Below are 56,114 nucleotides of genomic sequence, written 5' to 3' on the forward strand. Positions count from 1 at the left end.
ATGTGGGCAAGCTGGTAGCGCGCGAAGCGGCGCGCGAAATGCCGCTCGCCGACCTTGCGAAGCTCACCGTGGACGAAGCCCGGCCCGTTGTCGAACGTGCTCTTGGAAGGCTCGCCGAATGCGGGGACGAGGGCGCGTAAGCCGCAAACGCTTTCGAGACCCTCAGGCAAAGGGCTTGCCGCGATTGCCAAATGCGCCTCAGTGTACGCCCTGAATTCACTGACAGGGGACACAGCGAGTATGGGCGCACGGCTGGACGGCAAGGTGGCAGTAATCACAGGCGGCGCGAGCGGCATCGGCAAGGCCAGCGTGGAGCGCTTCATAGCCGAAGGCGCCCATGTCGTGATGGGCGATCTGGAAACCGCGCGCGGCGAGGCCATGGCGCAGTTCTACGGGCCAAAACTCGCCTTCCACACCACCGACGTGAAGAACGAGGCCGACATCAAGGCGCTGATTGATCTCGCTATCGAGCGTCACGGGCGGCTGGACGTGCTGTTCAACAATGCTGGCTCCGCCGAGCCAGATTATCCGGTAGAGAAGATCGAGGCCGGCGCATTCGATCATGTGATGCACCTGCATTTGCGCGCCGCCCTGTTCGGCATCAAGCATGCCGCTCCCCACATGCAGGCCGCCGGAGGGGGGTCGATCATCTCCACCTCCAGCGTCGCCGGGATAGGCGTGAATTACGGCCCCCTCCTCTACTCCATCGCCAAGGCGGCGCTTATCCACATGACCAAAACCGTCTCGGTGCGGCTCGCCCCCCAGAAAATCCGGGTGAACTGCATCAATCCCGGCCTCATCGCGACGGCCGTGTTCGGGCGCGCCTTCGGGCTGGATCAGGACGCGGCAGAGGCCGCCCAGCCGAAACTTGAAGAGCTGGGTGCCTTCGCCCAGCCTTTGCCCGTCGGCGGCAACCCGCTCGATATCGCCAATGCGGCCGTGTATCTCGCCAGCGACGAGGCGCGCTTCGTGACCGGACAGGCACTGGTGATCGATGGCGGGCTTACCACCGGCACGGTGCCAGACCCCAATGGCGGCACAGCAGCGATCATCACCGACATCCTGGGCGTCGATCTGGCGGCCTGGCGGGCCGAACACGGCATCTGACCCCGCCCCCGGCAGATTCCAGCTTTGCTTGTTGGCGACACGCTAACGCGCCAGATCAACGTGTAGGGCGGCGCTTTTGGGATGTTTATTGCCCAGCTTGAAAAGGCTGCGAATTCGCGGCTTGAGGGCTAGCGCAGGCTTCTCAACCCAGACCCGCATCATCCAGCCAGCCAGCAACGCAGCCGGGGCCATAACGGCCAGCAGGCCGAGCGGTCCGGCAGCGGGTATGAGGGCGAGCGTCACCTGCCCTATCGGCCAATGCAGGATATAGACGCCGTAGGAAACGTCCTCGACCTCCCGGACAGCTGTGCCGACCCGACCGGGGACACGCAGAAAGCCAGCCCACAGGGTCACGTAGCCCACAGCCAGCTGACCAGTGATCATGGCCGCCGGGGTGCCGCTGAACACGATGGCGGCAAGAATGGCAACGAGGCAGCCAAGCGGCGTCAGAGCTATCCGGTCGCGCAGCGCAAAGAAGGCCACGCCGATGATGAAGGCTCCGCCAAACCGGGCGGAGGAATCCACCGTCGCGGCGCCAATGCCTTCCCAGGGCTGAACTATCTGAGCGATAGATAAAATTCCGGCAGCCACGAGCAGAAGAAGAACCATCGATGTACGGCGAAAGACCCCGGCAACCGCCAGAAAGCCCGCAGCGATATAGGCAAGAAGCTCATACCGGATGGTCCATAGCGGACCGTTCATTTGACCCATTGGGTGGTCTGAGAACACGCCGGGAAGACCGGCATGCGGATCGACCTGCGACAGTATGATCAGCGGAAAAGTCCACGTTTCGGCCTGTGCAAAATAGCTCGCAGGGCCGAGATTGCTGAAGAGAGGCCCGACAACCAGCCACAGCAGTAGAGCCGCCACTATAAGGCCGGGAAAGATCCGCAGGACCCGGGACAGGGCATAGTTGGTCATGTCAGTCGAGCGCATCAGGCTCGCGGCAATCATATACCCGGACAGAATGAAGAAGCCGTCGAGCGCAAAATGGACAGTCTTGTCTATCAATTCTTCCCAGAAGCCCATGACCGGCAACCCCAGGGACAGCATGACGGCATGGCCACAGAGCACCAGAAAAGCAAAACCGATGCGGATCGCCGTGAAATTGTTGGAATGATCTTCAAGGCGGCCATGGCCGCCGGAAGTCAGCGCGCCGAACCAGTTTGGAACACTCATAAGGCCTCTCCCCTGTTCTGTGAGGGGGGCTGCAAGACTTGATCCGCAGTAGACACGCCTGCGGGAACCCTGGCCCGCGCTGGTCCGATAGCTCCGTGCCAGCTTGGGTTCGTCAGTCTTTAAGAATTTCCGCGCATGGTCCCGGCCAGGAACGGGGAGACGGCCATGACCAATCCATGCATGAGCTGCAGCATCGACATGGATTGCTGCAAGAAATTCAACGGCGCGCTGGTATCGCAGGAAGAGTTCGACCGCCTGTTTGCCAAGTTCGATGGCCGCTTCCACATTGAGAAGAGCAATCGCTTCATCAAACTCACCGACATCAGCGGAGAGGGCTGTCCCTATTTCAAACAGGGCACGGGCTGCACGGTCTATGAGGAGCGCCCCCTCGATTGCCGTCTCTTCCCCTTCTCGCTGGACCATATCCGGGGCGAAGAAGGCGCGCCCATGCGTGCTTCCGCCCACCGCCGCGTGGGCTGCCCGCATTCGGAGGAGTTTGCGATCAATCGCGAGGAAGTTGCCTGCCTGACAGACGGTATGGCGCGCTCGGTGGGCCATAGCGGAGCCGAGGTGGAGCTGGAATATGGCCCGGCCTGGTGGAAATACGCAGCAAGGCGCGCCGTGCGGCGCCTGCGCGCGTTAACCGGCGCTTAACCACACACGCGAAGACGGCCACGCCCGGCTATCCTCTGGCACGTATTATGCGACAGCCCCCATCAGTTATGACGGGAGGCCATGTCATGTTGCGCTGTGAGACAATCAAGATTGAAGCCCTGACCGCGCAGGACCAGCACGCATGGACAGCTATGGCGCTGGCCACCGGCCTTGCCTCGCCCCTGCTGCACCCCGAATTTGCACAAGCCGTTTCAACCACACGCAATGATGTGGAGATCGCGCTTTTCCGCGACGCAAAGGGACTGGCGGCCGTGTTCGCCTACCATCGCCGGCCCGGCGGCTTTGCCCGTCCCATCGGATCGGCCTTCTCTGACATTCATGCCATTTTGCGCCGGCAGGACGTGGAAACGCGTGACGAGGAATTGCTGGCCCTGGCCGGCCTGTCACGCGCCCGCTTTGCAGCTCTCTTCACACCTGACAAGCCACCGGCTGCCGGACTGGAGCCGGTCGGCCCCTCGCGCGCAGCGGTAAGGCGGTCCACCGCCACCGCCCTCATCGCCGAGCTGCAGGCCGAGCACCCGAAACGCTTCAAGGATTTCCGCCGCCGCCTGCGCAAGCTGGAAACCGAGCACGGCGAGGTACAGCTTGCTGTGTCGAGCGATCCGGCAACCCTTGACGAGCTGATAGGCTGGAAACGCCTGCAATACCGCGAGACCGGTCGCCATGACGTGCTCGCTCCGCGCTGGACGGCAAAAATGATGCACACGCTGTTCGTCAGGGAGGGCGGCGCGGTGAGCGGAAAGCTCTACACGCTACGCGTGGACGGCCGTCTGATCGCGGCAGAATACGGACCGCAAGGTCACGGGACGTTCCACCCCTGGCTTGCCGCCTATGACCCCGAAATGGCGGCCTATTCACCCGGCCATCTTCTGGTCTACCTGCTCCTGTCGCGGATGGAGGAGTTTGGCCTGACCCGCTACGAGATGGGCACCGGTCACGAGGACTATAAGCGATACTTCACCAACCACCGCTCGGCGCTTTACAGCGGGCTGGCGCGCGCACCGCACTTCGAGGAGAAGCTGCGCGAGGCGGCGGCGCAGCTGGCGCAGGCAAGTCTTGCCCTGTGCGGGCAGCGGGTGCGCACGCTGGGTGAACGCATACACAGCCGTATCGACCACATCGCCTCGGCAGAAACCAGCGCGGCAGGGCGCTGGGCCGGGCTGACGCGGGCAGCTGGCGCCATCCTGTCAGGCCAGCAGCGCAGCGCCTAGACAGGTGCCCGGCGCAACAACGAGAAAGGCGCGCCCCTTGAAGGGACGCGCCTTTAGCGCACTCAGATCGGCAAAATAAGGACCTAGTCCTCGTCCTCCCAGCCCCAGGGCGTGGGCGGCGTATCAACCGGATTGGTCAGATCGAACGTCACCTCGAACAGGCGGTTCGGGCGCGTCAGCGTGTAAACGAATGTCGTATCGGTGACTTCCATGATCCAAGTATTGTCCATGGACACCGGAATACCCTCACGCTCGAACAGATCTTTCGAGAACTGGTCAGCCGGGAATTCCACGCGCGCGGAGATCGGCGGGACGATGCTCTCGCCGCCATACTGGGTCAGCGTGTCTTCGGAACCATCTTCGTGGCGGTGGTCGTGCTTCAGGCGCAGACGGCCATCATCAAGACGCGTGATGAGCCAGGTGCGCGAATGGTCATCGCCCACATGGAAAGGCACGCGCACCTCATCCTCGAAGCACTCACGCACATGCATGACGAGGCGGCGTCCGGCAAAGGCTTCGTCCAGCTCCACCGGCGGGCTGGTGATCTCGCCTTCAAACGCCTGACCGCAATACTCAGACAGGCTTTCGATCAGGCCGGCTTCCATAACCGCTTCCGGCTGGGCATCCACCCCGGCATCGTCCGTGCCATTGATGGCAGTGTCCATGACCGGTTCCGCTTCTCCGGCAAGGTCAGCTGACACGTCGTCAGCGCCCGTTTCCGGTTCCGCCATCTGTTCCGGGGCGGGTACGGGCTCCGGCTGCGGGTCTGGAACCGTATCGGCAGGATCACAAGCGGCGAGCAGCGCCGCGAGCGCGACGGAGCCCCCCAGCGTGGCATAGCGGGACAGGGTCATTCGGCAGCCTCCATTCGCGACTTTACAAGCTTCTGGACCTTTTTCACCGCCCGGTCGCGTTTCAGGCGCGAGAGGTAATCGATGAAGAGCACCCCTTCGAGATGGTCCATTTCGTGCTGGATGCACACCGCGAACAGATCCTCTGCGATCTCTTCGCGCTCGTTTCCATCATAGTCGAGATACTTAACGCTGACGCGCGCGGGCCGTTCCACCTCGTCATAAACATCGGGAATCGACAGGCAGCCCTCGCTATAGGGCTTTGTTTCCTCGGTCAGCGGCGTGACAACCGGATTTACGAAATAACGCGGGCTATCGCGCTTTTCCGACAGATCCATCACGATCACGCGCTTGTCGACGCCGATCTGGATAGCGGCAAGGCCAATACCATCGGCCTCGTACATGGTCTCCACCATGTCATCCATCAGCGTGCGCAGATCATCATCAACCCGCTCCACCGGCTTTGAAACCAGCTTCAGACGCGGATCGGGAACGGTGAGTATAGGGTGTACAGCCATACGCCTAGACCTAATGGGCAAAGGGGTTTCGATCAAGCATCGCTGCTTTGATCTCCAGACGGTGCAGCCAGCGAGCGCGGCGTTTCATCGACCTGTGCCGGGCCTTCAAGCGCTTTCGAGCCTGAGGCGGCGTTGAGTTCGGCCATCTTGCGAGCCGAGACCAGAACCCGGCCCTCAAGCGACGCTACCGCGCTGTTATAATTGGCCGTTGCAGACTTCAGACCCGAACCGACCCGGCCAAGATGGCCCGTGAAGGTCTGCAGCCTGTCATGTATTTCGCTGCCGAGCGCGGCGATTTTCCGGGCATTGTCCTCCAGCGCCTGCTGGCGCCAGCCATAGGCGACCGCCTTCGCCAGTGCGAGCAGGGTGGAAGGCGTGACGATGATCACGTCCTGCGCAATAGCCTCGTCAAACAGGCCCGGCTCTTCCTCCATCGCGGCGGAATAGAAACTTTCACCCGGGATGAAGAGCGCGACAAAATCAATCGCCCCCTCGACCGACTTTGCGTATTCCTTGCTGGCCAGTTGGCGGATATGGGTTTTCACCTGCATGGCGTGACGGCGCAGATGCTGCTTGCGGCTGGCCTCGTCCGGCGCTTCCACCGCATCGAGATAAGCCGTCAGCGCCACCTTGGAATCGATGACGAAACGCCCGCCACCGGGCAGGCGCACCACGAAATCCGGGCGCAGCGACGCGCCTTCACTATCGCGCGCCTGATACTGGCTTTCATAATCGATACCCTTGGTAAGACCCGCCAGCTCCAGCACATTCTCCACCGTGCGCTCGCCCCACTGGCCGCGCGTGGTGGAGGAGCGCTGCAACGCGTTGACGAGCTTTGAGGTCTCCTGCTGCTGGCCGGCGAGGCCCTGGCGCAGGGCGTTGATCTGCTCGCCCAGCTCGCCGCGATGGGCGGCGCGCTCTTTCTCGATATGGTCCACCGTCGCCTTGAACTGGTCGAGCTTCTCACGGATCGGCGTCACCAGCTCCTTCACACTGCCTTCGGCCTTTTCCTGGTTCTGCTTGAAGGTCTCGGCGGCGCGTTCAAGGAAGGCTTTCTGCGACTTATCCAGCGCCTCGTTTGCAAGCAGCTGAAACTTCTCCTGCACGGCATTGGAAAGCTGGGTCAGGCTCTCGCGTTCGCGCTTCACCGCTTCGGCCTCGGTATCCATCCTCGCTTTAAGGGCAGCGGCGGCCTGCTCGGCCTCGCGGCGCGCTACACGCTCACCCTCCAGCTCCTCCTGGCGCTGCAAACGCTCGGCGTCGAAGCGGCGCTCGGTGTCAGCAAGGCGCTCCTGCAGGGCGGCCGAGCCGGCACCAGCGCTGCGCATGAACAACCAGGTCAGCACCATGCCAGCAATGGCACCGCCCCCGGCAATCAGGACGATATTGAGCATCTCCATGGGAAGCCCTCCCGGCGTACGCGCGAATCAGTAGCACAGCCTAGACCAGCACGCCGGTCTTGCCCTCCGGCGATCTGTGAGCGTTCACATCCATGTCAGCAAGGCAACCCTGGCTGGCCATACGCGTTGCCCTCCCTATGTAAGCGTGTGAACGCTGTTGGAAATCGATCTGGGGAGACTTTGAAATGATCCGCACCACTCTTGCCGCCAGCCTTCTGGTCAGTGTCAGCGCAGGCGCATTTGCCGCGCAGGACGTTTACGAGACCGAGCAGGCCAATTTCCGCATCGAAACCGTGGCCGAAGGGCTTAACATCCCGTGGTCCATCGGCTTTCTGCCATCGGGGGAAATGCTGGTAACCGAACGCGATGGCGGCTCGGAAGGTCTGCGCATCGTTGACGCGGACGGCAATCTGCGCGCCGAGCCGGTGACCGGCATGCCGCAAGACGTGGTGGTAAACCGCCAGGGCGGACTGTTTGATGCCATCCCCCACCCGGACTTTGCGCAAAACCGCCTTGTCTACATCTCTTACGCGCAAGGCACGCGCGAAGCGCACCGCACCGCGCTGATCCGCGCCCGGCTGAGCGATGACCTGACCGCTCTGGAGAATGTGGAAGAGCTGTTTGCAGTCAATTTCGACATCGCTACCAACCGCCACCATGGCGGCAAGATCCTGTTTGACCGGGACGGTTATCTCTGGCTGTCGCTGGGCGATGGCGGCGATCACTATGACGAGGCACAGAACCCCGAAAACCATATCGGTACGCTGATCCGCCTGAACGATGATGGCTCGGTGCCGTCAGACAATCCCTTTGCCGATGGCGATGGCGGCGCGCCGGAAGTGTGGAGCTACGGCCATCGCAACATTCAGGGGCTGGTCCAGCATCCGGAAACCGGCACGATCTGGAGCCATGAGCACGGCCCGCGCGGCGGTGACGAGGTCAACATCCACCGCGAGTCCGGTCTCAACTATGGCTGGCCGGAAATCACCTACGGCATCGAGTATGATGGCACGATCATCACCGAGGACCGCGAGCGCGAGGGGATGGAACAGCCGATCTGGTACTGGACACCGTCCATCGCGAATTCGGGCGCCGCGTTCTACACGGGCGATGCCTTTCCGCACTGGCAGAACGATCTGTTCGTGGGCGCGCTGGCCGGCATGCACGTCGCCCGGCTGGAGACCGACGGTGATCGGGTGATCGGGCAGGAACGTCTTCTCGAAGACCTGGAAGAGCGTATCCGCGATGTCCGCACCGGCCCGGACGGCTATCTCTACATCACAACCGATAGCGATGAGGGCCGCGTGCTGCGGCTTGTACCGGCCGACTAGGCTCGAACGCTACGCTGGCCGCCGTGATCTGAACGCGGCGGCCAGCGTGCCGTCGTCAAGATAATCAAGCTCGCCGCCCACCGGCACGCCGCGCGCCAGCGAGGTGATCGATACGCCGGTATGGGCAAGCCTGTCTGCGATGACGTGGGCCGTCGTCTGGCCATCCACCGTGGCATTGAGCGCGAGGATCACCTCGCTGACCGATCCATTGCCCGCACGTTCGATCAGGCTGGCAAGATTGAGATCGTCCGGACCGACGCCATCCAGCGCAGACAGGACCCCGCCCAGCACATGGTATTTGCCGGCAAAGGCTCCTGCCCGCTCCAGCGCCCAGAGATCACCTACCGTCTCGACCACGCAGATCACGCTGTCGCCGCGCTTGGGATCGCGGCAGACCGTGCACGGGTCTGATACGTCCAGATTGCCGCAAATACTGCAGGGGCGGATTTTCTCGGCTGCCTCGGCCATGGCGGCGGCCAGAGGCTCCATCAGCGCCTCACGCTTTTTCATCAGATGCAGCGCAGCCCGGCGCGCAGAACGCGGCCCCAGCCCCGGCAGCTTGGCCAGAAGCTGGATAAGCCTCTCGATTTCCGGGCCTGCCGTGCCTGCCATGGGGTGATGCTCCGCGCTGCCAAAACCAAACAAATTTTGATACCGATTGCAGAATCCAAAAAATAGGGCCACTTTTTTGGATTGAAGGCGGAGAATCAAAATGCGTTTGGCTGACTTTAGCGCGGATTCACCCGGTACGCTGGTGCCTACGGTCAACGGACTGCAGGCATTTGTTCCTGATGTCCTGCCTCCAGAAATTGACGTCGCCGATCTGGTTCCAGACCTGCAGGCTGCCACCCTGGCTCTCGGTGAGCTGAAGGGCGCAATAAGCCCCTTGGCCAACCCGGAGCTGGTCATCCGCCCCATGCACCTTCGTGAGGCGGTTAGCTCATCCAACATGGAGGGGACGTTCACGACCTTTACCGATCTGTTGGTATTCGACGCAGGCGGCCCCTCTGACCCGCAGCAGGATACGGTTGAAGTCCACAATTATGTGAAGGCGCTCCGGCACGCAGACAAGCTGATGCAAGAGCTTCCCGTTTGCGGCAGGTTGATGACCGAGCTGCATAAAATTCTGCTGTCGAACGTAACAAAGAAAGCCAGAGGAGCGGCTGTCGAACCGGGTTTTCTCAAGAAGCATCAGAATTTTATTGGAGGTACGCCGAGAAGCCCTCGCTTTGTGCCTCCGCCACCCGCCGAGGCCGCAAAGGCATTAAGTGAACTCGAGACATTCATTAACCGGCCGGACCGCAAAGGCCTCGAGCTCATTGATGCGTCGCTGATCCACTATCAGTTTGAAACTATACACCCATTTCCAGACGGCAATGGGCGCGTTGGCCGTATACTCATCCCGGTTTACCTGCAGGCAACCGGTATTATTGATGGCCCATATCTGTATATGAGTGAGTATTTTGAACGCCATAAAGATGAGTATATCGACCTGATGTATGGAGTTAGCAGCTCTAACGGTTGGATTTCTTGGATAAAATTCTTCCTGAACGGCGTGGAGGAATCTTCGCGCTCTGCGATTGCAACAACCAAGCAATTGATAAATTGCAGTGAGTTTTTCCGGCAGCAGATAATGGCAGGCCGAGGTCGCTCAGCTGTTCTTGTTCAGATCATGGACCTGTTGCTTTCAAACCCAGTCCTGTCCGTTGCACAGATCGCGCACCGTATCGGACAGTCTGACCAGACCGTCAGGAACAATCTGAGCTGGCTGATCGAGAACGGTCTGGTTCGCGAACTCAACCATCACCGCCCGAAGCTGTACATTAGCCCGCTGGTTCTCGATATCATTTCCGGGCATCAGGAGCGGGTCTAGGGCTTCACCCCGAACGGCATATCGAAGCCCGGCGGCAGGCCCAGCCCGCTCGCGGCATCGCGCAGAACATTAGCCTGCGCCTCATCGGCCTTGCGCTTGACGTCGGCGAGCGCGGCAAGGAACAGGTCCTCGAGAATTTCCGGCTCTGACGGGTCTATGAGTGACGGATCGATGGAGACTTTACGCGGTTCGCCCTTGGCGGTGGTGGTGATTTTCACCAGACCGGCACCGGCCTCGCCGGTCACCTCCACTGCGTCCAGCCGGGCCTGCGCCTCGCCCATTTTCTTCTGCATTTCCTGGGCCTGCTTCATCAGGCCGGCGAGGTCTTTCATGGTTTGCGCTCCTGACGCTGGGTTTCTGCGTCCGACATCTGGGTAGGAGAAGGGTCAGGCTCAACCGCTGTGACTGATTCCAGTTCCGCGCCGGGAAAGAGCGTCATCGCGCGGACAATGGCCGGATCACGCAAAGCCTGCTCACGAAGCGCCTCGCCCTCGCGGCGGCGGCGCTCGCGCAGGGTCTCTCCGCCCGGTGCCCGGCCCTGACTATCCACCAGCCAGCGCGCGCCGGTCTGGGCATGCAGGAAACCGGCAAGGCGGCTGGCCAGATCGTCCGGCGCGCCCTTTGCCGCTTCAAACACCAGCTTGCCCTGCCCGATGGACACAAGGCGCACATAGCGCTCCACCTGATCGCGCAGCAGTACTTCACGCTCGCGGTCCAGCAGCGCCAGCACATCCTCAAGGCTCGACGGATCAGAACTGATGGCAGGCTCCGGCTCTGCAGGGCCATCTGGAATGCCAGCCTGCGCGGAGGGCGCATCACTGTCTGCGCCAGCTTGCGCTGTCTGGGCAGGCAGGGGTGCGCCCGCCTCCAGCGCCGCGATCAGCCGGGCGGCATCCTCCGGCCCCGGCAGGCTGGCCGCCGCCATCAGCCGGATGACGCTCATCTCGACCGCCGCCATCGGATCGGGCGCAGAACGCACATCATCAAGTCCGGACAGCGCCGTCTTCCAGAGCCGGGTCAGGCTCGCAAGCGAATGCGTATCAGCCAGCTCGCGCAGGCGCGCCGCGGTTTCCGGCGCTTCGGCGAGGTCTGCCTTGCCGCCGGTCGCCTTCACCCGGCTCATGGCATGCAGATAGTCCAGCAGATCCCGCATCAGCACTTGCGGATCAGCGCCTGCCGCATACTGGCTTTCCAGCTCAGCCAGCGCCGCTTCGCCCTTGCCCGTCAGGGCCGCATCGAGAAGGTCGAGCACACGCGAGCGGTCTACCAGGCCCAGCATTTCACGCACTTGCGAGGCCGGGACCGGGCCGGTTTCACTGCCCTGAACTATCGCCTGATCGAGCAGGGAGAGCGCATCGCGCACCGAGCCTTCGGCGGCACGGGCAATCGCTTCAAGGCCGTCGGTTTCGACCGCAGCGCCTTCCTGATCACAGATGCGCGCCAGATGAGCGCTCAGCGCATCGCGCGGCACGCGGCGCAGATCAAAGCGCTGGCAGCGGCTAAGAACCGTTACCGGCACTTTGCGTATCTCGGTCGTCGCGAAGATGAATTTCACATGCGGGGGCGGCTCTTCGAGCGTTTTCAGCAATGCGTTGAACGCATTGTTTGAGAGCATATGCACTTCGTCGATAATGTAGACCTTGTAAGGAGCTGACACCGGCGCATAGCGCACACCATCCAGGATTTCGCGGATATCGCCGACGCCGGTGCGCGATGCCGCATCCATCTCAAGCACGTCGACATGGGCCGAGCGGGCAATGGCGTCGCAGTGACGGCCCGGCGGATCAATATCCACGCTGGGGCCGGAGCGCTCGTCCGATTCGTAGTTCAGCGCGCGGGCGATAAGGCGCGCCGTCGTCGTCTTACCCACCCCGCGCACACCGGTGAGCATATAGGCTTGCGCGATACGGCCCGACTGGAAGGCATGGGACAGCGTACGCACCATGGCGTCCTGCCCGATCAGATCGGAAAAGCGCTGCGGGCGGTATTTGCGGGCAAGAACCTGATAGGCGGCGCTGGCAGGCGGCGGCTCGAAGCCCGGCAGCGCCGGCCCCGGCTCATCTTCACCCAGCGCAAGCGCGCCGCTGTCTGGATCCTGGTCATCCATGGACGGGCAAGGCCCCTTCTTGCGGCGGGCTGGCCAGCACGCCCGCATGGCGCGCCCGGGCCTTTCAGGCGAAAGCAGTTGGAAGGCGGCGGAAGACCGGACGGCGACCCGAGCCGAAACTCGTTACGGCTGCTTCCTTCCGGACCTGACCGGGTTGGCGAGGGGCTCGTCCGCCGCCGGCCTTCCTGCTGCCTAGTATCCAGATCACGGTGGCATTTCGCAAGCGCGGTGTCAGTCGCCCGCTGCCTCGCGCAGGAAGGCGGCGTGCTGGCACAAAACTCCGACCAGGCGTTCATCGCCATTGGCCGCAACCAACTGGTTCAGCCAGTCCTCCACTATGACGGACTGCGTCGCCAGCCAGTCGCGCACACGCGGTTCCAGAGCGCCGCCCGGCGCGCTCTCACGCTGGCCGGCCACACGCAGGCGGTCATGGCTGATGATCTCCCAAACGGCACGTTTCATGGCGCGACTCTCTCCATGGCTTTTGCCAAACTTGCGAGTCATTCTCATTCGCGTCAATCACCAGGCATGAAAAAGCCCCCGCGGCCAAATGACCGCGAGGGCTCTTTTACCCGCCGGAGCGGGAGAGATTCACAGCGTCAGACTAGAAGCGGCGAACGAAGGAGATGCCGTACGCATCAGCCGTACCATTGCCGCTCACGAAGTCATAGCGGGTGTAGTCAACGCGGATCGCGTTCGGGCCAGCAAAAGCCCATTCCGCACCGGCACCGAAGGCCCAGCCATCAACATCGCCGCTGAAGGACGTGCCGGCGGCCGAAGCGCTGCCGTCGAAGTAGGTGTAACCGCCACGGGCAAACACCGAGAACTGCTCGTTCAGGGGCAGACGGGCAACGCCGTAAAGGCCGACACCATAGTCGATCTCGGAGGTCACGGTGGTCGCGCCAATCGTCGTGGACTCGTCGCCCAGACCGATCAGCAGGTCACCTTCCACAGAGAAGATCGAGGTGATGTCGTAGCTGCCACGCAGGGTCAGCGTGTCATAGGTAGCGCCAGAGGTGTCGATGGCCTGATAGCCGGCACCCAGGCGGAACGGGCCTTCCTGAGCGGAAGCAGCGCCAGCGAGAACAGCAATAGCGGAAGCGGCAATAAGGAGAGATTTCATTTCTTTCGACCTTTCGTCTTTTTTGGGACCCCCGGGCCCCGTGCGTCGAGAGATGGGGCCGTCCCTTCCCGCCGCGCAAGATGCCGTCAGCCGTTAATGCCGCAGTGCAATACACCGCTGTGACTTTCCGGACACGGACTAAGGCACAAACAAGGCAACTTGGGCAAAAAAGCCGCAATTCCATACGTTTATCCATGTTCTGGTAATCTGACCGTAATGTTCGCAAGTGCGAAAGCGCACCCCTCTTGCCACGCCCGCCGCATCAGGGCGCAATACGCGGCCACGAAGGGGCCATCGCTCATGCATCTGACCTTTACCCGAACGCCGCTGAACCATGCCGGGCCGCAGCGGACCGATCCGGCTTTTATCGACGCCTGTCTGCGCCATCCCATGGCCAGAACGGTCCTGCTCACGGGCGGCGATGTCGCGCTGTCACCGGAGGGAGAGCCACAGATACTGCATCCGGCGCAGGCCGCGGACCTGCCGCTGGACGCCGCCGGTCTCGTATTTCTGGGGCTGGAGGGGGACATGCCGTGGTTTGCTGCGAGCATACAGGCAGGTGCGGTCCCTCCCGGTCTGGATTTCCGCCGGGCCACCATGATCGCCGAGCCGGATCTTGCCGCCATACTTGGCCGCGCGCGCGCCATCCTGACCTGGCACGCACGCAGGCATTACTGCTCCAATTGCGGCGCTGAAAACGCCTCGGCAGAAGGCGGCACAAAGCTGGTCTGCCCCTCCTGCGGCACGGAGCATTTCCCGCGTACAGACCCATCCGTCATCATGCTGCCCTTCAGCGGAGAGCGCTGCGTCATGGGCCGCCAGCCCGCCTGGCCGCCCGGCGTGTTTGCCACGCTCGCCGGCTTCATGGAGCCGGGCGAGACGATCGAGGAGGCGTGCGCGCGGGAGGTGGCAGAGGAGACCGGGCTGAAAGTGATCTCGTCGCGATATATCGCCAGCCAGCCCTGGCCCTTCCCGTCCACGCTGATGATCGGCCTGCTGGCGGAGATCGAACCGGGCGAGCCCGTGGCGGCAGACGATGTGGAGGAGGCCCGCTGGTTCACACGCGAGGAAGTGCGCGAGCTTTATGAAGGGCCGATGATGCGCTGGGGGCCGCCCCACTACTCCGTGTCCCGCCTGCTGGTCGAAACCTGGCTGAAGGGAGGCTAGGGGCATACTCAACCTGCCGCGACGACCTGCCCCATGGGCATGCCGGACCTGTCCTGTTAGGGATTTTGATGAGCCTGCCTGCTATTTGCAGGCCGCGTAATCGCTCCAAGCGGTTGCACAGGGCGTCGGAGCATGCCAAACACCGGCGCAATTACAGTCATGTCTGGGCGAGAGGACGTCGATGGGCGATCTGTTCTGGAACAAGGTAGCGGGCGCGGTTCTGGCCATCCTGCTTATCGTCATGGGTTTGCGCGAGATTGGCGACATCGCCTTTGATGCACGCGCGCCTGAAACACTGGGCTTCCCGGTGGACCCGGCTTTGCTTGAAGGGCCTGCTGGCGCTGCCGAGGAAGAAGCCGGGCCGGTTGATTTCGGCGCTCTGCTGGCTACCGCCAGTGTGGATACCGGCGAGCGCGTCGCGCGCCGCTGCGTCGCCTGCCACACGTTTGAACAAGGCGGTGCCAGCGGTACCGGCCCGAACATGTGGGGCGTTCTTGGCCGCACGGTCGCCAGCGTGCCCGGCTTCAACTACTCCAGCGCGATGCGTGAATACGGCGCTGACGGTACGCAATGGCTCTACCAGAACATGTATGACTATCTGGAGGCGCCGCGCCGCTATGTGCCTGGCACCTCGATGGCGTTCGCCGGCCTGCGCAGCCAGGAAGACCGCATCAATCTGATCGCCTACATGCACGCCATGGGCAGCTCCGGGCTTCCCTTCCCAGAGCCGCTTCCCGAAGAGCCGGCCATCGAGGAAGAGGGTGAGGGGCCGCAAGTGGCAGCTACCGAAACCCCGGACGCGCCTGCAACGGCCGCAGAATCTGTCGATGATATGGGCGAGCTGGCCCAGCCGGGTGCCGAGCTGCCTGATGAGGAGCTTGCCGAGGAACTCGAAGAGATTCTCGAAGACGGCGAGTAAGTCACAGATACTGCAGACATGGAAAAGGGCGCTTCGATCGAAGCGCCCTTTTTGTTTGCGGGGCCTGTAACGGCCTAGCTTCTGGCGTTGGGAGCGCGGAAAATGCCGCTCATCGGCGCGTGATGACGCGCAATCCGGGCCGCAGCGAGATTAAGCGGTTCAAGCGCGGTTGCCATGTGGAAAGCATTGGCATGCAGCAGGTGCACCGCATCGGTCATTATGCCGACATGGCCCGGCCAGAAGACCAGATCACCCCTCTGGAGCCCGGCGAGCGAATCGGTGGCCGGTACGGCGCTCCAGCGCGCCCGCGCCCAGCTTTCCTGATCGCCGCTATCGCGCGGAATACGGATGCCTGCCGCTTCCATGCTCACCTGCACCAGACCGGAGCAGTCCAGCCCCAGGCTTTCCTTGCCACCCCACAGATAGGGCGAATGCAAAAAGCGCTCGGCCACGGCCACCCAGTCCGGCTCGCTGGCATCAAGCGCTGTAAGATGCCCGGTGAAAATCCAGCCCTGCCGCTGGCTCTCGGTGAACTTGCCCTCGCGCCGGCCCGCCGCAATCTTGGCGTTGAGTGATACCAGAAAGCGCGGTGGGGATTTGAGGTCCGGCTCTGAGAACACATAGGTGCGCACCGCGCTCACCCGATGGGTCGGGATCAGCACCGGCGCAGCGAGCGCCGCCATGTCGACATAGCCCTCATACCCGTCATGGCGCGACACGCCTCTGGCCCAGCCATTCGTTTCCTGCTCGACGCTGAACACCTCGCCGGCCAGAAGCTGGCTGTCCATCATCGCGTCGTCGCGCGGTTCGCGGCGAATGGCGGTAACGCCTGCCGTCACCTGAAAATCTTCAGCCATGTTTCACCCCGTAGCGTGCCTTGAGAGCCTCGTAGAGCGCGCGTGCGGCCAGCATTTCGCCGCCCGCCGGGCGGCCCGGCCGCGCCTTCGGGTTCCAGCCATAAATATCGAGATGCACCCAGGCTTTCGTGTCGACAAACCGGCGCAGGAACAGGGCCGCGGTGATGGACCCTGCCATCGGACCGGACCCGGTATTGGAAAGATCGGATATTTCGCCCTCAATCTGGCTGTCATACCCGCTCCAGAGCGGCATGCGCCAGACCGGGTCGTCCACCTGACGGGCCGCTGCCTCAATGTCTGCAGCAAGCGCGTCATCATCGGTATAGACAGGCGCCAGTTCCGGGCCGAGCGCGATACGCGCCGCACCGGTCAGTGTGGCCATATCGATCACCAGCTCAGGCTTGTCCTCGCACGCCCGTGTCAGCGCATCGCCCAGCACCAGCCGCCCTTCAGCGTCGGTATTGCCGATCTCGACCGTCAGGCCCTTTCGTGATGGCAGGATATCGCCCGGACGGAAGGCATTGCCGGAGATGGCGTTCTCGACGGCCGGCACCAGCACGTGAAGATAAACCGGCAGCCGGGCATCCATGATCATGGCGGCAAGGCCGAGCACGTTGGCCGCGCCGCCCATATCCTTCTTCATCAGCAGCATATTGCTGCCACCCTTGATATTGAGGCCGCCTGAATCAAAACACACGCCCTTGCCCACCAGCGCGATGCGCGGATGGGACGGATCCCCCCAGACCAGTTCGATCAGGCGCGGCGCATCTGTGGACGCCCGGCCGACCGCGTGGATCATCGGGTAGTTCTGCTTGAGCAGGTCATCGCCCACAATACTCGTCACGGTCGCGCCAAAGGGCTCGGCGATGGTACGGGCGGCATCTTCCAGATGGCTGGGCAGCATGTCGCCTGCCGGCGTGTTGATGAGATCGCGGCATACGGTGACACCCGCAATGATGCGCAAAGCCTCCGACTCATCAGCGCCAGCAGGCGGCTGGAAACGCGCCGGTTCGCGCGGCGCAGCGCGGTAACGCGTGAACTGATAGCTGCCAAGACCCAGCGCGGTCGCCAGCACGGTCGGGTCCCAGCTTCCCGGCATACCGCCTACGCGCCAGTTGCCCTCAGGCAGGCTCAGCGGCGCATTGCCCGCTTCAAACGGCGATAATGCCTCACCCACACCGTAGAGTGCATCGCCATCTCCCGGCAGGATGACCAGCTCTCCGGCCTTTCCGGAGAATCCGGAAGCACGGGCGTGACCGGCTGCCTCTTCCCCGACACCAGATAACACCGAATCAAGATCAGCGCGTGCCGTCAGATGAACGGTGCGGGCGGTGTGGGCGGCGTCGGCGAATGCAAAACTCATCAAACTCTCCAGATAACTCTCGAATGCGCGCCGGAGGTGGAGAAGCGTTAACGGCTTCTTGACCGGCCCGGCAGATAGATAGGGACCATACACGTCCGCGTTAACAGGGTTAGATCATGTCCATGCGTTTGTCCGCTGCAGCCTTCACCGCCGCCAGCGCGCTGGCGCTGGGCGCATGCGCCACGACGGCAGCGCCGCCAAGCCCGCAGGAAGCGGCCCTCGCGCTGCAGCTGGAATCGCGTTCGATCGTTCCGGCCACACGCGCCGAGCGCGAGTCCATCGCCAATCAGGACCTACTCACCCAGGCCGCCTTCTGGGCCGAAGCCTACGAGATGAACCCGGCCGACCGCGAAGCGGCAACCGAGCTGGCGCGCGTTCTGCGCCTGCTAGGCAGCACCCCCAGAGCCATTGAGGTCGCCCGGCAGGCACTCGCGCTCTTCCCCGACGATTCCGCACTGCTGGCAGCCTACGGGCTGGCGCTGGCCGCCGAAGGCCGCGGCCAGCAGGCCATCGAGCCGCTTACCCGCGCTGCGCAGGCCGACCCCGGCAATTGGCGTGTGATAAACGCTCTGGGCGTGTCGCTGGAGCAGGCAGGGCGCACTCCGGCAGCGCGTGCACGCTTTCAGGAAGCGATGAGGCTGGCGCCGGAAGAGCCCTCAATCCTGTCCAATCTGGCGCTGTCGCACGCCCTGGCCGGTGAGCCGGAACAGGCTGAGCCTCTCCTGCGCCGGGCCATGGACAATGATCTGGCCTCTGCGCAAGTGCGCCAGAACCTTGCGCTCGTACTCGCCCTGCAGGGACGCTTCGATGAAGCCGAGCGCATTGCCATGATCGATTCAACGCCGGAAATGGCAGCCGCCAACATGGCCTATATACGCGCCATGATTACCAGTCCGCGCCGCTGGGACAGCCTGAACGAGGCTGCCTTGCGCGGTAGCCACAACTGACCTCATCCCCCGAAAGGATCATCCGCGCCTGCGCTGGCCGGCCGCGCCATCGGCGGCGGCGCAGCAACGGCTTCCTCGGTCTTTTTCAGAGGGAAGCCGATTTTCAGCTCGGGCGATACCAGCGTGTGATCGAAGCGGAAATCTTCCACCAGATCCCTCAATTCCTGCGGGGCCTTGCCGTCCTTCGACGCTTCGATAGCGCGATAAAGCGCAAACAGGCGCAGATAGCCCTTGTCATCACGCGACAGGTCGGTCTCGTCGAGCCGCGAACAGATAACGGTGAGGCGGGTTATGGCGGGCTTGCGCCGCCCGGCTGCCAGATCGAGCATGGAGGCGGTCAGCTCCACCTTCCAGCCAATATCGGCAAAATCTATCTTCTTGGGGACAACCGCCAGCTCGGCGCGCGCCTTGGCGATATCGTCGGCACGCAAAGCTGCCAGCGCGTTGTCACACGCTGACCTGGCCAGACGGATCTCGTCGCGCCGGCGCTCTTCTGCCTTGCGTCCACCAAACATGACTTTAGCCCCTGACGGCTGGAACTCTCCAGCCTATAGCATGCCGCCACGCAGAAGAAGCCTTCCGCACCCCGCGCTGCCAGCACGCCCCGGACGCGATTGTTTACGGCATCCTCGGTATCCAGAAAGCGGTTTCAGCAGTGCTTGGCGATTTCATCCGCCGCCAGCGCGCCTAAGGCATTTACACTGCAAGCGCGAAATGAATAAATCGCTCCCTGGCATGGGAGCACATCAATGATCGAATGGCTTGGCCCGAATGCGGGATGGCTGGCGCTCGTCCTGCTGGGCGTGATGCTGGCCGTGTTCGCGTCCGAACGCTTCCCGCCGGAAATGGTCGCCATCGGTGCCGTGGCCGTGTTTCTGGTCCTCGGTCTTCTGGACAGCGCCAGCATGGTGGGAGCGCTGGCCAATGCCGCGCCGCTGACCATTGCCTGCATGTTTGTCATATCGGCAGCACTGGTGCGGACAGGCGCCATTCTGGAGGTAAGCCGCTTCATCCAGCGCAAGGCCGGATCAAGCAGGCTTCTCGTCATCGGATCAACCTTCCTGCTGACGGTCGTCGTATCCGCCTTCATGAACAATATTCCCGTGGTGATGATCCTCATTCCGGTGATCACCGGGATTGCCCGCGACCTGAACCTCGCGCCCTCCAAGCTGCTGATGCCCCTGTCCTATTGTGCGATCATGGGTGGCACCTGCACGCTGATCGGCACCTCGACCAATCTCGTCGTCGACGGCGCGGCCCGCCAGGCCGGGCTGGAGCCTTTCGGCATTTTCGAGATGAGCGCGGTGGGTCTGGCTGTTGCGGCCACCGGGATGGTCTATCTGGCGGTTGTTGCGCCGCGCCTCTTGCCCGACCGGAAGGATTTCTCCTTGCTGGACGGTGCGGGCGAGTCCCGCTTCATCACCGATGCCCGCATTCCCGAAGGATCCTCGCTTATTGGCCGCCGCCCGGACGATGTCCCCTTCCTGAAGCTGCGCGATCTGCGCCTTCTCGATGTGGTGCGCAACTCCCAGACCCTGCGCCACGACATTGACCAGATCGAGCTGCAGGCCGGAGACCGCCTCGTCCTGGAATCGCCCATGAGCGAGGTGCTCTCCCTGCATCGCGACGGCGAAGTGCGCGTCGGCTCCGAGGATCTTGAAGATGTAAGCGAAAGCCGCGCGGTACTGGTTGAAGCAGTAGTAGGACCAGGCAGCCGGCTTACCGGCGCGCCGCTCAAATCCTACCGCCTGCGCCGACGCTTCGGGGTCTATGTTGTCGCCGTGCACCGCCATGGCGGCGAGATCAGCGAACATGTCGGTCGTATCCGCCTTAATCCGGGAGACAGCGTGCTGCTGGAAGGCTCCCCGGAAGATATCGAGCGCATGTCGCGCGAGCTGGGGCTGGTTGATCTGGCAAGGCCCGAAGACCAGGCATTCCGCCGGGAACGGGCACCGATTGCTATCGCGGCGCTTGTAGGCGTGGTCGTACTCGCCGCCCTCAATATCATGCCCATTGTCGGTCTCGCCGTCATAGGCGTGGCCGTCGTCCTCTTCTCCGGTTGCCTTGATCCCGAGGAAGCCTTCGACAGCATAGACTGGCGCATTCTGGCGCTGATTGTCGCCATGCTGGCTATCGGGGCGGCACTGGACCGCACCGGCTCTATCGACCTGCTTGTCGAAGCGGCCCGTCCGCTTCTGACAATCGCGCCGCCGATTATTCTGCTGGCGCTGGTCTACGCGGTAACATCTTTCCTGACTGAGACAGTTACCAACAACGCCGTCGCCATCGTCATCACCCCGGTTGCCGCCGCTCTGGCCATCGCCGCAGGACTGGACCCGCGTCCCTTCGTGGTCGCCGTCATGTTTGCTGCAAGCGCCAGCTTCGCAACGCCAATCGGATACCAGACCAACACGCTGGTATATGGGCCGGGGCATTACCGGTTCATGGATTTCGTGAAGATCGGCGTGCCGCTGAACGTCATCATGCTGATCGTAGCGGTTGTGATGATCCCGCTAATCTGGCCGCTGGAGGGCGCGAACTAGGTGGCTGGCAGCTAGACGGCCGGACTGTCCGGCATCGTGGCCCGCTTTGCCTCCACACGGTGATGAATGCCGGTCAGCAGGCGGGAGGCTGTCGTCTGGAAAACGAAGGGAAACACGGCGTGGACAAGAGCTGCCAGCCCGGCCAGCAACAGCTGGAAGCCGACCGCGCTGGCAAACTTCAAATGCTGAAAATAGGTCTCACCGCCTTCAGCGGGATGCGATGTGAACGGATTTCTCGCCATGACCGGACTTTCCTCTTCAGACCAGCATGTCCTGCAGGACGGCCCATACCAACACGGCCTATACAGATAGGCTAGCGGTCAAAATGTGAACGCTAGCCGCGCCCGCACGTATCCTTTTGTGTATCGCTGAGAGGAGTTTTCGTCTTGCCCCCGCAGCAAACACCCCGCCCCGCCACGCCGGATGCGTGTGTAGACCTCGCCATTGAGCGCGTCGGCAAGCGCATCGTGCTCGGCTTACCGCTGGGCCTCGGCAAAGCCAACCATCTCGCCAACGCCTTTTACGCGCGCGCCAAGGCAGATCCCGGCATCAAGCTGACGATCTTTACCGCCCTGACGCTGGAACGCCCGGCAGCGCCCAACGCGCTGGCCGCGCGCCTGCTCGATCCGATCAGCGAGCGCCTGTATGGCGGCTATCCCGATCTGGACTATGCCCGCGACCGGCGGCGTAATGCCCTGCCCGACAATGTGCGGGTGAAGGAGTTTTTCCTTCCGCCGGGCGGACTTCTCAACAACGCCTCGGCCCAGCGCGACTATGTCAGCGCCAATTACACCCATGCCGGGCGCGCCATTTTGAACGCAGGCGTCAATGTAGCCGCCCAGATGGTCGCGCCCGGACCGCAAGGCCGGATAAGCCTGTCATGCAATCCCGATTTGTCGCTGGACCTGATCCCGGCCCTGCACGAAAGGCGCAAGACTGGCGCGCCGGCAGTGGTTCTGGGCGAGCTTAACGCCGCCCTGCCCTTCATGGGACAAAAGGCAGACATACCCGAAGACTGGTTCGACGCGCTTTATGATGCGGGCGAGTACACGCTCTTTCCCATTCCGCGCGAGGCTGTCGGCCTACCCGCCTGGTCCATCGGACTGCATGCCAGCACGCTGGTGCGTGATGGCGGCACGCTGCAGACCGGCATCGGGGCGCTCTCCGACGCCGTGGCCGCAGCCCTGAAGCTGCGCCATCTCGACAATGCCGCCTGGCGCAGCGCGATCGAGGCGATTGGTGCGGACATGGCGGTTGCCGGGCGGTGCGGCGGTCTGGAGCCCTTCCACGAGGGTCTATACGGCTGCAGCGAGATGCTCACGCTCGGCCTGCTGGACCTGTTCCAGAGCGGGCTTCTGTCCCGGCGGGTGAGTGACGATATCGCCCGCCAGGAGGCATTGCTGGCAGACCCTGCGAGCTTGCATGAGGATGAGGGCATCGCGCTGCATGGCGGCTTCTTTGCCGGTCCGGGCGAGCTCTATGACCGTCTGCGCAAGCTGAGCGACACTGAGCGCGCGCGCATCGACATGACGGCCGTGGCGCGCGTCAACGATCTCTACGGCCACGAGGAACTGGCCCGCCTGCAGCGCCAGCACGCGCGCTTCATCAACACCGCCATGATGGTCAACGGGCGCGGCGCGGCGATCTCCGATACGCTGGCCGACGGGCGCGTGGTCAGCGGTGTCGGCGGGCAGTACAATTTCTCCGCCATGGCACACGAGCTGGAGGGTGCACGCTCCGTCATCCTCGTGCGCGCGACACGCCAGACCGGGGGCGAGACACGCTCCAACATCGTCTGGACGGGCGGCGAAGTGACGGTGCCGCGCCATCTGCGCGATATCGTCATCACCGAATATGGCGTGGCAGACCTTCGCGGACGCTCCGACCGGGATGTTGCCATCGCCCTTGCGAAAATTGCCGACAGCCGCTTTCAGGACGCCTTCCTGGACGAGGCGAAGTCTGCCGGAAAGGTGGAGAAGGACTACACTCTGCCGGAAACGGCGCGGCAGAACACGCCCGAACGCCTCACCGGGCGGCTTAAGCCTGCCATGTCCAGCGGCACGCTGGTGAAATTTCCCTTCGGCAGCGATCTGACAGACACCGAACAGGCCCTGCGCGAAGCGCTGGAATGGCTGGCACAGCGCAATACAGGCTGGAAGGCGCGCGCGAAGTTGATCGTATCGGCCCTCACCCGCGCGCCAGACGCCAGCCGGTTCGATACGGCACTGCAGCGCATGGGGCTGGCAAACCCTTCGAGCTTCAAGGAGCGGCTGGAGCAGAAGCTGGTTTGCCTGGCGCTTGAGCGCACAGGAGCGCCCGCCTGACCTGGCGTCACATGCCTGCATGACGGTTTGTTGTTACCCCGCATGCAGACTCACCTAAAATAGTAGCGGCTTTTTCTGACCGGGCGGGCAGATCAATGAGTGAACCGACAATTTTCGCATGCGACGCTGCGCCGGGCTGCCGGTATGCGGCCGTGCTTGGGCGCACCACGTTTGAAGCCTCCATGCGCAATGCCAAACGGCTTGCAGACCGGCTCTCAGGGGCTCCCTACAGCTCGCTGGTGATTGATTATCGCGGGGCTGAGCCGAGCCTGACCCCGGAGCAGTATGCGGCATTTTTCAACTCTCTCATGCCCCAGCTGTCGAAGCTGGACCGCATAGCCTATGTCTACGCGCCCGGCACCGTGTTGCGCGCGGCCCATGCCACACGCCAGCTTTCGGACATGGGGATCAATGCGCGCGCCTTTGCCAGCTGGGACGAGACGGCAGAGTTTCTGGACATAGAGGCAGATGATCCGTTCGTGCAGGCGGTATCCTGAACCGCCCGCCTGCCCGGCCCGGACTACAAACCTTGCCGCAGGAAACGGGTAACGGCTGTTAGGCCCTAGCGGTTTGCAGCAAGCGGAGAGGCGTGTGCCGCTTTCGCGCTTTCCACCTCGCGTTCGAGCTGGGTGAAGCCGTAAGCAGGGACTAGCGATCCGGCGGTGTCGGAGATCTGGTCCCAGGCCGCGATGACGCGCTCACCAGCATCATCTCCGGTGCCGATATAGGAGCCGCCGGTCAGCGTGACATTGGCGCGTGCAAAATGCCCGGCCCCGGCGCAGACAATCGCGCGGGTCGGCGCGTCTTCACCCGTCAGGGCCAGCAGGGCGGGGCTGACCAGTGCCGGATCAAGCCGGGCAAGACTTTCCGCATCAAGCAGTCCTTCTGTCATCCCGGTTGCCGCCGTCGGGGCCAGGCAGTTTACCCTGATCCCGTAGCGTTCCCCTTCAATCGCGAGCGTCTGCATCAGGCCGACCAGCGCCATCTTGGCGGCGCCGTAATTGGCCTGACCGAAATTGCCGTAAAGGCCGGAGGAGGACGTCGTCATCACGATGCGGCCATATTCCTGTTGGCGCATCGTCTCCCAGACGGCCTTGGTGCAGATGGCCGCTCCCATCAGGTGCACGTCGACGACCAGCCGGAAGTCATCAAGGCTCATTTTTGCGAAGCTCTTGTCGCGCAATATGCCGGCATTGTTCACGAGAATGTCGATCCGGCCCCACTGACCGAGCGCTTCTTCTACCAGGGCGGCGATAGCGGCTTCGTCGGTAACCGAGCCAGCAATGGCCAGTGCCTTGCCTCCTGCGGAAACAATCTCCGCAGCGACAATATCCGCGGCCTCCACCGACAGATCGTTGACGACCACTTTTGCGCCTTTACGCGCCAGATAAAGGGCATGCTGACGGCCAAGACCGCCACCGGCTCCGGTAATGATGGCTACGCGCCCTTCAAGCGGCATGCTGACCTCCATGAGTAGAAAAGATTGGACGGGCGGTTCGCCTAGCTGCGCCGCTCTTCTGCGCGCTGTGCGCAGATTTCCCGGAAACCGGCCGCCATGAAGCGCGCCATGCGGTCCCGGACGGAGCCGAAATCATCAGAGCTGCAAACACCGCCCGACAGCCGGTCGATCCGGCCCGTGCGTGCGAGGGTGAGCATCAGGGCGCCGGTGACGAAGTGATAGCCCCAGAACAGATCCTCGTCCGTGCTGCCGGGGATCGCCTTGCGCAGTAACGCAATGAGCCGCAGGACAACCGGATCGAAGTTCTGGTCCATCAGCTCACCGCCAAAAACGGTGTTGGAGAGCTGACCACCGATCATGCCGTAATATTTCCAGCTTTCTCCGCCCTGGCTGTAGAGATCGAGGTCTGTATCGAGGAAGGCGCGCAGCGCCCCTTCCACGGTCGGCTTGCCGCCCGTCTCAGCCTCATGGGCGTCCATGGCCTGCATACGCCGCCCGATGGTCTCAGCGGCCCGGCGTGAGAGGACGGCTCCGAACAGCGTGTCCTTGTCGGAGAAGTAATAGTTGAGCAGCGTGTGATGCACGCCGATATCGGTGGCGATGTCTTTCAGCGTGACGTTATAGAGGCCGCGCAGGGCGAACAGGCGCTCTGCCGCGTCGAGGATCTGCTCCATCTTCTCGGCGCGCTGCTGTTCCTTCACCGAAGGCTTGCGTGCCTTCTTTGCGGTGGTGCTTGCCGGTTTTGCCGCACTGGCTGATCTAGCTGTTGCCATAGTCCAATCTCAAACGCTGCTTGTCGATTTTGCCGGTTGGTGCCAGCGGCATGTCGTCAATACGGATAACCGCGTCGGGAATCCACCACGCTGCCACGCGGCCACGAAGCGGTTCGAGAAGCGACTCTTCACTTACAGTGTTTCCGCCACTTGTCTGCACAAGCAATATGGGGCGCTCGCCCCATTTGGGGTCGGCCCGTCCGATAACGGCGGCCAGAGATACGCCCGGATGCTGGCTGACCACCGCTTCGATCTCTGCCGGGTTGATCCATTCCCCGCCAGACTTGATGAGATCCTTGGCACGGCCGGTGATGATGAGGTTTCCGCCCGTATCGATGCGGGCGAGGTCTCCGGTAGAGAACCAGCCATCTGCGTTCAGGGCTGATTGCGTCTGCCCGAAATAGCGCGCAACCACCGATGCGCCGCGTACATGCAGATGGCCTTCGCTACCGCGCTGTTGTGGCAGGGGATTGCCGTCCGCATCCGTGATGAGAAGGTCAACGCCGATGCACGGGGTGCCTGACTTCTCCGCCGATCTGTTTGGATCATCTGGCCGGGCAAACGTGCCAGCCGGTGACAGTTCAGTCATGCCCCAGCTGGTCTGGACACTCACGCCCAGCACCCGTTCAAACCGTGCCATCAGGGCAGGCGCCAGAGGCGCGCCGCCGACCACAACCCGCTTCAGGCTGGGTGTCTGTCCGCCGGTGGCTTCCAGATGCTCCACGACGCCAAGCCACACCGTGGCGATGCCGACCGCCACCGTCACCTTTTCGGTATTGATAAGGGCGGCAAGCCGCGCGCCGTCGAGATGCCGGCCCGGCAGCACCATTTTCGCGCCTGCCGCGGGCAGGGCGAAGGTGAGCCCCCACGCATTGGCATGGAACATGGGTACGGCCACCAGCACGTTGTCGGCCTTCGAGATGCCCATGGCATCGGCCTGCAATTGGCGCAGCGTATGCAGGAAGCTGGCGCGGTGGGTGTAGGTAACGCCCTTGGGCGCCCCTGTGGTGCCAGAGGTGAAACACAGCCCACACGGGGATGTTTCCTCAAACCCGCCCCAGATTTCCTCCTCTGACGCCGAAGCAAGCATGGGTTCCAGAGGCGTGGGCTTCAGGCCGGGACCACCGGGAATTTCGCCCGCATCAATGACGAGCAGGTGCTCGATAGCCGGTGCCTTGGCCACCAGTTCGCGGGCCAGCGGCAGAAGGTCCACGCTGGTTATCAGCACGCGCGCCTGCGACTGGCCCGCCATATCGGCGAGCTGGCCAGCGGTCAGACGCGGGTTCAGGGTATGGCAGACCGCCCCCATGCCCATGATGGCGTACCAGACCTCGACATGGGCCTGCGTGTTCCAGGCGAGCGTGGCTACGCACTCACCCGCCTGTACGCCGAGCCCTGCAAGCACGTGCGAGGTCTTCACGCTGCGCTGGCGCAGTTGCGCATAGCCGGTACGCGTCTCGATGCCGCTATCACCTGCCGTTACCAGTTCGGCGTCGGGGTGCCAGCTGGCCGCATGGTCAAGGAATTTGTCGAGCGTGAGAGGAAAGTCCTGCATCGCTCCATGTATCAGTGGCATGCGGGCACTCCCGCAGGCAGAGGCGGAGAGACAATCCCGACATTCCAGTTCCACGCGATGCCTGCTGCTCGCCTGCGGCAAACAACGTCCTCGTGAAGCTCGAACATGCCTGGCATCAGACCGGTGCCGGGGCGCGGCTCTCCGGCAAACTCCATATAGCCTTGCGTATCACCGTAAGCGGGCCAGGCGGGGAAGCCGTCTGCTACCGGAACACCATCGCGGGCAAAGGACACCCAATATCCCACCATGGCGTCGGAGAGCGCCGTCTCCCGCTCGGTTTGCGGAACAGCCGGCCAATCGGGTGCCGTCCGGTCCAAAGTGCCGAACGCGTAGGGGATTTCGGCGGCGTGGAAGGCATGCAGGCCCATCTCGTCGGCAGCCGGATAGCTGTGGTTGAAATAGTAGAGATAGCTGTCCTGACCGGCTGCGCTCTGGCTGCGTACCAGGCGTTCTGCCGTCCAGCCATACATGGCGTCACGGGTGATCGCGAGAAGGCTCTCGGCCACATCATCAGCCGGATAGAGCTCCAGAAAGGCTGGCGCCAGTTCGCCATAGCGGGCCTCAATCTCGGCTGTATAGGCATCCGGGCTTTCAGGCGCTTCAGGCAGCAGGAAGCGCAGCGAGCGGATTTCGCCCTCATTGAACCCGGCAAGGATCGGCACCTGTGCCTGCTCGCCCCGGTCGAACTGATCGACAAGCTGATCAGGCAGGACATGACCATCAATCGCCGGGAAGGGGAAATACCCGGTCATCGCGGATGTCATGGTCAGCTCCTGCGGATCGGCAGCGCGCAGGTCAGCAAGGCTGTCATGGCCGGTCTGACCGGCCAGCCACGCACCCACCTCCTCAGCCGACGGCACGCCATGCGGATTGCCGCGCAGTGCAGGGGCCGAAATCATGTAGGCACTCTGGGCGATGACGCGGGCAAACAGCCCATGGGCGGCAGGCGCGCCCATCAGATACATGACCGACAGCGCACCGGCAGATTCGCCCGCTATCGTGACATTGGCCGGATCACCACCAAAGGCGGCGATATTACGGTTCACCCAGCGCAACGCCTCGATCTGGTCGAGCAGGCCGTAATTGCCGGAGACATTATCCGGTGATTGCGCGCTGAGCTCAGGATGAGCCAGATAGCCCAGAATGCCGACCCGGTAGTTGATGGTGACCACGACAACGCCTTCAGCCGCCAGCCGGGCACCGTCATACATGCTATCGCTGCCCGCCCCGCCGATCAGCGACCCGCCATGTATCCACACGAATACAGGCGCATTTTCAGCGTTTTCAGGTGCCCAGATGTTGAGCGAGAGGCAGTCCTCGCTCATCTCTCCGCGTTCCTCGGCATAGATGCTGCCGGGCCTGGAAGGTGGCTGGTGGCATACGGGGCCAAACTGCGTGGCATCGCGTATGCCGTCCCACCGCTCAGCGGGTACAGGCGCACGCCAGCGGTTATCGCCGGTGGGCGCTTCAGCGTAAGGAATGCCGCGGAACACTGTGATGCCGGCCTCGCTGACCCCCTGCAGGGTCCCGGCAGGTGTATCCACCTGCGCAGGCAACCTGGAGCAAGCTATAGCTGGCAGGCACAGCGTGACCGCCCCTGCCAGCGCGAGAAGGGTCTTGCCCGTCATGCCGCGGCCTCCTTGCCGGACCGCTTGAGTGCGCGCGCCAGCCAGAAGAACATGGCAATAGCGACGAAATAGACCGGGATCAGCGTATAGAAGGCGAGCTGGAGCGAGTTCTCCGGATTGGTGCGGGCAAAGAAGTCGCTCATGAAGCCCAGATAGGTCGGGCCAAAGCCTAGGCCGACAAGGTTCATCACCAGCAGCAGGAGCGCGCCGGCGACCACGCGCTGATCAGGCCGGACCTCTTCCTGCACCAGCGCCACAGAGGGCGACAGGTAGAAATAGTTCAGGCCGGTCGGGACCAGCAGGAAGACCAGTGCCAGCTCCCAGCTCGGCGCCCACACGAATGCAGCAAAGAGCGGCACCGCCAGTGCCAGCCCGATAGCGGGCAGCCAGGCATAGGCCGTCTTGTTGCGCGGACCCCATCTGTCGATGAGCCGTCCGGAGACGAACATGCCCCCACCGACACCCAGAAGGATCACGATGGCATACCAGATCGCCACATCGCCAAGTTCCATGCCCTTTTCGCGCATCAGGAAGAGCACGGTGAAGTTCAGCACCGCATAGGTCATGAACTGGGTCGCGGCGCAGGCCAGCGACACCCGCAACAGCACCGGGTCGGTGAAGAACAGGCGCACCGTCCCCCAGAAGGGAGATTTTGCCGGCACAGCCGCCGTATCAGCCGCAGGGGGCGTATCGGTGGCGTCGACCAGCGTGGCGACGGGTTCGTCCACCGCGGCCGGTTTGACATCCAGACCGCCGCGCTTGGGCTCGCGCATCCAGAACCACACGAAGATCGCGGTCAGGACGCCGATCACGCCGATCCAGATGAAGGCAAGGCGCCAAGAGTAGGCCGCCGCAATGGACGCGCCGAAGGCGATGCCCAGCGCCATCCCGATGGGCGGGCCAAGATTGAACAGGCTGAGCGCGGTGCCGCGCATGCCGGGCGGGAAATAGTCCGAAATGATGGCGTAGGAGGGCGGCACGCCGCCTGCCTCACCAACGCCCACCGCCATGCGCGCAACGGCGAGCTGGGGGTAGTTGGCAGCGAGACCGCACGCGGCTGTTGCCGCACTCCACAGGCCACAGGAAAAGGCGAGGACCTTTACCCGGTTGGTCCGGTCTGCCAGCAGCCCCACCGGAATGGCGAGGATGCAGTAGAACATCGCGAAATAGAGCCCGCTGATCAGGCCAATCTGGCCGTCAGAAATCCCCAGCTCGTCCTGAATGGGCTTGGCAAGGATGGAGAGTAGCTGACGGTCGAGGAAGTTCAGCACGTATACAAAGCACAGAGCCGCCAGCACGGCCCAGGCATAGGCGCCCGGGCGCGCAGCTTGCGCGCCCGGAACTGCCGCCGGATTGGAAATTGCCATTAGAAGCTATACCCGACCCGGACCCCGATCGTGCGCGGACGCTGCAAGGCGTAGCGCCCGTCGAGGAACGCTTCAGGGTGCACATAGGTGACCGAGCGGTCATCGAAGAGGTTTTCGACATAAACGCCTGCGGTAAGCCGGTCGAACGACGCGGCCAGGGTCCCATTGACGACGGTGTAGGCATCAGTGAAGTCGTATGTCGGGCTGGTTACGCCTGGCTGGCCGGGCACGTTGGGGAACGAGCTGGGGAAGCCGCCCACATGATAAACCGCCAGCGAGGCATTGCCTTCCGCATTGTTCATCAGGCCAAAATTGTAGTTGACCAGAAGCGAGCCTTGGAAACGTGGCCCCGAGAGCCGGATGCCTTCGACCGCGCCGGAAATGGCGGCCTCTTCCGGTGTAAGCGACGTCACCTTGGATTCGTTGAGGGAGCCGTTCAGCCCGATGGTCCAGCCATTGGCCGGGCGTGCCAGCAATTCAAGCTCAACGCCGCGTGAGCGCGCGCCGCCGATATTGGTGGCGAACTGAACGGAGTCCGACACCCGGTTGGCCTGGATCTGGATGCCGTCCCAGTCGATCTGATAAAGCGCGATGCTGGCATTCAGGAGGCCATTCATCCAGCTGCCCTTGAGGCCGGCTTCATAGCTGATCAGATCGTCTGAATCCGCGCCGAAGGGAATGATCAGATCGTTGGGATCGACAAGGCTCGGCCGCCCCGCAAAGGCATTGACGACAGGCGCGCGGAAACCGGTTGCCACAGCCGCATAGGCTGTCAGGCTCGGCACAGGACGCCAGGAGGCGCTAAAGCGGTAGGACGGGCCGGTCTCCTCAGCCTTGATCCCGGTCTCTTCCGGGATCGCCGTGATGGTCAGCGGGCCGGGAATCCCGAACAGGGCATTGACCAGGTAGTTGGAGTTATATCCGCCAGGCTCGGTGAACGCCTGCGCATCAATGCTGCCGTAGCGCAGACCGGCCGTGACCCAGAAATCTTCTGTGAAGCGGTAGGTGAGCTCGCCAAACGCTGCTGCTTCGTGCTGGAGGCTGTGCGAATACAGGCGCTGATAGTACTCATCCGGCAGACCGGTGATGCCACGGGCGGTCAGAAACGCCTCGTTGGAGCGGTAGCCGAAGTCCACATCGCGTTTGCGGCTGAAATAGAACCCGCCAACAACCCAGTCGAAATTCCCGCCGGTTTCGGAGACAAGGCGGACCTCCTGCGCGAAGTTCTGATCGTAGGCATCAGCGTCCAGCGCAAAAGCAATCGCCTGCCCGAATGTGCCCGCCAGATCGACATAGAAGCGCTGGTTGAAGCGCGAGTAGGTCGTCGAGCTGGTCAGCTCGGCCCCGCTGAACTGGTAGTTCAGCGTCACATTATAGTTGGTAAGCTCACCGGTGAACCGGTCAGGCCGGTCAGAGATGCGGACATCGCGGCCGAGCAGCGGATTGGTCAGCGAGGAATCCTGCGGATTGCTCTCTTCGCGCGACACCAGGAAGCGCAGGGAAAGCCGGTCGGTTGGCTGCCAAAGCAAGGTCGCCCGGCCGCCCCATGCTTCCAGCGTATCGGCATTGTTGATGCCGGTGCCGATATTGTTGACATAGCCTTCCTCGTTACGCAGGAAGCCCACGACACGCAAGGCGAGCTGATCCTCGACCAGCGGCATGTTGACCATGGCGTTATAGCGTTGGCGGATAGAGCTGGACCCGGTCACGCCTATATCGCCAAGGACGGATGCCTCGAACGTATTGAGGTCCGGACTGCGGGTAACGATGCGCAGGGCACCAGCAAGTGATCCCGAGCCGAACAGCGTGCCTTGCGGTCCACGCAGGAACTCGATGCGTTCGACATCGTAGAGGCTGGGGTCGAGAATGGTTGAATTGCCGTTGGCAGAGATAGGCAACTCGTCGATATAGATCGCCACGGTGCTTTGCAGATTGGCGTTATAGCCGTTGGTCGCAATGCCGCGCGCGGTGAAATTGTTGAAGTTCGCGGTCGGCCGGTTCAGCACGACACCCGGCGTCTCAAATGCCAGCCCCTCATAACCGACAAGTCCACGCGCATCGAGTTCGTCCTGCGAGAAAGTGGTGACGCTAAGCGGTACGTCCTGAAGCCGTTCTTCGCGGCGTGTCGCGGTGACGGTGATGATGTCCCGGCTTGCCTGAGCGGAGCGCTGGGCGTCCTCCTGATCGGTATCGGTCTGCGCGAAAGCTGGAGCAGCGATCGCCAGCGCCCCGGCGCTTGCCGAGGCAAAAAGAAATGCCCTCATTGATATTCCTCCCACTACGCCGGTCATGGGTGCCGACGCTCGACGGGAAGAGAACCATGCGATTCCGATGGAGTCAACATTCACTCACTCGTGTGTGAATGTTTGGCGTATATCGGTGACGCTGAAGGAATGCGAGCGGGCCTCAGCCTGATAGGAGCCCCCGTGCGGCGTGGAGCCGCCGGAGGTGCATGTAACTTATTGTAATTGCTTGCGCCCGTGTCGCACCGTGCAGCGCTCTTAAACGGCACGTCGCGCATCGGCGAACGACTATCAAGCTATTGTTTTTACCAGAGAAAAAGTGGTAGCGGGAGAGAGACTTGAACTCTCGACCTCAGGATTATGAGTCCTGCGCTCTAACCAGCTGAGCTACCCCGCCACTGGGGTTGAGGCGCTTTGCGCCCCCGGCGCGCACGAGGCACCGGAGGCGCGGATATACGCAAAGCCGTCAGCGGAGGCAAGCGCCCCCGTTCACCTGGCGGCGCTGAGGGGTAATCAGGCCGCGCGCACACCTTCCAGGAAGCGGGCGACGGCGCCGCGCAGCGTGCCGGCTTCCTGTGTCAGGCCATGCGAGGCTTCGTTCACCTGCGCTGCGCACTGGCCGGTTTCCGACGCCGCAGCGTCCACACCCTGAATGGCCTGCGAGACGCGGCGCGTACCGCCAGCGGCTTCCTGCGCCGAGCGCGTGATTTCCTCGGCCGCGGCGCGCTGTTCTTCCATGGCGGCGGCGATGGCGGTGGAAATCTCGTTCATCTCACCGATGACCGTGCCGATGGCGGTGATGGCGCTGACGGCCTTGCCGGTCGCGCTTTGAATGCCATTGACCTGTTCGGAGATGGACCCCGTGGCCCGCGCGGTCTGCTCGGCCAGCGTCTTCACTTCGGAAGCCACCACCGCAAACCCCTTGCCCGCCTCACCCGCACGCGCGGCCTCGATCGTCGCGTTGAGGGCCAGAAGATTGGTCTTCTCGGCAATCTCGTTAATCAGGCGCACCACACCGTCAATCCGGCCTGCCGCTTCGCTGAGTGCGGTCACATCAGCGCTGGCACCGGAGACTTCATCAGCGGCGCTGCGCGCAATGGTGGAGGAGCGCGAAATCTGCTGGGCGATCTCGGCAATCGAGGAGGTCATTTCCTCAGCAGCAGCCGCGACCGTATCGACATTCTGGGCTGCCAGCACACCGGCCTCGTTGACCTCGGCGGTCTGACCGGCCGCGCTGTGCGAGCTTTCGGTGAGCGCATTGGCGGCCATTTCCATTTCGCCCGCTGCGCGCGACACCTCTTCCAGGGCCCGGCTGGAGGTCGACTCAAACTCCTGCACCAGCGCCTCGATGGCCTTCGTGCGCTGTTCCCTCGCAGCACGCTCCGCCTCGCTCTGGCTGGCCAGACGCACCCGTTCGATCTCGTTCTCGCGCAGAACGGCAACCGCGCGGGCCATATCGGCGATTTCGTCCTGGGCATTATCGTCCAGCGCCTGGCTGGTATCGCCAGATGCCAGGGCGGTGGTGGTGCGCGAGATCCGCGTCAGGCGGTTGAGCAGGTTGTTGTTGACGTAAATCCACCCGATCAACCCGGCAATGACGACCGCGCCGATCGCCATCACGATCAGCAATATCTGTCCGGACAGAACGGCGGTGAAACCATTGGCACGCGCAGCCGCTGCCATGGCGTTGGCCTGTGCGACCACCTGCTCGACTTCGGCAGCCAGCATGGCATGTGCAATACGGGCATCTTCCACCGCGTCGGTGGCGGCGATTTCCGCTTCAATCTCCGAACGGCGCAGCGCAAAAACCCCTTGCGGGCCTTCGCCGCGTGAGACAAGTGCCTCCGCCGAGCGCGTCACCTCTGCGCTGGCCGCATCCCCGAGAATGGCAAGATTGACCAGCAGCTCATCCATCGCGAGCTCGAAGCGGCCCTCGACATCAGCGACTTCGCCCGCCGACATGGCGCCATCAAGCTCGGCATACTGGGTAAGTATCAGATTCAGATCGACCATGATGCGCAGGAAGGTTTCCAGCTCCGCCTGACCAGCATTTTCCAGCCCGGCTTCCAGCGCGGCAACGGCCTGCGCACGTTCGCTGATGGCTGCGGAAATGGCGTTCAGACGCGCATTGCGCGCTTCAAGATTTGCCGCCGTGGGCCCGTTAGCCGCTTCAATACCGGCGGCCAGATCATCCAGCAGCGCCGTCAGACTGGCGGTACGTGCCGCACTCAGCCCGGCTTCAGACAGCGCAGACACCGCAACGCGCGCACCGTCATAGAGTGTCTGCAGGCGCGTCTCGGACGCCGTCATATCAACCGTGTCGGACGAGCGTGCAAAGGCGGCCAGCTCGCCTGTTATCGCACTGCTGGCAGCGTCGAGCGCACCCGCCGCGCTTGCCATGGGGGCTGCCTCATCAACAACTTCACTCAGGGCGCCGCGTGTACTCTGCAGGGCGATGACACCGGCCAGCGCAGCTGCAACTCCCAAAAGCGCCACTAGGGCAAACGCCCCGATCAATCGCGTCTGCACCGAGTGAAGATTGAGTTGCATCATTAGTCTCCCGTTAGGGTTAACGCCCAGGGCGCGAATAAAGGCGGCCGGGAATCACCCCTGACGCCGCCTTTTCGTCTTAGACCCTAGCCTGCAAACGCAAAGTTAAAGACCTGTTCCACGCCTTCGGTCACTTCGTCGGCGGGCGCATACTGCCATTGCTCAAGCGCACGCAGCACGGCGCGGTCAAAAACGCCGGCCGGCGTCGCTTCGACGATTTCCACGTCAGCCACTTCACCGGACTCGGTGACATTGTAGCGAACGGAAACCGCGCCTTCGAGATTGCGGCGCTCGGCGCCACGCGGATATTCGGGAGCCACAACACGAACCGTCTCGCGGTCATTCATCGCCATTGCCGGAGCAACAAACAGACCCGAAGCCAGTACAGCGGCCATGCATACAGATTTCACGATTTTCATGATTTCACCCAACCCGTTAGTAAGCCGCTTGCGTGCAGCTTTTGATGAACACCCAGCCAGATCTTACGTCCGGCATGAAGGGTTCTAACAGGAAGGGGTTTCTGTCTGTTTAACCGCCCAGCCGAAAATGCACCGGGTGCATCAACGCTATTGCAGCTCTTCGGCCGCATGGCGCGCGGCCAGCGCCTCACCATCGGTCCGGGCGCTTTCGGCAGCTGTCTGGAACAGGGCAGAGGCCGCTGCGGTATCGCCTTGTGCAGCCCGCAGGCGGGCAAGACCAAGCGCAGCGCCATAATGACCGGGCTCAAAGGCCAGCACCCGCTCATACAGCGTGATCGCGTCCGCCGTGCTGTCTGAACCGGCCAGACAATCTGCGTGGGACGACATGGCGTTAAGGTCCCACGGCGTGTCTTCCAGCCGCGAGGCGCTCTGGGCGCAAGCCTCGCCGCTGGCGGCCAGAGCCGTCGGGCGCGCAGCAGAGGAAGGAGCTGTGTCACCATCTGGCCCTGTGGCATCCGGCGCGGGTTGCGTCTGGGCTGACGGGGCAGGACCAGCCTGATCTGGCGTCCGGCTGGTGCCAGCGCTGGCCACAGGGCGCAGCGGAGCCGCGCCAAGCACTACCCCCTCCAGCGCCACCAGAACGCCGCCTTCGCCCAGAAAAGCCTGCGCCTCGCCCCACTCACCCTCAAGGCGGATAGTGCAACCACCGTCCGCGCCCGGCCCGGTCTGCAGGCGGGTTACCGGGCGGCCAGCGGGCGGCAGTATCTCGCGCGCCTCGCAGGCAAAGCCGTCCAGCACGACATCAAGCCTGCCATCACTGCCCGTCGCTGCCAGCGCTAAAGGCTGGGCGTCGAGCGCCAGCCATATATCTGCCGAGCCTGCCTGAACGTTTGTCAGATAGGCATCAACCAGCCCCGAACGCTCCGGTTCGGGCGATATCTGGGCAAGAAGGGTGAGGACCAGGATCAACATGGCCGCGAAAATGGCGTGAGTCGCACGCGATGTGCGAGATTTCAGCCGATAGGCGTCACGGCGCAGGCATCATGCGCAAGAGCGCCGAGCGTGCGCCCGTCTGCATCGCGTACGCGCTCATAGAGGAAACACCCCTCACCCGCTTCGGGCATGCGGCCCGGCAGATAGAAGGGATCGCCTTCCCCCGGCAGGGCCGGTTCCAGGTCCGACACGGCACGCCAGCGCACGCCCTGACCGGTATGGGTGCAGTCAAACCGGCCATTGCCGGGATATTCAAAACGCACGGTCTGGCTGTCACCATCCCGGTAGGCAAGGCTCACCCGGCGGTCGCCAGCCCCGCGCACATGGGCGAGCGAGGACACCGCGCTGTCCGCGCGGCACGCCTCGATAGCGGGCAGGAACTCGCCAATCTCATGCGTCCAGAGCGGATAGGGGCCGGTCTCGCGCGCGCAGCCCTCATAGGACCGTCCGCCTATCTCCAGCGCCGCAAAATGACCGTAACGCATATCCCCGATGGCGCAGGGACCTGGCTGCAAAATGAGCGTCACATCACCATCCCGGCTCATACCGCCTTCAAAGCGGCGCACGCCGCCAGCAAGCCAGGGCTCGGCCATGTCAAAAGCGGGACTAAGGAGCCCGGCGGCACCCGCCATATGGATGATGGTACTGATGTCCACCCCGCCGCCAGGGCCTTCATGAAATGTCAGCTCCAGCGAGAAGCCATCCCCTTCGGCGATATAGCCGGAAAGTTCAGGCCGGGACGGTTCGCGCGGGGTGAAGTCTGCGGGCGCAGGCGCAGCGGAGAAACCGCTCGCCAGCCCGCCGGACGTGGTGGGGGCGCAGGCCGCAAGGCCAGCCATAAGGCTGGCAAGCCCTGCAATCAGCCAAGCTGTACGCATATGCGCCCCCTCACCACCAGTTCGGCCTAGTATACCTCGAACAGGCCCGCCGCGCCCATACCGCCACCAACACACATGGTGATGACGACGTATTTGACGCCCCGGCGCTTGCCCTCGATCAGGGCATGGCCAACCATACGCGCACCGCTCATGCCATAGGGGTGGCCGATGGAGATGGCCCCGCCATTGACGTTCAGCCGGTCATTCGGGATGCCCAGCTTGTCGCGGCAATAGAGCACCTGCACGGCGAAAGCTTCATTGAGCTCCCACAGGCCGATATCGTCCATTTTCAGGCCATTGGCTTTGAGCAGCTTCGGCACGGCATAGACCGGACCAATGCCCATCTCGTCCGGATCAAGACCCGCCACGGCAATGCCGCGATAGGCGCCGAGCGGGGTCAGGCCCCGGCGCTCGGCTTCTTTCGCTTCCATCAGCACGCTGGCCGATGCGCCATCAGAAAGCTGGGAGGCGTTACCGGCGGTGATGAACTTGCCTTCCTTAACCTTCTGGCCGTTCGCGTGAACGGTGCGAAGGCCCTGCAGCCCTTCCAGCGTGGTGTCGGCGCGGTTGCCTTCGTCTTTCTCCAGCTTCGTATCGACGATGGAGATCTGGCCGGCGGCCTTGTCCATCACGCCCATCTTGGAGGCGAGCGGGACGATCTCGTCATCGAACTTGCCGGCGGCCTGAGCCGCAGCCGTGCGCTGCTGGGACTGAAGCGCGTACTCGTCCTGCGCGTCGCGCGAGACCTTGTAGCGCTCGGCCACGATCTCGGCGGTTTCCAGCATGGACATGTAGAGGTCCGGCCGGTGCTCATTGATCCACGGATCAAACGCGCGGTGGATATTCATGTGCTCGTTCTGGACCAGCGAGATGGACTCAAGACCACCGCCGACCGTGACCGTCATCCCGTCAGAGATGATCTGCTTGGCCGCGATCGAGATCGCCATCAGGCCGGAGGCGCACTGGCGGTCCACCGTCTGGCCGGACACGCTGGTGGGCAGCCCGCCGCGGATGAGGCACTGGCGCGCCGTGTTCTGGAAGGTGGAGCCCTGCTGCATGGCAGCGCCCATCACCACATCGTCGATTTCCTTGGGATCAACGCCGGAGCGCTTCACCGCCTCGGCGATGACATGGCCGCCCAGCTCCTGGGCCTGTGTATTGTTGAAGGCGCCGCGATAGGCGCGGCCAATGGGTGTACGCGCAGTCGATACGATGACGGCTTCACGCATGATATGTCTCCTCCGGATCGCGTCGGTCTAGCCGAGCTTTACGCCAGCAGCTTCAGCCGCCTTGGCAATGAATTTCATGGTCTGCTGTCCGCCCTGTTCATAGGGCTCCTGCCCCTTGGCGTCGAGAATTTGCGCAAAATGCTTTGCGACATTTTCCGGCGTCTGTTCTGCCGGGGGCAGGAAGATGCCGTCCGTCTCATAGATCCGCGTGGCGGCATACCCGCCAGCCCCGGCGCACAGCACGGTGCGGCTCGGCGCGTCCTCGCTGACCAGATAGACGAGGCCCGCCGTCACGCTCTCCACCGTCATCAGCTTGAGCGCTTCTTCGGGGATCAGGCCCTCGGTCATGCGGGTGCGGGCGGTAGGCGAGAGCGCATTGACGCGGATATTGTTCTTCGCGCCTTCCAGATGCAGCACGTTCATGAAGCCAACCAGGCCCATCTTCGCCGCGCCATAGTTGGACTGGCCGAAATTGCCGTAAATGCCGGACGACGAGCTGGTCATCACCACGCGGCCATAATTGGCCTCGCGCATGATGTCCCACACCGCCTTGGTGCAGGTCGCCGCGCCCATGACGTGGACGTCCAGAACCGCCCGGAAATCCTCAAGGCTCATCTTGGCGAAGCTCTTGTCGCGGAGAATGCCGGCATTGTTCACCAGGATATCGACCCGGCCCCATGTCTTCATGGTGCTGTCGACCATGTCGGCGACTTCATCGGCCTTGGTGACATTCGCGCCGTGCGCGATGGCTTCACCGCCCGCAGCCTCGATCTCGTTGACGACGGCCTGCGCCGCGCTGATCGAACCGCCCGTGCCATCGACCGCGCCGCCCAGATCATTGACGACGACTTTCGCCCCGCGCGCGGCCAGTGCCAGCGCATGGGAGCGGCCAAGGCCCGCACCTGCACCCGTGACAATGGCCACGCGGCCATCAAACCGGATATCGCTCATGGATTATCTTCCCCTGATTGTATTTGCAGCTTTGGCTCCGGCAATGCCGGAGCGGTTATTGCTGGCGGGTATACTCCGCCTTTTTATTCTGGCGAAGCGAAGCGCTTTTCTTGCTGCAATGCAACAGGGAATGGACGCGAGGGACTTCTACCCCTTGCCGAACTTCGGGCTGCGCTTTTCCAGAAAGGCCCGGTAGCCCTCCTGAAAGTCCGCGCTTTTAAACGCCTCCAGAAAGAGCGCGCGCGTTGCATCGTCGTCCTCGCTCTGCCCGGCTTCAACGAGCGCGATAAGCTGCTTGGTGATTTTCGCCGAATTGGGCGAGGTCGCGGCCAGCATGTTGGCGTAGGTCTCCACCTCGCCGGCCAGACGGTCCACCGGCACCAGCCGGTTGATGAGGCCGGTGGAGAGCGCTTCGGAACCATCCAGCAGCCGCCCGGAGAACAGCATGTCCTTGGCGGTGGGAACACCCACAGCCCGGATGAGGCGCGCGGTATCGTTCAGCGTGTAGACCAGCCCCAGCTTGCCGGGCGTGATGCCAAAGCGCGAGCCTTCAGCGGCAAAGCGCATGTCACAGGCGAGCGCGAGGCCGCAGCCGCCACCCACACACGCCCCCTCGATCATCGCCAGCGTCGGGCGCGGGAAAGCGGCAAGGCCATCAAGCGCCGCCGCAATACTGCGCGAGTAAGCCTCTGCCCGCTCCGGCGTGGCGTACACCTCTTCAAACTCGGAGATATCCGCCCCGGCGGCAAAACTGCCCCCGGACCCGCTGACCACCAGCAGGCGCACCGCGTCATGGGTCAGCGCCCGCTCCAGCAGAACCGGAATAGCGCCCCACATCGCCCCGTTGAGCGCATTGCGCTTGTCGGGCCGGTTGAGGATGAGGTGGGCGGTGGCGCCGCGCACCTCCAGCCGGATCGGATCAGATTGCATCGGTAAAGCCTTGCTGCTGCCGACCCAATAACCGCACCACTGTGACCCGGCAATGTTTCGCCCGCCGCAAACACCGCTTTTTCACATAGCGGCAATGCCGCGATGAGGGGGTGGCGGCCCTTGCGCCATTGGTACCAAACGCGTAGTGGCAGGCGCGTCGTATCACCCCCAGCCAGGGACGCCGCCAGGGCCATGGAACTTGAATTCTTCAGCCGGTTCATCGCCGCGCTTTTCGCGATGATCAACCCGCTTGCCGCCATGCCGGTCTTTCTGTCCCTGACGGCCGGAAACACACCGCAGGCACAACGCAAAATGGCCATTCAGGCGGCGATTGCCACCGTGATCGCCTGCTTTGCCATCGCGATTGCGGGCAAGTTTGTGCTGGGCCTGTTCGGCATCGGAATCGACAGTTTCCGCATTGCGGGTGGCATTCTGCTCTTCACCATTGCGCTGACGATGATTTCCGGCGCGCGCCACACCTCCAGCGCAGGCACAGAGCGCGAGCGCGCCACGCAGGAGAATATCGACAATCCGGCGATCTATCCCTTCACCATCCCGATGACGGTCGGCCCCGGCACGATCACCACGCTCATCATCTTCTCCGAGCAGGCGTCCACCAGCCCGGTAAAGATGGGGGTTTTCGCCGCCGTCGTGCTGATCGTGGTCGGCCTGCTGCTGGCAGCCCTGCTGGTCGCGCCCTTCCTTGACCGGATGGTCTCGCACAGCGCGCGCACGGTCTCCATCCGGATCATGGGGATCATCCTGGCCGCGCTGGCGGTCGAGTTCGTCATTACCGGCCTTCGCGGCTCCGGCCTGATCGCGCTGAACGGGATGTAGGCGAACGCCTACATCACCGCTTCGTCCGCCGGGTCGCGCAGATTGTAGCGCGAGCTCATCACCGCGCCATACGCGCCCGCCTCGGCAATCAGGATGACATCGCCTTCGCGCGTTTCCGGCATCAACCGGTCAGCGCCCAGAAGGTCCGCGCTCTCGCAGATCGGCCCGACAATCGAGGCAAGTCCGGCAGGTGCCTCTCCCAGCCGGGAAAGGTTCACGATCTCGTGGCGAGCGCCATAGAGCGCCGGGCGGATCAGCGAATTCATGCCCGTGCTGATGCCGATGAAGCGGGTGCCAAAGCTCATCTTCACCTGCGTGACACGGGCCAGCAGCACGCCCGCCTCGGCCACCAGATAACGCCCCGGCTCCATCCACAGTTCAACCCCGTCCAGCGCACGCTTCACGCCCGCCAGCTCGCGGTCAACTACAGCCAGATCCAGAATAGGCGCCTCCGGACTGTCCGGCACGCCCAGCCCGCCGCCGACATTGATGATCTTCACGCCGCCTATGCCCGCTGCGGCCTCGCCCAGTATGCGGCCGATCTCGCGCCAGTGCCCGGCCTCGGTAATGCCTGAACCGGCATGAGCGTGCAGACCCTTTACGCTCGCGCCAGCGGCTTTCGCCAGCTCGGCAGCATGGCCGATCTGCTCCAGCGGAATGCCGAACTTCGCCTTCGGTCCCGCCGTGCGCACATGCTCGTGATGGCCGCGCGGGCGGTCCGGGTTGACGCGCAATACGATCTCCTTGCCCGCGAACAGGTCCGGCCATTCGCGAAGCGGGTGCAGCCCGTCAATCGTCAGGTGCGTGCCGAGCGCCATAGCCGCTTCGTACTCGTCGCGCGGGGCAAAGTTCGGCGTGAAGAGGATGCGGGCAGCGGGCAGATCGGGAAGGGTTTCGCGCACGCGCGCCACCTCGCCCATCGACACGCACTCAAACCCGATGCCAGAGGCTTCCACCGTGCGCAGCACATCGGGGTGCGGGTTGGCCTTCATGGCAAACCAGGCCGCATCCACGCTGGACAGCCCTGCAACAGCGCGCGAGCGCGCCGCCACCGTCTCCAGCTCATAAACGTAGAGACCGCCACTCTGCGGTGCCTGCGCCAGCAGCTCTTCCCTTCGCGCTTCCCACCAGGGGGCGGGCCGCACGGGGGCCGATGTCTTGACCGCCGGGGCATTGATCTCGGCCCAGCTCGGCCCGAACACGCGGTCTTCGGGCATCTGACCGATCAGGCTTTCATGCAGGTTCTTGGCCAGCGCCGCACCATCGGCCTCGTCCACCACCACGGTGAAATTGAGGTCATTGGCCGCCTGGCTGACCAGATGCACCGGCTTTTGCTGGAAGGCTTCAAAGGCGGGCGCAAGCTGGTGGAGAATACGGCGAATCCCATAACCCACCATCGAGACAGCCGCCTTGCCCTCCTCTATGCGTACCCGGCAGAGCGGGGCGAGCGCCGCACGCAACATGTCGAGGCGCGCCGCATCAAGCCCCGGATCTGGGTCCAGCGAGACGGTGACATTGGTCTCCGAGGTAGAGACCTGATCGACCGAAATCCCGCACTGCTTGAAGGCCGCAAAAATGTCGGCAAGGAAGCCCGCCTGACGCCACATGCCAGAGCCTTCCATCACGACAAGGCGCACACCCGTTTTTACCGACACCGCCTTCAGGCGCGGGGCGTCATCGCCCGGCTCGCCGGTAATGCGCGTGCCGGGCAGATCGGGGCGGAAGGTGTCTTTCACCAGCATGGGAATGCCCGCGCGCCGCGCCGGACCGACCGAGCGCGGATGGAGCACCTTGCCACCCATCGTGGCGATTTCCTGCGCTTCCTCATAGCTGAGCGCGGTCAGCATGCGCGCCCCGTCTGTCAGGCGCGGATCGGCACTGAAGAGTCCCGGTACATCAGTCCAGATTTCCACCCGCGCCGCACCGGCGCGCGCTGCGAAATAGGCCGCAGACGTATCTGACCCGCCCCGGCCCAGCAGCACCGTGCCGCCGCCCACGCGCGAGGCGATAAAGCCCTGGGTGAGGATCACGTCATGGGGCGCAAGACGGGCAATCAGCGCCTCGTCGCGCTCCTCGCTGACACCGTTATCGAGCCAGCTGCGTGTTTCATCATTGGTGTTGGTACCGGTTAGCACGTCGCGTGCATCAAGCCCCTCAGCCGCCACGCCCAGCTTTTTCAGCAATGCAAGGCCCAGCGCGGAGGCCATCAGTTCGCCCAGCGCCATCGTCTCGGCCCGCACACGCGCGCTCGCTTCGCCCACCAGCGCCATGCCCGCGGCAAGCGCATCAAGACGGGTGAACCAAGGGGCCAGTATCGCCGCGCCGTCCAGCCCTGCCTCGCTGGCAAAATCGAGATGGCGCTGGCGGATGGCCGCCGCAGCCGCTTCGCCCTCGCCCGCCAGTGCAAGGCCGGGGAGCGCTTCGAGCAGGTTGGAAATGCCCGAGAGGGCCGAATGCACGATCAGCACGCGCTCACCATCGGCCAGGCGTTTTCGGGCCAGACGCGCAATGATTTCCCAGTTTTTCGGGCGGGCTACCGAAGTGCCGCCAAACTTCATTACGATGAGGGAACGCGCCGTCATGGCATCTGCCTTGTCAATCGGGTCCGCAAAACGGGACGGAAGACCCTTCCTTTAGCGGTTATGCTGCGCCGCGCAACGGGTCTGCCTGTTTGCACTTCACCCACCGTCATGCCAGTGACACGCCACCGCGCTATCGCACCTTGGATATCTGCCGCCTGTCAGAGGGAAACATGATGACGCCGTTCCGCACCCTGATCGCCCTTACAGCCTTGCTTGGCCTTGCCGCGTGCGCCAGTACGGACACCGCCCGGCAGGCCCAGCACGCACCGGTAGACGAGCCAATCGTGCTGATGATCGGCGTGGACGGGCTGAGCGCCGGGGCGCTTGATCTGTTCGAGGCACCCCACATGCAGGCGCTGGCGGCGCGGGGTATCCGCCCTGAAGCCATGGTGCCGGTCATGCCCAGCGTCACCTTCACCAATTTCTATTCGCTGGCGACCGGGCTCTATCCCGAAGATCACGGCATGATCAACAACCACCCGTTCGATCGCGAGCTCAATGAGGGCTTCGTCAATCCGATGAGCGCGCAGGACAGCCGCTGGTGGAGCGGTGAGCCGATCTGGATCACCGCCGAGCGGCAGGGCCTGCCAACCTCCATCATGTTCTGGCTCGGCTCTGAAGTGGAGTTTGACGGCGACCGCCCCACCCGCTGGACCCCTTACGAGCACAACAAGCCCTATCAGGATCGCGTGGACGAGGTGCTGGCCTGGTTTGACGGGCCGGAAGGCGAGCGTCCGCGCTTTGCTGCCGTTTATTTCGATCTCGTTGACTCAATCGGCCACCGTGCCGGGGCCGACACGCCCGAAGTGGGTGCGGCCATCGCCACGGTGGACGGCTATATCGGCCAGCTCGTCGCCGGGCTGGAGGCACGCGGCCTCATGGATCGCACGCATATCCTGATCGTTTCCGATCACGGCATGGCGACCAACCCGGAAGAGAATGTCATCTATTTCGATGACTTCATGGACCTCTCAACCGTCTATGTCCCCGAAGTGCAAGGGCGCAGCGGCAATGGTTTCCGCCCGTTCGTGAACGTGTATGGCGAGCCCGACGCCATCGAGGCGGCCTACCAGTCCCTGCAGGGCGCGCATCCGCACATGCGCGCCTGGAAGCGGGGCGAAATGCCCGACCATTTCCGCTTCGATCACCCCACGCGCGGGCCAGACCTCTTCATACTGGCCGATCCGGGCTGGATTCTGAGCGCGCGCTCCCTGCCCCTTGGCAGTCCCTGGCGTTCGGTCGGCGTACACGGCTATGACGTGGCAGACCCTGTCATGCATGCAGGCTTCATCGCGGCTGGGCCGATGTTCCCAGAGGGCACCCGCCCGGCAGCATTCGAGAGCGTGAATGTCTATCTGCTGATCGCCTGCATTCTGGGGCTGGAACCTGCCGAGACCGAGGGCGACCCGGCGGTGATCTCTGCGCTGACCGGCGGACGCTGCGAGGTGGGGTAACTCTCCCTCGTCTGGTCTGCAAACCACCTCCCCGCTTGGCCTTCGCGATGTGACGGGCTATCGAGGGGAGGATGAGTCTGTTTGCCACTGGGAAGGATGCTTACGCATGTCCAACGCGCCACACCGCATTACCTTTATCGCCAAGACCTTCTCCGCTGCGGCGCTGGAGTTTCATCGCGGGCGGATGTCCGAGCGCGGCTACCGCATGGAAGGGCGCATCGAGCCGACCGTGTTCCAGCGCATCAATGATGACGGCTCCACCAGCGACGAGTTCGGTGGCGAACCGGTCTTCACGGTGACCTTCACCAAGCGCGAAGAATAGGAAGGCATAGGCACCGTGCTGCCCGCCAGCCCTGTCCGGCCCGAGGCCGTTGCTGATACGTTTGAACCCGCCACCAGCGCCGGACAGGCCGTTGATCGCTTGAGCGCGCTATATACCCGCTCGGTGAAGGCATTGCGCGCGGCGCTCAAAACCTATCTGGATGGCGGGCTGCCGCCGGGCGGAGCGGACCGGGCATCGGGCCTTTTTGCCTACCCTGAGCTGCGCATCACATACCAGCCCGACGGGCCGGTACCGCCCCTGAGCCGGGCCTTCGGCAAGTTTTCCGAAAGCGGGGTCTATACCCAGACGATCACGCATCCTGAGCTCTTCCGCGACTATCTGATGACGCAGATCAGCCTGCTTCAGGAAGAGTATGACGTGCTGGTGGAGACCGGGATTTCCACGCAGGAAATTCCCTTCTCCTACGTGCTGGATGGCGCCGAAGACCTCGACATGGACGGCGCAGCACCAGCCGAGCTGGTGCGCCACTTCCCCTATGCGGACCTGTCGCGCATCGACGATGCCCTGCCCAATGGCGAGCGCCCCTCCATTCCCGGCACGCCGCGCCCGCTTTCCCTGTTTGACGGCGCACGCACCGACTACTCGCTACAGCGCATCAAGCACTATACCGGCACGCCGTTCGAGGATGTGCAGGACTTCATCCTGTTCACCAACTACCACCGCTATGTGGATGCGTTCGTGGCGTGGGCGGCAGAACAGCTCAAGGCAGACAACGAGTATGAGTCGCTATCGGCTGCCGGGTTCGTGCATGTCGATGCCGGCACCAAGGATCCGCTTGGCGTGGTCGAGAGCGCACCCTGGCGTCGCTTCCAGATGCCGGCCTATCACTTGAAGGCACCGGGACGGCGCGGCATCACGCTGGTCAATATCGGTGTCGGCCCGTCCAACGCGAAGAATATCACCGACCATCTGGCCGTGCTGCGCCCCGAATGCTGGCTGATGATCGGCCATTGCGGCGGGCTTCGCCACTCCCAGCGCCTGGGCGATTATGTGCTGGCCCACGCCTATCTGCGCTATGATGCGGTGCTGGACCGTGACCTGCCGGTGGAAATCCCGATCCCGGCCATCGCGGAAATCCAGATCGCCCTGCAGGATGCGGTGAAACGCGTCTCCGGCGACAAGGGCGAGGCGCTCAAACGCCGCCTGCGCACCGGCACCGTCGTCACCCATGCCGACCGCAACTGGGAGCTGCGCTACCTGCAGGAGGCCCGGCGCATCAACCAGTCACGCTCCATTGCCGTCGACATGGAAAGCGCGACGATTGCCGCCAATGGTTTCCGTCTGCGTGTACCTTACGGGACGCTTTTATGCGTCTCCGACAAGCCGCTGCATGGCGAGCTGAAACTGCCAGGCGCCGCCAACCGCTTCTACAACAAGTCAGTATCAGAGCACCTGCTGGCGGGTATCGAAACGGTCCACATCCTCAAAGAAGCAGGCTCCGAAGCCCTGCACTCGCGCAAGCTGCGCAGCTTTGACGAGCCGCCCTTCCGATAACAGACGCTAATCGGCTTTCGGCTTCCAGAAAAACAGGAAGACGGCGCCACCAACAAGCAGCACGAAGTTCGCCCCATTGAGTGTCAGTAAATACACTCGCGCCCACACGCCGCTCACCGCTTCCAGAACGATATAGGTGGTCGCGGACGCCTCTCCGCTGCTGGCGAACACGCCCAGCTCGCTGTAGAGACCCACAAGATGCTGGCCGGTATGGGCGGCGGACTGCACCATCACGAACCAGCCGAGAGCATAGAGCAGGAAGACCGCCGTTTTCATCTGCCAGCCGGAGCGGTGGACAAAGAAATACACCGCAACGATCAGCGCAAACGTAAGCCCGATCATCTGGGTAATGGTGACGTCAAGCATCTGACGCGCGGCCAGCACCTGAGATAGCAGTTCTGCTTCGTTCACGGGCCTGCCCTCCCCCTTGCCCGCCAACCCTAGGCGGGTGGTGACGGCAGGTAAAGCAGAAGCGGCTTCCTAGGCTCGCCGCGCGGGCGCAACCGGCGTAGCAACACGCTCGCCGCTAATGCGGATACGCGTTCCCAGCTGCGCGACGATATCCATCGGCGCAGGCCGGCCGAGCAGGAAGCCCTGCCCCTCATCGCAGCTTTCCAGATGCAGAAGGTCCAGCTGTTCCTGCGTCTCGATGCCTTCGGCCAGCACCGGAATGGAGAGGCTCTTGGCCAGCGCCAGCACGGCACGCACAACGGCCAGCGACCGCTGGTCGGTCTTCAGCTCGTCGGTGAAGGATTTGTCCAGCTTGATCTTGTCGAACGGGAAGGTCCGCAGCGTGTCCAGCGAGGAGTAGCCCGTACCAAAATCATCAAGCGCAATCGACACGCCCAGCGCCTTGATCTGGCGCATGATATGCAGTGACTGGGCCTTGTCCTTGATAAGCGCGGTCTCGGTCAGCTCGATCTCCAGGCGCGCAGGCGGCAGGCCGGTCTCGATCAGCACCTGATGGATCTGCTGGGGCAGGCCAATATGGGTCAGCTGGATGGCTGACAGGTTCACGGCGACCTTGTGCGGATGCGGCCAGGACGCCGCATCGAGGCAAGCCTTGCGCAGCACCCAGTCACCCAGCGGCAGGATCAGCCCGTTCGCTTCGGCCAGGGGAATAAAGTCCACCGGCGAAATCGCGCCCTTCTCCGGATGCGTCCAGCGCAGCAGCGCTTCATAGCCGCGCACCTCACCTGTCCCGATGGCCGTCTGGACCTGATAGTGCAGCGCGAGCTCGTTGTTCTCGATGGCAAGGCGCAAATCATTGGCAAGCTGGCGGCGTTCACGCACAACTTCGCCCAGCTCCGAATTGTAGAAGCAGACATTAGCCAGCGGATCGGACTTTGCCCGGTACATGGCCAGGTCCGCATTTCGTACCAGCGTCTCGCGGTCATCACCGTCACGCGGGTATACGGCTACACCAATACTGCCACCGGTAGAGGTTTCCAGCGCGCCATAAGTGATGGGCTCTGCAAGGAGCGCTTCAAGCTGCTGGACCAGCTTTTGCAGTTCATTTTCATCTGCGGTTTTCAGAATGATGCAGAACTCGTCTCCGCCCAGACGGGCAGCGAAATGGCGGCCGCCGTCAAACTTGCGCAGGCGCTCAGCCAGTTCACACAGCACATGATCGCCCGCTGCATGGCCCCAGCCATCATTGATCTCCTTGAAGCGGTTCAGATCAATCGCCGCTACGGCAGTGCTGCCTGAATACTGACCTGCCAGGCGCGCATCCAGGCGCGCGGAAAAGCTGGTCCGGTTAGGCAGGCCGGTCAGCGGGTCGTGCAGGGCCATATGGCGCAGTTGCGCATCAGACGCCTCGCGCATGCGCTTCTCGATATAGAAGGTGGCAAGTCCGGTGCCCAGGATCAGCACGCCGGCAATGGCCACCGCGACGGCCATCACCGTAAAGGCTTCCGAGCTGGCGCCGGGCTGATAGCCGTTGATCGGGTCCACCATGAAGGCGGCCATGCCCGTAAAGTGCAAAAGCACAATGCCAGCCACCAGCGTCAGGGACGGCACCATGCAGCGCCAGCCGCCCTGCCAGCGCACCGCCAGCTGCAGTGCAGCCGCACTGAAAATGACCGCAAGTGCTATCGCCGCAGCAATATAGCCCGCATCCCAGGTGACGATGCCATCAACCCGGTAGGCAAACATGCCGGTAAAGTGCATGGCGCTGACGGTGAGGCCCAGCAGCGCACCGCCAAATACGGGCGCAAACTTCAGCACGCGGTTGGTGGCGACCAGAAAGGCGGCGCCGGAGCCCGCTATGGCAATAAGCCCTGACGCAATGGTCAGCCACGCATCAAGGGTGACAGCGGTTCCAGGCTGGTAGCCCAGCATGGCGATAAAGTGGGTTGTCCAGATGGCAGACCCGGCGCAGACGGCCGCGAGAAACGCCCAGCCAATGCGCGCCATTCCGTCTGCAAGCGCAACCTGCCGGTACAGGCGTATCGTGACGGTAGCCCCGACCACGCACATAACGGCCGCAAGCAGAACAAACCACAGATTATGCTCTGTGAAGAGACACGTGAAAACGCGCATCAGATAACCCCACCTAGCGGCGCTTTTTATATGTTTGGCCACTTTGATAGAGCTTATAGGTTAAATTTCCCTGTTCAGGCGTGCGCAAGCCTTGCTGGCCGCGCCCGGGCGGGCTAGGTGATGGCCATGAGCGATCGTGTCCTGCGCCTTGAAGGCGTCCATAATTTCCGCAAGTTCGGTGCGTACAATCTGGCAACAGGTGGACGGGTACGCGACGGGCTGTACAGGTCCGGCCAGTTTTCGCGTGCCACACCGGCCGATATCGAAACCATGGATGGTCTGTCCGTTCGCGTCGTGGCTGATCTGCGCCGCCCGCGCGAGCGCGAGGCTGAACCGTCGCACTGGCCGCAGCGCGAGGGCGTTGTCGTGCTGGCCAGCGATCATGCAGGCGCGGACGAACCGCCCCACCTGGTATTCCTGCGCGAAAGCGATATGTCGCTTCGTTCCATTCGCACCTTTATGACACAGACCTATCGCCGCCTGCCATTTGATCCGGGCAATCAGTGGGTTTTTGCCAATGGCCTGCGCCAGCTGGCCGACAGCAAGCCCGAAGACGGCTTTATCGTGCATTGCGCTGCCGGCAAGGACCGTACCGGCCTGTTCTGCGCCCTGCTCCTCACCGCCATGGGGGTGGACGAGGAAGAGGTGCGCGAAGACTATCTGATGACCAACACGGCCGTGGATTTCGACCGGCTGGTTCCTCTTGTCAGCAAACGGCTTGAGGAGACGCTGGGCAAGACGGCCGGACACGAGGAATTGCGCGCTTTCCTGGGTGTGGACCCGGTTTATTACGACGCGGCGATGGAAGCGATTGGCGACCAGCGCGCCTATCTGCGCGACGCGCTGGGGCTGGAAGACGCCGTCATCGAACGCCTGCGCGAGAACCTGACCGGGTAGTACACACCATGGCTGAGCCGGCCGCCTCATCAGGGCCATACCTGCCGCTCGCCTGGCGTGCGCCAGCAGACTATCTGGCAGTGATCGCTGATCTGCCCGGCGCCCTGCTCCTGTCAGGCGGGGATGGCACGGCGCGGGGCCGCTACAGCTATCTGACTGCCTTCCCGCAAACCACCATCACCCAGGCTGGCGAGGATGATCCGCTATCGCCCTTGCGCGAGGCAAGGAAGCGCTTTCCAGACGCCTGGATCGGCGGTCTGTTCAGCTATGATTTTGCCCGCCGGTTCGAGGCTCTGCCATCCACGCCCTTCCCTGTAACGCGCTGGCCGGAAATGGCGCTGGGCGTATACCCGGCCGTGGCGATCTTCGATCACCAGACACAATGCGTCGAGATCAGCGGCGAGGCATACGCCGCCGTCCGCCTGCACGCGGCGCTCACCTCAAGGCCGGCTGCCTCGCAAGGCACGCAGCTTCGCGCGCCTCTGGCCCCGGTCTGGGACGAGACGCGCTATCTGCAGGCTGCTCGCCGGGCGCGCGATTATGTGCGCGCGGGCGATGTGTTTCAGGTCAATCTGTCCCACCGCTTTGCCGCGCAGATGACGGGCAGGCAGGCGCCGCTTGCGGCCTTCAGGGCGCTGGCCGCCACCAGCCCGGCCCCGTTTGCAGTCTATATGCGCCTCAATCAGGCGCAGACCGTCCTGTCCAACTCGCCGGAGCGTTTCTGGTCGCTGGACACTGACGGCCGGGTAGAGACGCGGCCCATCAAGGGTACACGTCCGCGCGGCAGCGATCCGGCAAGCGACGCGGCCTTGGCCGCAGAGCTGGCCGCATCAGCCAAGGACCGGGCCGAAAACCTGATGATTGTCGACCTGATGCGCAATGATCTCTCGCGCGTCTGCACGCCCGGCAGCGTGGCCGTGCCTGAGCTGTTCTCGGTGGAGAGCTTTGCCAATGTGCACCATCTGGTCTCCGCCGTGACCGGCCAGCTGGCGCCCGGCAACGACGTTTTCGATCTGCTGGCCGCCAGCTTCCCGCCCGGCTCTATCACCGGCGCGCCCAAGGTACGCGCCATGGAGATCATCGCTGAGCTGGAGGGAGAGGCACGTGGCCCCTATTGCGGCTCCACCGGGCTTATCGCGCCTGACGGCAGCGCGCAGTTCAATGTGATGATCCGCACGGCGGGCTTTCAGGCCGATGGCGATCACTGGCAGGTGGAGGCCCGTTCAGGCGGGGCCATCACCATTGACAGCCAGCCGGAGGATGAACTGGCCGAGACACATGCCAAGATCGCCATGCTGAAACAGGCTCTGGAAATGGCGGGGCAGGCATGATCTGGCTGAACGGCACCCTTCTTGATCCGGGCGAAGCGCATATCGGCGTGGACGAGCGGGGCTTTCTGCTGGGCGATGGCCTGTTTGAAACCATGCGCTTTGAGGCAGGCACGATACGCCGCTGGGAGCGTCATCTCGCCCGGCTGAAAGATGGCGTCACAACGCTGGGGCTAGGCCTCGACACCACGCTCGACATACCCGCCATCGCCGCAGAGCTGGCGCGCCGCAACGCGCTTGCGAGCGCCCTTATCCGCCTGACGGTGACACGCGGGCCGGGCGGGCGTGGTCTTGATGCGTCTGCGTGCGAGCCGACAATCCTCGTCACCGCCAGCCCCCTGACGGTGCCAGAGGAAGGACCACGCCTTGTCACCCTGAATGCGCCGCGTCGCGCGCCGCTGACCCTCGCTGCCCATTTCAAGATGATCGGCTATGGCGACAATATCCTCGCCCGGCGCCTTGCCCGCGAACAGGGTGGAGACATGGCCGTGATGCTGTCTCCTGAGGGGCGCATCGCGTGCGCAGACAGCGCGAACCTGTTCTGGGTGACGGGCCGTACGGTCTATACGCCGTCGCTGGATACCGGCGCGCTCAACGGCACCACGCGCGCGGCCATTCTTGATGGTTTTACTGCGCGCGGCCTGCATGTGGAGCAGGACCATTTCCGGCTGGAATCGCTGGCCTCTGCAGAAGCCATCATCGTGACCAATGCGGTGCTGGGCGCACGCCCGGCCATTTCACTCGACGCAAACCCGCTCAAAACGGACAGCGAACTGGTCAGGCTGATCTGCGATATCGAGCGCAGCGCTCACTAGGGGTGCGCCAGCGCCTTGATCGAAGGGCAAACAGGCGCATCTTCGCACGTGCAACACCGCAGGAGGCACGCCGGTTTGTCTGATCTGAAACCCGAAACCCGCCGCTTCACCTTGCCCGATGGCGAGATGGCCGCCCTCGTCTGGCCAAAGCCCGGCGCCACCCGCATCATCTTCCTGCACGGTAATGGCTTCAATGCCCGCTCCGGCGCAAAACTGCTGGAGCGGCTCGCAGACCGCTACGAGATCATCGCGCCGGATTTGCGCGGCCATGGCGCCACCACCCTGCCAGCTGACCCGGCCCGCCACCGCGACTGGCATGTCTATGCGCGCGACATCATCGCCCTGCTGGACCAGCTTGATCCGCGCCCCTTTGTGCTGGCCGGCCACTCCATGGGCGGGGTGACGGCCCTGCTGACAGCGGAAAAGCTGGAGCAAAAGCCGCGGGGGCTTGCCCTCATCGATCCGGTGATCCTGCCCGGCAGTTTTTACGCCATCAATCACACACCCCTCTGGCATGTGATGTGGCGGCGCTTTCCCCTGGTGCAGGGCGCGCTACGGCGCGGCAATTTCTGGACGGACGTGGACGCGGTGAAGACGCGCTATGCGGGCCGCCCACCGTTTTCCTACTGGGATGAAGGCGTGCTGGACGATTATCTGGCGGGCGGGTTGAAACCCGTTGAGGGTGGCTTTGCCCTTGCCTGCGCCCCGGCGTGGGAAGCGGCCAACTATGCCTCCCACCGCCATGATCCGGTGCGTGCCGCCCGCAGGGCCGGTGCTCCCATTGCGGTGCTCAAAGCCGAGAAGGCCTCCACCGTGCGCGATGTGGCGGGGCTGACGCGTGCCGGCGCGGTGATCACGCCCCTGCCCGGCCATTCCCATCTCGCCCCGATGGAAAACCCGGCGGCGTGCGCGGAGTGGATTGCGCAGGTGGTGGAGGGGTTTTCTCAATAACACAAACCAACGCGTTTCACCGGCGAAAGCCGGTGCCCAGCCTTGTTTCCTGGATCCCGGCTTTCGCCGGGAAAACGCCCGTTAGATAAGTGAGGGGAAGTGGGAGATCACCGCACCTTCGCCTCATAGGCAGCGCGGCGCTGATCAAGGACAGGTTTGACCGCGTCGCGCTCGGCATCGCTCATCTTCGTCCAGCGGCCAAGCTCTTCCATATTGCGGAAGCAGCCGACGCAAATCCCTTCGCTCGGGTCGACAAAGCATACCTTGATGCAGGGGCTCCAGATCGGTGCGGTCATGGTGTGTTCTTAGGCACAGCAGCCCCTCTGCCGCAATGCTTCCCATGCGCGTGCACCGGCCCTATTGTGCGTTAACGTCTGGCGGGCTAGCACCCGCGCTCTCAAGCCAACATGCCTGCCGTCCGGGGGAATTTCATGGAAGATATGGGCCTGCAGCTGCGCAGTCTTCTGGGCGTGTTCGCCTTTGTCGCCATTGCCTGGGCGCTGGGCCCGCGCAAGATGCCCCCTTGGGTGCTGATCCTCGGCGCGGTGATCGTCCAGTTTGCCATCGCCTTTGCCCTCTACAGCTTTGCGCCCACGCGCGCCTTCCTCGCCTCGCTGACCGGCGTGGTGGAAGTGCTGCAGGCCGCGACCACCATGGGTACCAGCTTCGTCTTCGGCTATGTCGGCGGCGGGGAAAGCCCCTTCCTCATCAATCCGGAGTCAGAAGCCTCCACCTTCATCTTCGCGTTTCAGGCTCTGCCCATGGTGATCGTGCTCTCTGCGATCTCGGCTCTGCTATGGCGCTGGCGGGTGCTGGAATTTGCCGTGCGCGGCTTTGCGCTCCTGTTCCGGCGTATCCTGAACCTCTCCGGCGCGGCGAGCCTCGGCGCGGCGGCCAACATCTTCCTTGGCATGACCGAAAGCCCGGTTCTGATCCGTCCGCGCTTGCCCACGATGAGCCGGTCTGACCTGTTCCTGATAATGACGGTCGGCTTCTCCACCGTCGCAGGCTCGGTGATGGCGATCTATGTCAGCCAGCTCACCGGCGTGGTCGCTGATGCCGCAGGCCACATCCTCACCGCCTCGCTGATCTCGGTACCGGCCGCTGTGCTGCTCGCCCGCCTCATGCACCCGCAGGATGAAACCGAGGAGCAGGCCAGCAAGGAGAAGGTGCCGGTCAATCTCTACCATTCCTCCATGGATGCGCTGACCACCGGCGTGTCGGACGGTGTGCGCCTGTTTGTAAACATCATCGCCATGCTGCTGGTGTTCACGGCCATCGTGGCGCTGATCAATTTCTCGCTGGCCGCCGCCGGCGAGATCAATGGCGTGCCGATGTCGGTGGAGCGTGTGCTCGGCTGGTTCTTCGCGCCTCTGGTATGGCTGGCCGGCATTCCGTGGGCCGAGGCCCAGACCGCAGGCTCCATCATGGGGCTGAAAACCGCGCTGAACGAGATTTTCGCCTATGACGCGCTGTCCAACACCGGCGATGAGCTATCCGCGCGCTCGCGCCTCATCATGACCTATGCGGTGTGCGGCTTTGCCAATTTCTCGTCCGTCGGCATCCTGATTGGCGGCCTGATCGCGGTCGCGCCCTCACGCCGGGCGGACATTCTCTCGCTGGCTCCGCGCGCACTGATCTCCGGCACGCTGGCGACGCTGATGACCGGCGCCGTGATCGGCGCCCTGCCGGGTGGGCTGTTCGGGCTTTAAGGGCCCCTCGTCCTTCGCCCCCTCCAGTTGTCATCACCCGCTTTATGCGGGTGATCCATGCCTCTTTAGTTCCGCAACGCATCCGCGTTGCGATATTCCGCGACCCCCCGCCTGCGCGGGGGCAAGCAGTCGCGGGCGCGCAGTCGCGCTTGCGGGCCGCTTTGCGGGCCGAAAAGCAACCTCGCAGGCATGGGTGGCCCGGACAAGCCGGGCCATGACAGGATTGATCAGTCGCCCGCCTTCGGCCACAGCCGGGAGCGTAGCCAGCCAAGGGTGGAATTGCCTTTCAGGGCGTCACGATAGGCGTTCTCCATGAAGGCGTTCAGCCCTTTGGGATCGCCCAGCAAATCCATGCGGGTCTTGAACGGACCGTCAGGGTCCAGCTCTTTCACCGGCCTTGCCGGATTGCCCGCGACGACCGTGTTGGCCGGCACATCGCGGGTGACGACGCTGCGCGCGCCGATGACGGCATTATCGCCTATGGTGATGCCCTTGCCGACAAACGCGCCATCGCCGATCCACACATTGCGGCCGATGGTGACGGGCTTGCTCTCGGGGCGCGGATCGATCCGGTCATAAAGCCCGTGCCAGTCAGAATCGGTAATGGTGACGGATTTCGCGATCAGCGCGCCATCGCCGATGGTGATGGAACCACCCGCCAGCAGA

General features: G+C 63.4%; 52 protein-coding genes, 1 tRNA gene and 1 other RNA gene (2 of these 54 running past the window's edge). 21 read left to right on the plus strand and 33 right to left on the minus strand.

Going from position 1 to position 56,114, the window contains the following annotated elements; all coding sequences use genetic code 11:
- Both ACQ5ID_RS09465 and ACQ5ID_RS09470 read left to right on the plus strand, forming a co-directional pair.
- Window positions 1-140: the 3' end of a hypothetical protein gene (locus ACQ5ID_RS09465; protein WP_429912205.1), read on the plus strand. It extends 811 nt beyond the left edge of the window; 140 of the gene's 951 nt are visible here — the last part of the coding sequence; the start codon falls outside the window, past its left edge; it ends in the stop codon at window positions 138-140.
- Between the two features lie 100 nt (window positions 141-240).
- Complete coding sequence (locus ACQ5ID_RS09470; protein WP_429912206.1) at window positions 241-1,107, plus strand: SDR family NAD(P)-dependent oxidoreductase; 867 nt, start codon at window positions 241-243, stop codon at window positions 1,105-1,107.
- Between the two features lie 42 nt (window positions 1,108-1,149).
- On the opposite strand, the gene ACQ5ID_RS09475 is transcribed toward ACQ5ID_RS09470, so the two are convergent.
- Window positions 1,150-2,286: an acyltransferase family protein gene (locus ACQ5ID_RS09475; protein ID WP_429912207.1), complete on the minus strand. Its 1,137-nt coding sequence runs from the start codon at window positions 2,284-2,286 to the stop codon at window positions 1,150-1,152.
- Window positions 2,287-2,451: 165 nt separating this feature from the next.
- Here ACQ5ID_RS09475 and ACQ5ID_RS09480 point away from each other — a divergent pair, with 165 nt between their 5' ends.
- A complete protein-coding gene (locus ACQ5ID_RS09480; protein ID WP_429912208.1) occupies window positions 2,452-2,940 on the plus strand; it encodes a YkgJ family cysteine cluster protein in 489 nt (162 codons plus the stop codon).
- Window positions 2,941-3,026: 86 nt separating this feature from the next.
- Window positions 3,027-4,172: a GNAT family N-acetyltransferase gene (locus ACQ5ID_RS09485; RefSeq protein WP_429912209.1), complete on the plus strand. Its 1,146-nt coding sequence runs from the start codon at window positions 3,027-3,029 to the stop codon at window positions 4,170-4,172.
- 83 nt (window positions 4,173-4,255) lie between these two features.
- Here ACQ5ID_RS09485 and ACQ5ID_RS09490 read toward each other — a convergent pair whose 3' ends face one another.
- The 3 genes from ACQ5ID_RS09490 to rmuC are packed head-to-tail and all read right to left on the minus strand — an operon-like array spanning window position 4,256 to window position 6,941.
- The gene (locus ACQ5ID_RS09490; protein ID WP_429912210.1) at window positions 4,256-5,026 is read right to left on the minus strand and encodes a hypothetical protein; all 771 of its coding nucleotides are present in this window, start codon (window positions 5,024-5,026) and stop codon (window positions 4,256-4,258) included.
- The gene (def, locus tag ACQ5ID_RS09495; protein WP_429912211.1) at window positions 5,023-5,541 is read right to left on the minus strand and encodes a peptide deformylase; all 519 of its coding nucleotides are present in this window, start codon (window positions 5,539-5,541) and stop codon (window positions 5,023-5,025) included. Before def ends, ACQ5ID_RS09490 begins: the two co-directional genes overlap by 4 nt.
- A gap of 32 nt (window positions 5,542-5,573) precedes the next feature.
- Window positions 5,574-6,941 (minus strand): DNA recombination protein RmuC, encoded by a 1,368-nt coding sequence (gene rmuC, locus ACQ5ID_RS09500; protein ID WP_429912212.1) that lies wholly within the window; start codon window positions 6,939-6,941, stop codon window positions 5,574-5,576.
- 185 nt (window positions 6,942-7,126) lie between these two features.
- On the opposite strand from rmuC, the gene ACQ5ID_RS09505 reads away from it, so the two are divergent.
- Window positions 7,127-8,272: a PQQ-dependent sugar dehydrogenase gene (locus tag ACQ5ID_RS09505; RefSeq protein WP_429912213.1), complete on the plus strand. Its 1,146-nt coding sequence runs from the start codon at window positions 7,127-7,129 to the stop codon at window positions 8,270-8,272.
- Between the two features lie 9 nt (window positions 8,273-8,281).
- On the opposite strand, the gene recR is transcribed toward ACQ5ID_RS09505, so the two are convergent.
- Window positions 8,282-8,884, minus strand: coding sequence for a recombination mediator RecR (gene recR / locus ACQ5ID_RS09510; RefSeq protein WP_429912214.1), 603 nt, complete (start codon window positions 8,882-8,884; stop codon window positions 8,282-8,284).
- 100 nt (window positions 8,885-8,984) lie between these two features.
- On the opposite strand from recR, the gene ACQ5ID_RS09515 reads away from it, so the two are divergent.
- On the plus strand, window positions 8,985-10,145 hold the full coding sequence (locus ACQ5ID_RS09515) for a Fic family protein (RefSeq protein ID WP_429912215.1): 1,161 nt from the start codon (window positions 8,985-8,987) through the stop codon (window positions 10,143-10,145).
- Here ACQ5ID_RS09515 and ACQ5ID_RS09520 read toward each other — a convergent pair.
- From ACQ5ID_RS09520 to ACQ5ID_RS09540, 5 genes are all read right to left on the minus strand, one after another.
- Complete coding sequence (locus tag ACQ5ID_RS09520) at window positions 10,142-10,477, minus strand: YbaB/EbfC family nucleoid-associated protein (RefSeq protein WP_429912216.1); 336 nt, start codon at window positions 10,475-10,477, stop codon at window positions 10,142-10,144. The two genes, ACQ5ID_RS09515 and ACQ5ID_RS09520, sit on opposite strands and share 4 nt — an antisense overlap.
- Window positions 10,474-12,252 carry a DNA polymerase III subunit gamma/tau gene (locus tag ACQ5ID_RS09525; protein ID WP_429912217.1) on the minus strand — a complete coding sequence of 593 codons (1,779 nt, stop codon included), beginning with the start codon at window positions 12,250-12,252 and terminating at the stop codon, window positions 10,474-10,476. Before ACQ5ID_RS09525 ends, ACQ5ID_RS09520 begins: the two co-directional genes overlap by 4 nt.
- 88 nt (window positions 12,253-12,340) lie before the next feature.
- Window positions 12,341-12,437: signal recognition particle sRNA small type (gene ffs, locus ACQ5ID_RS09530), an RNA gene on the minus strand.
- Between the two features lie 46 nt (window positions 12,438-12,483).
- The gene (locus ACQ5ID_RS09535) at window positions 12,484-12,714 is read right to left on the minus strand and encodes a hypothetical protein (protein ID WP_429912218.1); all 231 of its coding nucleotides are present in this window, start codon (window positions 12,712-12,714) and stop codon (window positions 12,484-12,486) included.
- Window positions 12,715-12,856: 142 nt separating this feature from the next.
- On the minus strand, window positions 12,857-13,375 hold the full coding sequence (locus tag ACQ5ID_RS09540) for a porin family protein (RefSeq protein ID WP_429912219.1): 519 nt from the start codon (window positions 13,373-13,375) through the stop codon (window positions 12,857-12,859).
- 300 nt (window positions 13,376-13,675) lie between these two features.
- Between ACQ5ID_RS09540 and nudC the strand changes: the two genes are divergently transcribed.
- Together nudC and ACQ5ID_RS09550 are read left to right on the plus strand one after the other, a co-directional pair.
- Entirely contained in the window at window positions 13,676-14,542 is an 867-nt protein-coding gene (gene nudC, locus ACQ5ID_RS09545; protein ID WP_429912220.1) for an NAD(+) diphosphatase, read from the plus strand.
- A 181-nt stretch (window positions 14,543-14,723) separates the two neighbouring features.
- Entirely contained in the window at window positions 14,724-15,461 is a 738-nt protein-coding gene (locus ACQ5ID_RS09550; protein ID WP_429912221.1) for a c-type cytochrome, read from the plus strand.
- 74 nt (window positions 15,462-15,535) lie between these two features.
- Here the strand turns inward: ACQ5ID_RS09550 and ACQ5ID_RS09555 are convergent, their stop codons facing one another.
- On the minus strand, window positions 15,536-16,318 hold the full coding sequence (locus ACQ5ID_RS09555; protein ID WP_429912222.1) for a C40 family peptidase: 783 nt from the start codon (window positions 16,316-16,318) through the stop codon (window positions 15,536-15,538).
- Window positions 16,311-17,681, minus strand: coding sequence for a leucyl aminopeptidase family protein (locus ACQ5ID_RS09560; protein WP_429912223.1), 1,371 nt, complete (start codon window positions 17,679-17,681; stop codon window positions 16,311-16,313). Before ACQ5ID_RS09560 ends, ACQ5ID_RS09555 begins: the two co-directional genes overlap by 8 nt.
- A gap of 116 nt (window positions 17,682-17,797) precedes the next feature.
- Between ACQ5ID_RS09560 and ACQ5ID_RS09565 the strand changes: the two genes are divergently transcribed.
- Complete coding sequence (locus tag ACQ5ID_RS09565) at window positions 17,798-18,628, plus strand: tetratricopeptide repeat protein (RefSeq protein ID WP_429912224.1); 831 nt, start codon at window positions 17,798-17,800, stop codon at window positions 18,626-18,628.
- Window positions 18,629-18,630: 2 nt separating this feature from the next.
- Here ACQ5ID_RS09565 and ACQ5ID_RS09570 read toward each other — a convergent pair whose 3' ends face one another.
- Complete coding sequence (locus ACQ5ID_RS09570; protein ID WP_429912225.1) at window positions 18,631-19,143, minus strand: hypothetical protein; 513 nt, start codon at window positions 19,141-19,143, stop codon at window positions 18,631-18,633.
- A gap of 234 nt (window positions 19,144-19,377) precedes the next feature.
- Between ACQ5ID_RS09570 and ACQ5ID_RS09575 the strand changes: the two genes are divergently transcribed.
- Entirely contained in the window at window positions 19,378-21,171 is a 1,794-nt protein-coding gene (locus tag ACQ5ID_RS09575; protein ID WP_429912226.1) for an SLC13 family permease, read from the plus strand.
- A gap of 11 nt (window positions 21,172-21,182) precedes the next feature.
- Here the strand turns inward: ACQ5ID_RS09575 and ACQ5ID_RS09580 are convergent, their stop codons facing one another.
- Complete coding sequence (locus tag ACQ5ID_RS09580; protein ID WP_429912227.1) at window positions 21,183-21,413, minus strand: DUF6356 family protein; 231 nt, start codon at window positions 21,411-21,413, stop codon at window positions 21,183-21,185.
- 144 nt (window positions 21,414-21,557) lie between these two features.
- On the opposite strand from ACQ5ID_RS09580, the gene ACQ5ID_RS09585 reads away from it, so the two are divergent.
- A complete protein-coding gene (locus ACQ5ID_RS09585; RefSeq protein ID WP_429912228.1) occupies window positions 21,558-23,495 on the plus strand; it encodes an acetyl-CoA hydrolase/transferase C-terminal domain-containing protein in 1,938 nt (645 codons plus the stop codon).
- Window positions 23,496-23,590: 95 nt separating this feature from the next.
- On the plus strand, window positions 23,591-23,992 hold the full coding sequence (locus tag ACQ5ID_RS09590; protein WP_429912229.1) for a hypothetical protein: 402 nt from the start codon (window positions 23,591-23,593) through the stop codon (window positions 23,990-23,992).
- 65 nt (window positions 23,993-24,057) lie between these two features.
- On the opposite strand, the gene ACQ5ID_RS09595 is transcribed toward ACQ5ID_RS09590, so the two are convergent.
- The 14 genes from ACQ5ID_RS09595 to ACQ5ID_RS09660 all read right to left on the minus strand — a co-directional run bounded on the left by ACQ5ID_RS09595 (window position 24,058) and on the right by ACQ5ID_RS09660 (window position 40,491).
- Window positions 24,058-24,954, minus strand: coding sequence for an SDR family NAD(P)-dependent oxidoreductase (locus ACQ5ID_RS09595; protein WP_429912230.1), 897 nt, complete (start codon window positions 24,952-24,954; stop codon window positions 24,058-24,060).
- A gap of 41 nt (window positions 24,955-24,995) precedes the next feature.
- A complete protein-coding gene (locus tag ACQ5ID_RS09600; RefSeq protein WP_429912231.1) occupies window positions 24,996-25,727 on the minus strand; it encodes a TetR/AcrR family transcriptional regulator in 732 nt (243 codons plus the stop codon).
- Window positions 25,714-27,303: a long-chain-fatty-acid--CoA ligase gene (locus ACQ5ID_RS09605; protein WP_429912232.1), complete on the minus strand. Its 1,590-nt coding sequence runs from the start codon at window positions 27,301-27,303 to the stop codon at window positions 25,714-25,716. The genes ACQ5ID_RS09600 and ACQ5ID_RS09605 overlap by 14 nt, the downstream gene beginning before the upstream one ends.
- Window positions 27,294-28,931, minus strand: coding sequence for a carboxylesterase/lipase family protein (locus ACQ5ID_RS09610; protein WP_429912233.1), 1,638 nt, complete (start codon window positions 28,929-28,931; stop codon window positions 27,294-27,296). Before ACQ5ID_RS09610 ends, ACQ5ID_RS09605 begins: the two co-directional genes overlap by 10 nt.
- Entirely contained in the window at window positions 28,928-30,298 is a 1,371-nt protein-coding gene (locus ACQ5ID_RS09615; protein ID WP_429912234.1) for a spinster family MFS transporter, read from the minus strand. Before ACQ5ID_RS09615 ends, ACQ5ID_RS09610 begins: the two co-directional genes overlap by 4 nt.
- Entirely contained in the window at window positions 30,298-32,562 is a 2,265-nt protein-coding gene (locus ACQ5ID_RS09620; protein ID WP_429912235.1) for a TonB-dependent receptor, read from the minus strand. Before ACQ5ID_RS09620 ends, ACQ5ID_RS09615 begins: the two co-directional genes overlap by 1 nt.
- 299 nt (window positions 32,563-32,861) lie before the next feature.
- Window positions 32,862-32,938, minus strand: a tRNA-Met gene (locus ACQ5ID_RS09625).
- A gap of 116 nt (window positions 32,939-33,054) precedes the next feature.
- Window positions 33,055-35,091, minus strand: a complete 2,037-nt coding sequence (locus ACQ5ID_RS09630) for a methyl-accepting chemotaxis protein (RefSeq protein WP_429912236.1) — start codon at window positions 35,089-35,091, stop codon at window positions 33,055-33,057.
- A gap of 86 nt (window positions 35,092-35,177) precedes the next feature.
- On the minus strand, window positions 35,178-35,522 hold the full coding sequence (locus tag ACQ5ID_RS09635) for an energy transducer TonB (protein WP_429912237.1): 345 nt from the start codon (window positions 35,520-35,522) through the stop codon (window positions 35,178-35,180).
- Between the two features lie 135 nt (window positions 35,523-35,657).
- Window positions 35,658-36,482: a tetratricopeptide repeat protein gene (locus tag ACQ5ID_RS09640; RefSeq protein WP_429912238.1), complete on the minus strand. Its 825-nt coding sequence runs from the start codon at window positions 36,480-36,482 to the stop codon at window positions 35,658-35,660.
- A gap of 41 nt (window positions 36,483-36,523) precedes the next feature.
- The gene (locus ACQ5ID_RS09645) at window positions 36,524-37,381 is read right to left on the minus strand and encodes a hypothetical protein (protein WP_429912239.1); all 858 of its coding nucleotides are present in this window, start codon (window positions 37,379-37,381) and stop codon (window positions 36,524-36,526) included.
- Window positions 37,382-37,407: 26 nt separating this feature from the next.
- Window positions 37,408-38,610 (minus strand): acetyl-CoA C-acyltransferase, encoded by a 1,203-nt coding sequence (locus tag ACQ5ID_RS09650; protein ID WP_429912240.1) that lies wholly within the window; start codon window positions 38,608-38,610, stop codon window positions 37,408-37,410.
- Window positions 38,611-38,637: 27 nt separating this feature from the next.
- A complete protein-coding gene (locus ACQ5ID_RS09655) occupies window positions 38,638-39,561 on the minus strand; it encodes an SDR family NAD(P)-dependent oxidoreductase (protein WP_429912241.1) in 924 nt (307 codons plus the stop codon).
- A gap of 147 nt (window positions 39,562-39,708) precedes the next feature.
- Window positions 39,709-40,491, minus strand: coding sequence for an enoyl-CoA hydratase/isomerase family protein (locus ACQ5ID_RS09660; protein ID WP_429912242.1), 783 nt, complete (start codon window positions 40,489-40,491; stop codon window positions 39,709-39,711).
- A 192-nt stretch (window positions 40,492-40,683) separates the two neighbouring features.
- Between ACQ5ID_RS09660 and ACQ5ID_RS09665 the strand changes: the two genes are divergently transcribed.
- Complete coding sequence (locus tag ACQ5ID_RS09665) at window positions 40,684-41,328, plus strand: MarC family protein (protein ID WP_429912243.1); 645 nt, start codon at window positions 40,684-40,686, stop codon at window positions 41,326-41,328.
- Window positions 41,329-41,336: 8 nt separating this feature from the next.
- Here ACQ5ID_RS09665 and ACQ5ID_RS09670 read toward each other — a convergent pair whose 3' ends face one another.
- The gene (locus ACQ5ID_RS09670) at window positions 41,337-43,910 is read right to left on the minus strand and encodes a bifunctional aspartate kinase/diaminopimelate decarboxylase (RefSeq protein ID WP_429912244.1); all 2,574 of its coding nucleotides are present in this window, start codon (window positions 43,908-43,910) and stop codon (window positions 41,337-41,339) included.
- A gap of 170 nt (window positions 43,911-44,080) precedes the next feature.
- Here ACQ5ID_RS09670 and ACQ5ID_RS09675 point away from each other — a divergent pair, with 170 nt between their 5' ends.
- The 3 genes from ACQ5ID_RS09675 (at window position 44,081) to ACQ5ID_RS09685 (ending at window position 47,201) form a co-directional block, all read left to right on the plus strand.
- On the plus strand, window positions 44,081-45,364 hold the full coding sequence (locus tag ACQ5ID_RS09675) for an ectonucleotide pyrophosphatase/phosphodiesterase (RefSeq protein ID WP_429912245.1): 1,284 nt from the start codon (window positions 44,081-44,083) through the stop codon (window positions 45,362-45,364).
- A 106-nt stretch (window positions 45,365-45,470) separates the two neighbouring features.
- Entirely contained in the window at window positions 45,471-45,686 is a 216-nt protein-coding gene (locus tag ACQ5ID_RS09680) for an AMP nucleosidase (RefSeq protein WP_371393648.1), read from the plus strand.
- Window positions 45,687-45,701: 15 nt separating this feature from the next.
- Complete coding sequence (locus ACQ5ID_RS09685; RefSeq protein ID WP_429912246.1) at window positions 45,702-47,201, plus strand: AMP nucleosidase; 1,500 nt, start codon at window positions 45,702-45,704, stop codon at window positions 47,199-47,201.
- A gap of 6 nt (window positions 47,202-47,207) precedes the next feature.
- On the opposite strand, the gene ACQ5ID_RS09690 is transcribed toward ACQ5ID_RS09685, so the two are convergent.
- Window positions 47,208-47,612, minus strand: a complete 405-nt coding sequence (locus ACQ5ID_RS09690; RefSeq protein ID WP_429912247.1) for a hypothetical protein — start codon at window positions 47,610-47,612, stop codon at window positions 47,208-47,210.
- A 69-nt stretch (window positions 47,613-47,681) separates the two neighbouring features.
- The gene (locus ACQ5ID_RS09695; protein ID WP_429912248.1) at window positions 47,682-49,745 is read right to left on the minus strand and encodes a putative bifunctional diguanylate cyclase/phosphodiesterase; all 2,064 of its coding nucleotides are present in this window, start codon (window positions 49,743-49,745) and stop codon (window positions 47,682-47,684) included.
- A gap of 126 nt (window positions 49,746-49,871) precedes the next feature.
- Here ACQ5ID_RS09695 and ACQ5ID_RS09700 point away from each other — a divergent pair, with 126 nt between their 5' ends.
- The 4 genes from ACQ5ID_RS09700 to ACQ5ID_RS09715 all read left to right on the plus strand — a co-directional run bounded on the left by ACQ5ID_RS09700 (window position 49,872) and on the right by ACQ5ID_RS09715 (window position 53,736).
- Window positions 49,872-50,642, plus strand: a complete 771-nt coding sequence (locus tag ACQ5ID_RS09700; protein WP_429912249.1) for a tyrosine-protein phosphatase — start codon at window positions 49,872-49,874, stop codon at window positions 50,640-50,642.
- Window positions 50,643-50,650: 8 nt separating this feature from the next.
- The gene (pabB, locus tag ACQ5ID_RS09705; protein WP_429912250.1) at window positions 50,651-51,973 is read left to right on the plus strand and encodes an aminodeoxychorismate synthase component I; all 1,323 of its coding nucleotides are present in this window, start codon (window positions 50,651-50,653) and stop codon (window positions 51,971-51,973) included.
- A complete protein-coding gene (locus tag ACQ5ID_RS09710; protein WP_429912251.1) occupies window positions 51,970-52,785 on the plus strand; it encodes an aminotransferase class IV in 816 nt (271 codons plus the stop codon). Before pabB ends, ACQ5ID_RS09710 begins: the two co-directional genes overlap by 4 nt.
- A 75-nt stretch (window positions 52,786-52,860) precedes the next feature.
- Window positions 52,861-53,736, plus strand: coding sequence for an alpha/beta fold hydrolase (locus ACQ5ID_RS09715; protein ID WP_429912252.1), 876 nt, complete (start codon window positions 52,861-52,863; stop codon window positions 53,734-53,736).
- Between the two features lie 107 nt (window positions 53,737-53,843).
- On the opposite strand, the gene ACQ5ID_RS09720 is transcribed toward ACQ5ID_RS09715, so the two are convergent.
- Complete coding sequence (locus ACQ5ID_RS09720) at window positions 53,844-54,032, minus strand: DUF1289 domain-containing protein (RefSeq protein ID WP_429912253.1); 189 nt, start codon at window positions 54,030-54,032, stop codon at window positions 53,844-53,846.
- A gap of 135 nt (window positions 54,033-54,167) precedes the next feature.
- Here ACQ5ID_RS09720 and ACQ5ID_RS09725 point away from each other — a divergent pair, with 135 nt between their 5' ends.
- Window positions 54,168-55,448, plus strand: a complete 1,281-nt coding sequence (locus tag ACQ5ID_RS09725) for a NupC/NupG family nucleoside CNT transporter (protein WP_429912254.1) — start codon at window positions 54,168-54,170, stop codon at window positions 55,446-55,448.
- A gap of 227 nt (window positions 55,449-55,675) precedes the next feature.
- On the opposite strand, the gene ACQ5ID_RS09730 is transcribed toward ACQ5ID_RS09725, so the two are convergent.
- On the minus strand, window positions 55,676-56,114 hold the 3' portion of the coding sequence (locus tag ACQ5ID_RS09730) for an acyltransferase (RefSeq protein WP_429912255.1). Its footprint extends 284 nt past the window's final position; the window shows 439 of its 723 coding nt (coding positions 285-723); the start codon falls outside the window, past its right edge — the gene reads right to left on this strand; it ends in the stop codon at window positions 55,676-55,678.

The organism is Glycocaulis sp. (assembly GCF_050485565.1).
Lineage (GTDB): Bacteria > Pseudomonadota > Alphaproteobacteria > Caulobacterales > Maricaulaceae > Glycocaulis.

Excerpts from the sequence above, each read along its gene's own strand:
- ACQ5ID_RS09580 (WP_429912227.1), bottom strand. The coding sequence starts at position 21,413 with ATGGCGAGAAATCCGTTCACATCGCATCCCGCTGAAGGCGGTGAGACC.
- ACQ5ID_RS09470 (WP_429912206.1), top strand. The coding sequence starts at position 241 with ATGGGCGCACGGCTGGACGGCAAGGTGGCAGTAATCACAGGCGGCGCG.
- ACQ5ID_RS09675 (WP_429912245.1), top strand. The coding sequence starts at position 44,081 with ATGATGACGCCGTTCCGCACCCTGATCGCCCTTACAGCCTTGCTTGGC.
- ACQ5ID_RS09630 (WP_429912236.1), bottom strand. The coding sequence starts at position 35,091 with ATGCAACTCAATCTTCACTCGGTGCAGACGCGATTGATCGGGGCGTTT.
- ACQ5ID_RS09595 (WP_429912230.1), bottom strand. The coding sequence starts at position 24,954 with ATGCCGCTTGAAGGGCGCGTAGCCATCATTACCGGAGCCGGTGGCGGT.
- ACQ5ID_RS09550 (WP_429912221.1), top strand. The coding sequence starts at position 14,724 with ATGGGCGATCTGTTCTGGAACAAGGTAGCGGGCGCGGTTCTGGCCATC.
- def (WP_429912211.1), bottom strand. The coding sequence starts at position 5,541 with ATGGCTGTACACCCTATACTCACCGTTCCCGATCCGCGTCTGAAGCTG.
- ACQ5ID_RS09665 (WP_429912243.1), top strand. The coding sequence starts at position 40,684 with ATGGAACTTGAATTCTTCAGCCGGTTCATCGCCGCGCTTTTCGCGATG.
- ACQ5ID_RS09565 (WP_429912224.1), top strand. The coding sequence starts at position 17,798 with ATGTCCATGCGTTTGTCCGCTGCAGCCTTCACCGCCGCCAGCGCGCTG.
- ACQ5ID_RS09575 (WP_429912226.1), top strand. The coding sequence starts at position 19,378 with ATGATCGAATGGCTTGGCCCGAATGCGGGATGGCTGGCGCTCGTCCTG.
- ACQ5ID_RS09650 (WP_429912240.1), bottom strand. The coding sequence starts at position 38,610 with ATGCGTGAAGCCGTCATCGTATCGACTGCGCGTACACCCATTGGCCGC.
- ACQ5ID_RS09655 (WP_429912241.1), bottom strand. The coding sequence starts at position 39,561 with ATGAGCGATATCCGGTTTGATGGCCGCGTGGCCATTGTCACGGGTGCA.
- ACQ5ID_RS09615 (WP_429912234.1), bottom strand. The coding sequence starts at position 30,298 with ATGGCAATTTCCAATCCGGCGGCAGTTCCGGGCGCGCAAGCTGCGCGC.
- ACQ5ID_RS09720 (WP_429912253.1), bottom strand. The coding sequence starts at position 54,032 with ATGACCGCACCGATCTGGAGCCCCTGCATCAAGGTATGCTTTGTCGAC.
- ACQ5ID_RS09525 (WP_429912217.1), bottom strand. The coding sequence starts at position 12,252 with ATGGATGACCAGGATCCAGACAGCGGCGCGCTTGCGCTGGGTGAAGAT.
- ACQ5ID_RS09485 (WP_429912209.1), top strand. The coding sequence starts at position 3,027 with ATGTTGCGCTGTGAGACAATCAAGATTGAAGCCCTGACCGCGCAGGAC.
- ACQ5ID_RS09480 (WP_429912208.1), top strand. The coding sequence starts at position 2,452 with ATGACCAATCCATGCATGAGCTGCAGCATCGACATGGATTGCTGCAAG.
- ACQ5ID_RS09555 (WP_429912222.1), bottom strand. The coding sequence starts at position 16,318 with ATGGCTGAAGATTTTCAGGTGACGGCAGGCGTTACCGCCATTCGCCGC.
- nudC (WP_429912220.1), top strand. The coding sequence starts at position 13,676 with ATGCATCTGACCTTTACCCGAACGCCGCTGAACCATGCCGGGCCGCAG.
- pabB (WP_429912250.1), top strand. The coding sequence starts at position 50,651 with ATGGCTGAGCCGGCCGCCTCATCAGGGCCATACCTGCCGCTCGCCTGG.
- ACQ5ID_RS09695 (WP_429912248.1), bottom strand. The coding sequence starts at position 49,745 with ATGCGCGTTTTCACGTGTCTCTTCACAGAGCATAATCTGTGGTTTGTT.
- ACQ5ID_RS09590 (WP_429912229.1), top strand. The coding sequence starts at position 23,591 with ATGAGTGAACCGACAATTTTCGCATGCGACGCTGCGCCGGGCTGCCGG.
- ACQ5ID_RS09620 (WP_429912235.1), bottom strand. The coding sequence starts at position 32,562 with ATGAGGGCATTTCTTTTTGCCTCGGCAAGCGCCGGGGCGCTGGCGATC.
- ACQ5ID_RS09670 (WP_429912244.1), bottom strand. The coding sequence starts at position 43,910 with ATGACGGCGCGTTCCCTCATCGTAATGAAGTTTGGCGGCACTTCGGTA.
- ACQ5ID_RS09475 (WP_429912207.1), bottom strand. The coding sequence starts at position 2,286 with ATGAGTGTTCCAAACTGGTTCGGCGCGCTGACTTCCGGCGGCCATGGC.
- ACQ5ID_RS09700 (WP_429912249.1), top strand. The coding sequence starts at position 49,872 with ATGAGCGATCGTGTCCTGCGCCTTGAAGGCGTCCATAATTTCCGCAAG.
- ACQ5ID_RS09515 (WP_429912215.1), top strand. The coding sequence starts at position 8,985 with ATGCGTTTGGCTGACTTTAGCGCGGATTCACCCGGTACGCTGGTGCCT.
- ACQ5ID_RS09560 (WP_429912223.1), bottom strand. The coding sequence starts at position 17,681 with ATGAGTTTTGCATTCGCCGACGCCGCCCACACCGCCCGCACCGTTCAT.
- ACQ5ID_RS09605 (WP_429912232.1), bottom strand. The coding sequence starts at position 27,303 with ATGCCACTGATACATGGAGCGATGCAGGACTTTCCTCTCACGCTCGAC.
- ACQ5ID_RS09490 (WP_429912210.1), bottom strand. The coding sequence starts at position 5,026 with ATGACCCTGTCCCGCTATGCCACGCTGGGGGGCTCCGTCGCGCTCGCG.
- ACQ5ID_RS09540 (WP_429912219.1), bottom strand. The coding sequence starts at position 13,375 with ATGAAATCTCTCCTTATTGCCGCTTCCGCTATTGCTGTTCTCGCTGGC.
- ACQ5ID_RS09710 (WP_429912251.1), top strand. The coding sequence starts at position 51,970 with ATGATCTGGCTGAACGGCACCCTTCTTGATCCGGGCGAAGCGCATATC.
- rmuC (WP_429912212.1), bottom strand. The coding sequence starts at position 6,941 with ATGGAGATGCTCAATATCGTCCTGATTGCCGGGGGCGGTGCCATTGCT.
- ACQ5ID_RS09535 (WP_429912218.1), bottom strand. The coding sequence starts at position 12,714 with ATGAAACGTGCCGTTTGGGAGATCATCAGCCATGACCGCCTGCGTGTG.
- ACQ5ID_RS09725 (WP_429912254.1), top strand. The coding sequence starts at position 54,168 with ATGGAAGATATGGGCCTGCAGCTGCGCAGTCTTCTGGGCGTGTTCGCC.
- ACQ5ID_RS09600 (WP_429912231.1), bottom strand. The coding sequence starts at position 25,727 with ATGGCAACAGCTAGATCAGCCAGTGCGGCAAAACCGGCAAGCACCACC.
- ACQ5ID_RS09680 (WP_371393648.1), top strand. The coding sequence starts at position 45,471 with ATGTCCAACGCGCCACACCGCATTACCTTTATCGCCAAGACCTTCTCC.
- ACQ5ID_RS09645 (WP_429912239.1), bottom strand. The coding sequence starts at position 37,381 with ATGCGTACAGCTTGGCTGATTGCAGGGCTTGCCAGCCTTATGGCTGGC.
- ACQ5ID_RS09570 (WP_429912225.1), bottom strand. The coding sequence starts at position 19,143 with ATGTTTGGTGGACGCAAGGCAGAAGAGCGCCGGCGCGACGAGATCCGT.
- ACQ5ID_RS09520 (WP_429912216.1), bottom strand. The coding sequence starts at position 10,477 with ATGAAAGACCTCGCCGGCCTGATGAAGCAGGCCCAGGAAATGCAGAAG.
- recR (WP_429912214.1), bottom strand. The coding sequence starts at position 8,884 with ATGGCAGGCACGGCAGGCCCGGAAATCGAGAGGCTTATCCAGCTTCTG.
- ACQ5ID_RS09505 (WP_429912213.1), top strand. The coding sequence starts at position 7,127 with ATGATCCGCACCACTCTTGCCGCCAGCCTTCTGGTCAGTGTCAGCGCA.
- ACQ5ID_RS09660 (WP_429912242.1), bottom strand. The coding sequence starts at position 40,491 with ATGCAATCTGATCCGATCCGGCTGGAGGTGCGCGGCGCCACCGCCCAC.
- ACQ5ID_RS09640 (WP_429912238.1), bottom strand. The coding sequence starts at position 36,482 with ATGTTGATCCTGGTCCTCACCCTTCTTGCCCAGATATCGCCCGAACCG.
- ACQ5ID_RS09610 (WP_429912233.1), bottom strand. The coding sequence starts at position 28,931 with ATGACGGGCAAGACCCTTCTCGCGCTGGCAGGGGCGGTCACGCTGTGC.